Source organism: Streptomyces sp. NPDC055013 (assembly GCF_053608645.1).
Genome location: NZ_JBSGVW010000012.1, coordinates 170,854 through 228,524, shown reverse-complemented (window position 1 = coordinate 228,524; position 57,671 = coordinate 170,854). Strand labels below are relative to the sequence as shown.

Annotated in this window: 48 protein-coding genes (2 of these 48 only partly in view); 31 read left to right on the top strand and 17 right to left on the bottom strand. The window is 70.4% G+C overall.

Annotated features, from left to right (window positions below; genetic code table 11):
* The 5 genes from ACWGDB_RS18250 to ACWGDB_RS18230 all read right to left on the bottom strand — a co-directional run.
* Positions 1–720: the 5' end (the start) of a phytoene desaturase family protein gene (locus ACWGDB_RS18250; RefSeq protein WP_453823353.1), read on the bottom strand. 795 nt of this gene lie to the left of the window's left edge; only the first 720 of its 1,515 coding nucleotides appear in the window; it begins with the start codon at positions 718–720; the stop codon falls past the left edge of the window.
* A 68-nt stretch (positions 721–788) separates the two neighbouring features.
* Positions 789–1,403, bottom strand: coding sequence for a DUF4126 domain-containing protein (locus ACWGDB_RS18245; RefSeq protein WP_453823352.1), 615 nt, complete (start codon positions 1,401–1,403; stop codon positions 789–791).
* A 394-nt stretch (positions 1,404–1,797) separates the two neighbouring features.
* Positions 1,798–2,427, bottom strand: coding sequence for a TetR/AcrR family transcriptional regulator (locus tag ACWGDB_RS18240; RefSeq protein WP_328428342.1), 630 nt, complete (start codon positions 2,425–2,427; stop codon positions 1,798–1,800).
* A 23-nt stretch (positions 2,428–2,450) separates the two neighbouring features.
* A complete protein-coding gene (locus tag ACWGDB_RS18235) occupies positions 2,451–4,535 on the bottom strand; it encodes a YhgE/Pip family protein (protein WP_453823351.1) in 2,085 nt (694 codons plus the stop codon).
* Positions 4,507–5,280, bottom strand: a complete 774-nt coding sequence (locus ACWGDB_RS18230) for an ATP-binding cassette domain-containing protein (RefSeq protein WP_453823350.1) — start codon at positions 5,278–5,280, stop codon at positions 4,507–4,509. The genes ACWGDB_RS18235 and ACWGDB_RS18230 overlap by 29 nt, the downstream gene beginning before the upstream one ends.
* A 169-nt stretch (positions 5,281–5,449) precedes the next feature.
* On the opposite strand from ACWGDB_RS18230, the gene ACWGDB_RS18225 reads away from it, so the two are divergent.
* From ACWGDB_RS18225 to ACWGDB_RS18215, 3 genes are all read left to right on the top strand, one after another.
* On the top strand, positions 5,450–6,031 hold the full coding sequence (locus ACWGDB_RS18225) for an SAV_6107 family HEPN domain-containing protein (protein WP_453823349.1): 582 nt from the start codon (positions 5,450–5,452) through the stop codon (positions 6,029–6,031).
* Between the two features lie 277 nt (positions 6,032–6,308).
* Positions 6,309–7,136, top strand: coding sequence for a methyltransferase (locus ACWGDB_RS18220; protein ID WP_453823348.1), 828 nt, complete (start codon positions 6,309–6,311; stop codon positions 7,134–7,136).
* 292 nt (positions 7,137–7,428) lie between these two features.
* Positions 7,429–7,821: a DUF3040 domain-containing protein gene (locus tag ACWGDB_RS18215; protein WP_048583452.1), complete on the top strand. Its 393-nt coding sequence runs from the start codon at positions 7,429–7,431 to the stop codon at positions 7,819–7,821.
* 158 nt (positions 7,822–7,979) lie between these two features.
* Here the strand turns inward: ACWGDB_RS18215 and ACWGDB_RS18210 are convergent, their stop codons facing one another.
* From ACWGDB_RS18210 to ACWGDB_RS18195, 4 genes are all read right to left on the bottom strand, one after another.
* Positions 7,980–10,364 (bottom strand): transglutaminase TgpA family protein, encoded by a 2,385-nt coding sequence (locus ACWGDB_RS18210; RefSeq protein ID WP_453823347.1) that lies wholly within the window; start codon positions 10,362–10,364, stop codon positions 7,980–7,982.
* Positions 10,361–11,734, bottom strand: a complete 1,374-nt coding sequence (locus tag ACWGDB_RS18205; protein WP_453823346.1) for a DUF58 domain-containing protein — start codon at positions 11,732–11,734, stop codon at positions 10,361–10,363. The genes ACWGDB_RS18210 and ACWGDB_RS18205 overlap by 4 nt, the downstream gene beginning before the upstream one ends.
* Positions 11,731–12,774 (bottom strand): AAA family ATPase, encoded by a 1,044-nt coding sequence (locus ACWGDB_RS18200; RefSeq protein ID WP_383596591.1) that lies wholly within the window; start codon positions 12,772–12,774, stop codon positions 11,731–11,733. Before ACWGDB_RS18200 ends, ACWGDB_RS18205 begins: the two co-directional genes overlap by 4 nt.
* 232 nt (positions 12,775–13,006) lie before the next feature.
* Positions 13,007–13,618: a beta-class carbonic anhydrase gene (locus ACWGDB_RS18195; RefSeq protein WP_453823345.1), complete on the bottom strand. Its 612-nt coding sequence runs from the start codon at positions 13,616–13,618 to the stop codon at positions 13,007–13,009.
* Between the two features lie 377 nt (positions 13,619–13,995).
* On the opposite strand from ACWGDB_RS18195, the gene rsmH reads away from it, so the two are divergent.
* The 16 genes from rsmH (at position 13,996) to ACWGDB_RS18115 (ending at position 31,917) form a co-directional block, all read left to right on the top strand.
* Positions 13,996–14,952: a 16S rRNA (cytosine(1402)-N(4))-methyltransferase RsmH gene (gene rsmH, locus ACWGDB_RS18190; RefSeq protein ID WP_453823344.1), complete on the top strand. Its 957-nt coding sequence runs from the start codon at positions 13,996–13,998 to the stop codon at positions 14,950–14,952.
* 82 nt (positions 14,953–15,034) lie between these two features.
* Complete coding sequence (locus ACWGDB_RS18185; RefSeq protein WP_453823343.1) at positions 15,035–15,628, top strand: septum formation initiator family protein; 594 nt, start codon at positions 15,035–15,037, stop codon at positions 15,626–15,628.
* Between the two features lie 5 nt (positions 15,629–15,633).
* Positions 15,634–17,595, top strand: a complete 1,962-nt coding sequence (locus ACWGDB_RS18180; RefSeq protein ID WP_383596603.1) for a peptidoglycan D,D-transpeptidase FtsI family protein — start codon at positions 15,634–15,636, stop codon at positions 17,593–17,595.
* Positions 17,596–17,833: 238 nt separating this feature from the next.
* Positions 17,834–19,360: a UDP-N-acetylmuramoyl-L-alanyl-D-glutamate--2,6-diaminopimelate ligase gene (locus tag ACWGDB_RS18175; RefSeq protein ID WP_453823342.1), complete on the top strand. Its 1,527-nt coding sequence runs from the start codon at positions 17,834–17,836 to the stop codon at positions 19,358–19,360.
* Positions 19,361–19,364: 4 nt separating this feature from the next.
* The gene (locus tag ACWGDB_RS18170) at positions 19,365–20,780 is read left to right on the top strand and encodes a UDP-N-acetylmuramoyl-tripeptide--D-alanyl-D-alanine ligase (RefSeq protein WP_453823341.1); all 1,416 of its coding nucleotides are present in this window, start codon (positions 19,365–19,367) and stop codon (positions 20,778–20,780) included.
* Positions 20,777–21,850: a phospho-N-acetylmuramoyl-pentapeptide-transferase gene (gene mraY, locus ACWGDB_RS18165; RefSeq protein WP_328882238.1), complete on the top strand. Its 1,074-nt coding sequence runs from the start codon at positions 20,777–20,779 to the stop codon at positions 21,848–21,850. Before ACWGDB_RS18170 ends, mraY begins: the two co-directional genes overlap by 4 nt.
* On the top strand, positions 21,832–23,256 hold the full coding sequence (gene murD / locus ACWGDB_RS18160; RefSeq protein WP_453823340.1) for a UDP-N-acetylmuramoyl-L-alanine--D-glutamate ligase: 1,425 nt from the start codon (positions 21,832–21,834) through the stop codon (positions 23,254–23,256). The genes mraY and murD overlap by 19 nt, the downstream gene beginning before the upstream one ends.
* A 102-nt stretch (positions 23,257–23,358) precedes the next feature.
* The gene (gene ftsW / locus ACWGDB_RS18155) at positions 23,359–24,720 is read left to right on the top strand and encodes a putative lipid II flippase FtsW (RefSeq protein WP_453823339.1); all 1,362 of its coding nucleotides are present in this window, start codon (positions 23,359–23,361) and stop codon (positions 24,718–24,720) included.
* Between the two features lie 6 nt (positions 24,721–24,726).
* The gene (gene murG / locus ACWGDB_RS18150) at positions 24,727–25,821 is read left to right on the top strand and encodes an undecaprenyldiphospho-muramoylpentapeptide beta-N-acetylglucosaminyltransferase (RefSeq protein ID WP_383596616.1); all 1,095 of its coding nucleotides are present in this window, start codon (positions 24,727–24,729) and stop codon (positions 25,819–25,821) included.
* Between the two features lie 23 nt (positions 25,822–25,844).
* Positions 25,845–26,639, top strand: a complete 795-nt coding sequence (locus ACWGDB_RS18145) for a cell division protein FtsQ/DivIB (RefSeq protein WP_453823338.1) — start codon at positions 25,845–25,847, stop codon at positions 26,637–26,639.
* Between the two features lie 286 nt (positions 26,640–26,925).
* Positions 26,926–28,131, top strand: coding sequence for a cell division protein FtsZ (gene ftsZ / locus ACWGDB_RS18140; RefSeq protein ID WP_383596622.1), 1,206 nt, complete (start codon positions 26,926–26,928; stop codon positions 28,129–28,131).
* Positions 28,132–28,141: 10 nt separating this feature from the next.
* Entirely contained in the window at positions 28,142–28,870 is a 729-nt protein-coding gene (gene pgeF / locus ACWGDB_RS18135) for a peptidoglycan editing factor PgeF (protein ID WP_453823337.1), read from the top strand.
* A gap of 8 nt (positions 28,871–28,878) precedes the next feature.
* Complete coding sequence (locus tag ACWGDB_RS18130; protein WP_453823336.1) at positions 28,879–29,598, top strand: YggS family pyridoxal phosphate-dependent enzyme; 720 nt, start codon at positions 28,879–28,881, stop codon at positions 29,596–29,598.
* 129 nt (positions 29,599–29,727) lie between these two features.
* Positions 29,728–30,369, top strand: a complete 642-nt coding sequence (locus ACWGDB_RS18125; RefSeq protein WP_328428365.1) for a cell division protein SepF — start codon at positions 29,728–29,730, stop codon at positions 30,367–30,369.
* Between the two features lie 59 nt (positions 30,370–30,428).
* A complete protein-coding gene (locus ACWGDB_RS18120) occupies positions 30,429–30,716 on the top strand; it encodes a YggT family protein (RefSeq protein WP_328428366.1) in 288 nt (95 codons plus the stop codon).
* 55 nt (positions 30,717–30,771) lie between these two features.
* Entirely contained in the window at positions 30,772–31,917 is a 1,146-nt protein-coding gene (locus ACWGDB_RS18115) for a DivIVA domain-containing protein (protein WP_453823335.1), read from the top strand.
* A gap of 209 nt (positions 31,918–32,126) precedes the next feature.
* Here ACWGDB_RS18115 and ileS read toward each other — a convergent pair whose 3' ends face one another.
* On the bottom strand, positions 32,127–35,264 hold the full coding sequence (gene ileS / locus ACWGDB_RS18110) for an isoleucine--tRNA ligase (RefSeq protein WP_453823334.1): 3,138 nt from the start codon (positions 35,262–35,264) through the stop codon (positions 32,127–32,129).
* A gap of 1,295 nt (positions 35,265–36,559) precedes the next feature.
* Here ileS and ACWGDB_RS18105 point away from each other — a divergent pair.
* The 6 genes from ACWGDB_RS18105 to ACWGDB_RS18080 all read left to right on the top strand — a co-directional run bounded on the left by ACWGDB_RS18105 (position 36,560) and on the right by ACWGDB_RS18080 (position 42,588).
* Positions 36,560–37,942 (top strand): TraR/DksA C4-type zinc finger protein, encoded by a 1,383-nt coding sequence (locus tag ACWGDB_RS18105; protein WP_453823370.1) that lies wholly within the window; start codon positions 36,560–36,562, stop codon positions 37,940–37,942.
* 70 nt (positions 37,943–38,012) lie between these two features.
* The gene (gene lspA / locus ACWGDB_RS18100; RefSeq protein WP_453823333.1) at positions 38,013–38,624 is read left to right on the top strand and encodes a signal peptidase II; all 612 of its coding nucleotides are present in this window, start codon (positions 38,013–38,015) and stop codon (positions 38,622–38,624) included.
* Between the two features lie 87 nt (positions 38,625–38,711).
* The gene (locus ACWGDB_RS18095; protein WP_453823332.1) at positions 38,712–39,656 is read left to right on the top strand and encodes an RluA family pseudouridine synthase; all 945 of its coding nucleotides are present in this window, start codon (positions 38,712–38,714) and stop codon (positions 39,654–39,656) included.
* Positions 39,653–40,135 carry a GNAT family N-acetyltransferase gene (locus tag ACWGDB_RS18090; protein WP_453823331.1) on the top strand — a complete coding sequence of 161 codons (483 nt, stop codon included), beginning with the start codon at positions 39,653–39,655 and terminating at the stop codon, positions 40,133–40,135. Before ACWGDB_RS18095 ends, ACWGDB_RS18090 begins: the two co-directional genes overlap by 4 nt.
* Positions 40,136–40,222: 87 nt before the next feature.
* Complete coding sequence (locus ACWGDB_RS18085; protein WP_453823369.1) at positions 40,223–41,809, top strand: Na+/H+ antiporter; 1,587 nt, start codon at positions 40,223–40,225, stop codon at positions 41,807–41,809.
* Between the two features lie 38 nt (positions 41,810–41,847).
* Positions 41,848–42,588 (top strand): SDR family NAD(P)-dependent oxidoreductase, encoded by a 741-nt coding sequence (locus ACWGDB_RS18080; RefSeq protein WP_451169346.1) that lies wholly within the window; start codon positions 41,848–41,850, stop codon positions 42,586–42,588.
* 5 nt (positions 42,589–42,593) lie between these two features.
* Here the strand turns inward: ACWGDB_RS18080 and ACWGDB_RS18075 are convergent, their stop codons facing one another.
* Positions 42,594–43,712 (bottom strand): mechanosensitive ion channel family protein, encoded by a 1,119-nt coding sequence (locus ACWGDB_RS18075; RefSeq protein WP_453823330.1) that lies wholly within the window; start codon positions 43,710–43,712, stop codon positions 42,594–42,596.
* A 95-nt stretch (positions 43,713–43,807) separates the two neighbouring features.
* On the opposite strand from ACWGDB_RS18075, the gene ACWGDB_RS18070 reads away from it, so the two are divergent.
* A complete protein-coding gene (locus ACWGDB_RS18070) occupies positions 43,808–44,377 on the top strand; it encodes a dienelactone hydrolase family protein (RefSeq protein ID WP_453823329.1) in 570 nt (189 codons plus the stop codon).
* Between the two features lie 29 nt (positions 44,378–44,406).
* Here the strand turns inward: ACWGDB_RS18070 and ACWGDB_RS18065 are convergent, their stop codons facing one another.
* The 5 genes from ACWGDB_RS18065 to ACWGDB_RS18045 all read right to left on the bottom strand — a co-directional run bounded on the left by ACWGDB_RS18065 (position 44,407) and on the right by ACWGDB_RS18045 (position 49,745).
* Complete coding sequence (locus ACWGDB_RS18065) at positions 44,407–46,068, bottom strand: alkaline phosphatase D family protein (protein WP_453823328.1); 1,662 nt, start codon at positions 46,066–46,068, stop codon at positions 44,407–44,409.
* A gap of 107 nt (positions 46,069–46,175) precedes the next feature.
* Positions 46,176–46,568: a hypothetical protein gene (locus tag ACWGDB_RS18060; RefSeq protein WP_453823327.1), complete on the bottom strand. Its 393-nt coding sequence runs from the start codon at positions 46,566–46,568 to the stop codon at positions 46,176–46,178.
* A 145-nt stretch (positions 46,569–46,713) separates the two neighbouring features.
* Positions 46,714–47,553, bottom strand: coding sequence for a thioredoxin domain-containing protein (locus ACWGDB_RS18055; RefSeq protein WP_453823326.1), 840 nt, complete (start codon positions 47,551–47,553; stop codon positions 46,714–46,716).
* Positions 47,554–47,631: 78 nt separating this feature from the next.
* Positions 47,632–48,330: a hypothetical protein gene (locus ACWGDB_RS18050; protein WP_453823325.1), complete on the bottom strand. Its 699-nt coding sequence runs from the start codon at positions 48,328–48,330 to the stop codon at positions 47,632–47,634.
* 89 nt (positions 48,331–48,419) lie between these two features.
* The gene (locus ACWGDB_RS18045) at positions 48,420–49,745 is read right to left on the bottom strand and encodes a DUF2252 domain-containing protein (RefSeq protein ID WP_383596669.1); all 1,326 of its coding nucleotides are present in this window, start codon (positions 49,743–49,745) and stop codon (positions 48,420–48,422) included.
* A gap of 206 nt (positions 49,746–49,951) precedes the next feature.
* Between ACWGDB_RS18045 and dnaE the strand changes: the two genes are divergently transcribed.
* The gene (gene dnaE / locus ACWGDB_RS18040) at positions 49,952–53,491 is read left to right on the top strand and encodes a DNA polymerase III subunit alpha (protein WP_453823324.1); all 3,540 of its coding nucleotides are present in this window, start codon (positions 49,952–49,954) and stop codon (positions 53,489–53,491) included.
* Between the two features lie 107 nt (positions 53,492–53,598).
* On the opposite strand, the gene ACWGDB_RS18035 is transcribed toward dnaE, so the two are convergent.
* Entirely contained in the window at positions 53,599–53,763 is a 165-nt protein-coding gene (locus tag ACWGDB_RS18035) for a hypothetical protein (RefSeq protein WP_453823323.1), read from the bottom strand.
* A gap of 245 nt (positions 53,764–54,008) precedes the next feature.
* Here ACWGDB_RS18035 and ACWGDB_RS18030 point away from each other — a divergent pair, with 245 nt between their 5' ends.
* From ACWGDB_RS18030 to ACWGDB_RS18015, 4 genes are all read left to right on the top strand, one after another.
* Positions 54,009–55,226 (top strand): NYN domain-containing protein, encoded by a 1,218-nt coding sequence (locus ACWGDB_RS18030; RefSeq protein ID WP_453823322.1) that lies wholly within the window; start codon positions 54,009–54,011, stop codon positions 55,224–55,226.
* A gap of 155 nt (positions 55,227–55,381) precedes the next feature.
* A complete protein-coding gene (locus tag ACWGDB_RS18025) occupies positions 55,382–56,356 on the top strand; it encodes an ABC transporter ATP-binding protein (RefSeq protein ID WP_453823321.1) in 975 nt (324 codons plus the stop codon).
* Positions 56,357–56,438: 82 nt separating this feature from the next.
* Entirely contained in the window at positions 56,439–57,263 is an 825-nt protein-coding gene (locus tag ACWGDB_RS18020; protein WP_453823320.1) for an ABC transporter permease, read from the top strand.
* A gap of 34 nt (positions 57,264–57,297) precedes the next feature.
* Positions 57,298–57,671, top strand: the beginning of a protein-coding gene (locus ACWGDB_RS18015; protein ID WP_453823319.1) for an AAA family ATPase. 421 nt of this gene lie beyond the right edge of the window; the window shows 374 of its 795 coding nt (coding positions 1–374); its start codon is at positions 57,298–57,300; its stop codon lies beyond the right edge, outside the window.

Genomic DNA, 57,671 nt, shown 5'->3' with positions numbered 1-57,671 from the left:
CTCGTACACCGCCCGCGCCAACTCCCGTATACCGCCCCGCACATACCAGATCCCGAACGCGTGCTCCAGATACGGCAGCACCGACGCGCTCGCCGGCGTCTCACGCGGATCCAGGCCGTACGCGAGCGCGTGGCTCTCCAGCAGCGCGACGAGCCGGGGGTCGCGCAACTCCCAGGCGCCGACCTCGGCGAGGGTGCTTGCCCGGCGGGTGCGCAGGAACCGCTTGTGGGGGACCGCAGGGTAGGGCTCGCGCTCGGCCAGCACCTGCCAGTTCGGCCACAGGGGCTCCTCCAGCAACGGCCTGCGCGTGCGGTCCCAGGCCTCGCGGGCGCGGACCAGGAAGTCCCCCCACCGGCCGCCCGTACCGGCGCCCAGCGCCTCGTCGAGGGCTGTCACGACGCCCGCGCGCGAGGCGTTCGGCACCCGGACCTCGGTGCCGTCCGCGAAGACGTGCCGCGCGGACGGGTCGACCTGGACCAGCTCGACGCACGCCTCCAGGGGCTCCTTGCCGGTCTTGATGAACAGATCGCGGTACACGGCGGGGAGGGGAAGCAACCCCGGGCCCGTGTCGAACCCGAAGCCGTCGCGCTCGAAGCGGCGCACCGCTCCGCCGTACGTCTCCGTACGCTCGTACACCGCCACCCGGTGGCCCGCGACGGCGAGCCGGGCAGCGGCCGCCATCGCGCCCATCCCGGCGCCGATCACCGCAATCCTTGCCATACGTGGGACTGTATCGGCCGCCACTGACAACGGCTCCCTGACCTCGGGCGCAAGCGCAGGCAGCGGCCTCAGCCGGGCGGTTGCCCCACCGCCTGGGCGAGCCGCTTCTCCTCCCGGCGCTCCGCCCTGCGGCGCAGGAAGCGACGGATCCGGGAGACCAGGAACAGGAGCAGCAGCAGCCCGCCGAGCAGCAGGACGCCCGCGATGACCGCCGCGGCGACGGGGTAGAAGATCGCGAGGGTGATGAGGGCGCCGACCCCGAGGTCCTCGGCGATGCTCACCACGATGTTGCTGAACGGCTCCGGCGAGGTGTTGACCGCCATCCGCGTGCCCGCCTTGACCAGGTGGCTCACCAGCGCCGTGGAACCGCCGACCGCACCCGCCGCCAGCTCGGGCAGCGACCCGCTCTGCCCGGCGAGCAGCGCGGCCACGACCGCGCCCGCCAACGGCCGGATCACGGTGTGCACCGAGTCCCACGCCGAGTCCACGTACGGGATCTTGTCGGCGACGGCCTCGCAGAGGAACAGCACGCCGGCCGCGATCAGTACGTCGGGCCGTTGCAGCGCCTCGGGCACCTCGTCGCTCAGCCCTGTCGCGCCGAACACGCCGAGCAGCAGGACCACGGCGTAGGAGTTGATGCCGCTGGCCCAGCCGCTGGTGAAGATCAAGGGAAGTATGGACACGGACGCGATCGTAACCAGTCGGCAACGGCGGGGCTTGGGGATGAGTGCGCAGTCCTGAGTACGCGTACCTAGTCGGTGAGTTGAGTACGCGCGCGGATGGGGCGCGACCTGCCTGAACGAGAGAGTTAGGGCACGGAGAAGGGGATCGGCTCCGGAACCGGCGACACGGGGCGCCGGAATCGGAGCGGCCCCGGATCCGCTCCTTCCGCCGGCCCGGCGTCGGCGGGAGCGAGACGGGGGACCCGGGGGAACGACCGGACGGGGGTCCAGGGGGGACACGGGGGAGTACGGGGGAAATCGGGGGAGCACGAGAAGGCGCCGGTTCGACGGTGGCCCGCGGGGGACGCGGCCACCGTCGGACCGGCGCTTTCGTGTGCGTACGACGGCTGCCGCGTCAGCGGCGGCCGCTCACCCGGCCCTGCAACAGCCGGGACAGCGCCGAGTGCACGTCGTCCAGGGAGCGCTCCGGCTGGAACGACTTCCAGTCCAGCGCGGCAACCAGGACCATGCCGACCAGGGCGGCGGCGGTCAGCTGGACGTCGATCTCCTCGCTGAACTCGCCGTTGTCCACGCCCTCCCGCAGCACGCCCTCGACGACCGCGACGGCCTGCTGCCGGACCACCATCAGCGTGGACTGCCAGGCCCGGTTCGTCCGCCACAGCTCGGCGACGTAGAGCTGGGTGAAGGACGGGTAGCGGTCGATGAAGACCAGCCCCGCGCGGATCATCGCGTCCAGGGCGTCCACCTTGCTGCCGCCGTCCCGCGCGGTCTTCTCGGCCGCCTCCCGCAGGGACGCGGTGAGGAGTTCGACTCCGTGGCGCAGCAGCTCCTCGAAGAGGACGGACTTGCTGGCGAAGTTGTAGTAGACCGTGCCCTTCGCCACTCCGGCCCGTTCGGCGATCTCGTCAACGGTGGTGGCGGAGAAGCCCTGTTCGGCGATGAGTGTGACGGCCGCCTCGTAGAGCTTCTGCCGGGTGGCCTCACGGCGCGTGCTGCCGCCCGACGCGGCGTTGCTGCTTTCCATGGGCCTGATTGTCCCGCGCGCGTTCACAGGGTCAGCTCCGGGTGCAGCCGGTCGAGCGTCCACACCTGCCGGCGACGTGCCGACAGGGCGGTCAGCGCGAGGGCGGCCGCGGTGAAGGCGACGAGCACCACGCACGCCTGCCACACCGGTTCCAGACCGCCGCCCGTGATGAGCCTCCTGAGCGCCTCCACGACGTAGCTCATCGGCAGGAAGGGATGCAGCGCGTTGAAGAAGCCCGGGCTGGTCTGCACGGGATAGGTGCCGCCCGCGGACGTCAACTGCAGCATCAGGAACGCCAGGACGAGAATCCGGCCCGCCGCCCCGAAGCGCGCGTTCAGCCACTGCACGATCGCCGCGAAGCACGCGGTCACCAGGAACAGGAAGCCCACCGTCCCGGCCGCCCGCACCATCTGCAGCCCGACCGCCCAGTGCAGCACCGACATCAGGGCCACCGTCTGCAGCACCCCGATCGCCACCACCGGCAGCCAGCCGGCCAGCGCGATCCGCCAGGCCGAGGCGCCCGCGGCGAGCGCGCGCCGGTTCATCGGCGTGATCACCATGTACGCCACCATCGCGCCCACCCACAGGGACAGCGGGATGAAGTACGGGGCGAAACCGGTGCCGTAGTTGGGCGCCTTGTGCATGTCCCGCGAGACGAGCTGGACCGGGTCGGACATGACCTCGGTGCGCTGCTCGCGTGCCTTCTTGTCGTAGTCGGGGATCCGCTCGGCACCGTCGTGCAGCCCGTCCGAGAGCTTCCCGGAGCCGTCGACGAGCTTGTAGATGCCGCCGTTGAGGTCGACCGCGCCGGACTTGAGCTCGCCCACGCCGGTGTCCAGGTCCGCCGCGCCGGTCTTGGCCGAGCCGAGGCCCGAGTGCAGCTTCTTGGCGCCCGCGGCGACCTTGCCGGCCCCCTGGTTCAGCTTGTTGATCCTGCTGACGGCGTCGTCGAGGTCCTCGGAGAGGCGGGGTGCGCGGTCGGCCAGCGCCTGGGACTGCTTCTGGAGGGTGGCGAGGTGCTTGTCGAGCTTGGCCAGATCGCCCTTCTGGTCGGTGACCAGCGTGTTGAGATCGTCCGCGATCGTCGCCACGTCCGCGGCCGACTGCTTCGCCTTCTTCAAGTCGGAACAGGCCGGGTCGGGCAGGACCGCGTCCTCGCAGCGCGCCTTGTGGATGAGGTTCAGCGCGTCGGAGGCCTTGTGGGCGTCCTCGGCGGCGCCCGGAGCGCGCTCGACCCAGTCGTCGAGGTTGTTGCGGATAGCGCCCGAGGCGTCGGCGACCAGCCGGGCGGAGTCCCCGATGGTCTTCTCGTTGTCCTTCAGGAACGGCCCGATCTTCTTGTCGACCCCGTTGACCCTGTCGGCCAGCGTCTGCGTCCCCTCCGCGACCCGCCTGGAGCCGTCCTCCAGATCGCCCGCGCCGGTGTTGAGCTTCTTCAGACCCGTGGCCAGCTTGCCGCTGCCCTTCTTGGCGTCCTTCAGCCCGTCGGCAAGGTCCTTGGAGCCCTTCTCCGCCTTCCCGATGCCGCCTTCGAGCTTGTCGGCGCCGTTCGCGGCCTTGACCGTCTTGCCGTGGATGTCGGAGAACGAGACGAAGATCTTGTCCAGGAACGACCGCGACGCCTTCGTGGACGCCGCCTCGCGCACCTCACTGAAGACCGTCCGTGAGATCTGCCCGACGATGTAGTTGTTCGCGTCGTTCGTACGCACCTGAAGTGCGCCCGTCTCCGGGGAGTCGCCCGAGCTGGAGGCGATGCGCTCACTGAAGTCGGCCGGCATGGTCAGCGACAGGTAGTAGGTGCCGTTCTCGACGCCCTTCCGGGCCTCGGCGGCACTCACCTCCCGCCAGTCGAAGACGTCGCTCTCGCGCAGCCCCTTGGTGATGTCGTCGCCAGCGGCGAGCTTCTTGCCCTCGACGCTCGCCCCCTTGTCGTCGTTCACGAGCGCCACGGGAATGCGGTCCAGACGGCCGTACGGGTCCCAGAACGACCACAGGTACAGGGCGCCGTACAGCAGGGGCAGCACCAGCAGCGCGACCAGGGCGGCACGCGGCAGCTTTCCCCGGCCGAAGCGCCTCAGCTCAAGCGCGGCCAGCCTCGGCGAGCGCATCGGCGGCCTCCTTTCCGTCGGTTTCCTCGGGCATGGGCTCCTCGTCGGCCGCCCGCGTCGACACCTTGACCGTCCCGTCGGGGGCCTCGCTGCACACCGCCACGACCGTGGTCCCGGCCTCGGCGATCGACTGCAACAGCGCCCAGACCTCGGCCCGTTCGGCGTCCGAGAGGTTGAGGTCGGTGTCGTCGACACCGAGCACGCGCGGGCGCGCGATGAGGGCCAGCGCGACGGACAGCCGCAGCCCCTCCAGCCGCTCCAGATCCCGTACGGCCGTACGCGAGCCCTTGGGCAGGGAGTCCAGGTCGAGCCCCGCCGTTGTCAGCGCGGTGTCGATCCGCTGTCGCTCCTCGCTCCTGCGCTCGCCGCGCGGCCGCAGCAGCCCGCGCAACGAGTCGCCGAACCGCCGCTGCAGCAGCGCCCGTTCGCGCAGGTGCTCGGCGACGGTCAGGGCCGGGTCCAGGTCGGTCACACCCGGGACATGGGCCAGGGCGCTGACACGCCGTACCGCCGCCATGCGCTTGGGCAGCCCGGCCGCGCCGACGGTGGCGGACCCCTCGGTGGGCTTCATCCGCCCGGTGAGCGCGAGCAGCAGACACGTACGGCCCGTGCCGGACGGCCCTTCGATCGTGATCAGTGAGCCGGCCTCCGCCTCGAAGGAGACCCCGCGGAATGCCCATCCGCGGGGCCCTTCGAGGCCGAGACCCCGGGCCGTGACGCCGGCCGCGGCCACGGTTCCCCCCATCCCTGCCCCCTCTTCATTTGAACTGACTGGTCAGTGCAAAAACTAGCCCGAACTCTCGATCGAAGCAAAATCCCAGGTCAGAACGGATTGTCAGTGCCATACCTCACGATGGGCACATACGGCATCCCGTATCAGGGCGTGCCGTCACACAGACGACAGGAGGTTCGTCATGGCCAGCTATCACGCAGCAGCCGCCCGCCGGCGCCGCGCCACCGGCCCTGCCCCCTCACTGACCGGCCCGGCGAGCGACGTGCACCCCGTGCTCCGCCGGACCACGGCCCCGCCCGCCGCCCTCGACCTGCTTGCCCAGGCCCGTGCCGGACTGGACGAAACCGCCGTACTGGAAACGTCGAACGAGCGCTACGCCACAGCCCACCTCGCCGCCCTGCGTATCGCCGCCGCCGTCCTCGCCGCGCGGGGGCGACCGGAACCCAGCCCCAGGCGCCGGGCCCGCATCAGGAGCGCATGGGAAGTGCTCCCCGAGATCGTGCCCGAACTCGCCGAGTGGAGTGCGCTGTTCGCCTCCGGCGCCCGGCGCCGCGCCCGGGCCGAGGCGGGCATCCAGGGCGCGGCCAGCCGCCGGGACGCCGACGACCTGATACGCGACGTGGCGATGTTCCTGCGCCTCGTCGAGCGGATGCTGGTGCTCCAGCCGGTCCTGCCGCAGCCGCGACCGGACCTGGACGGGACGGACCGGGAGGGGGCCGAGGGTCCGCGTCACGCGCGGGACGACATGCCGGACGCGGGCTGAGAGGGGATCCTGGGCCTGTGCCGGGGGTGTTACCGGGGCGTAGGACAGCGGTCCCGGCGTGCGCCCGCGAAGTCCCCGGTCCGGGCCCACCCTGGGCATCACCGTCCGTCCGGCGAGACGGTCGGCGTCGCGCGGCACCGCGATGGCCGGGTGGGCCGGCGTAGGCAATAGGGTGGAGGGCGCCTGAAGCCTTCCCCACCCGTCCACCGGGCGGCTGGGAGGCAGCCCGTTCGCTCCGCCGTGCAGACGGCGGTGCCGCGCCGAGGAGTCAAACGCCGTGTCGGACCCGATGCGCCCGCCCGTCTCCCACCACCACCCTCAGGGGACGTCGCTGCGCTCCGGCGCCTCTCAATCCCGCGCCTCTCTCCGTACCGCCGTGGTCTGGGAGGTCCTCCAGGACGCCCTGGACCGCCGGGTCAAGGCCACGGGGCGGCAGGCGCTGGATGTCCTGGACACCGGGGGCGGCAGCGGCAACTTCGCCGTGCCCCTCGCCCGCCTCGGTCACCGCGTCACCGTCGTCGACCCCAGCCCGAACGCGCTCTTCGCCCTGGAGCGGCGCGCCGCCGAGGCCGAGGTCGCCGACCGGGTGCAGGGCGTCCAGGGCGACGCCCACGGCCTCTTCGACGTGGTCGAGCGCGGCGGGTACGACGTCGTGCTGTGTCACGGCGTCCTGGAGTACGTCGACGACCCCGCCGAGGGCGTCCGCAACGCCGTGGCCGCCCTGCGCCCCGAGGGCGTCCTCAGCCTGCTCGCCGCCGGTCTGGGCGGTGCCGTGCTGGCGCGGGCCCTCGCCGGTCACTTCAAGGAGGCCAAGCAGGCCCTGGAGGACCCGGACGGCCGCTGGGGCCAGGGTGACCCCGTGCCGCGCCGATTCACCGTCGAGCAGCTCACCGGGCTGGTCGAGGGCGCCGGCCTGCGGGTGGGGGCCGTGCACGGGGTGCGGGTCTTCGCCGACCTGGTCCCGGGCGTGCTGGTGGACACCGAGCCCGGCGCTCTGGAGGCGCTGCTGAAGCTGGAGGAGGCCGCGGCAGAGCTGTCGGCCTTCCACTCCGTGGCCACGCAGCTCCACGTGCTGGGAGAGACGCGGGAGACCGCCGGGGCCTGAGCCGTTTTCGGTGAGCGGACCCCAGGGGTGCGCCGTTGATCAGGGGCTTGGCTGCACATGGAGTACGCCACAGGCCCCCCGATCGGGCGCGGGGCGCCGTATGATCGAGGGAGACCGTTCCGGCATGACGGGTCGGCCGCTGGGGAATGCAGATCTCAGCGAGCCGGGACGTCCATGACGGAGCCCGGTTGGCCAATTGGCGTAGAGGGGCGGGTTTCACGGGGGCGATTCCCTGCCTATCCTGAAGGGACCCCCCGGGTCGCCCCGGCGACTGCACGATGAGGAGGACTCCGTGCCGCTCTCGGAGCACGAGCAGCGAATGCTCGAGCAGATGGAGCGAGCGCTGTACGCCGAAGATCCCAAGTTCGCGACAGCGCTTGAGGGAAGCGGGCTGCGTACGTACACCCGGCGACGGGTCTACCAGGCGGTCGCGGGCTTCCTCGTAGGTATCGCGCTCCTCATGGCTGGAATGGTCGCCAAGCAGGTGTGGCTGAGCGTGGTGGGCTTCCTCGTCATGCTGGGCTGTGCGGTACTCGCCGTGACCGGTTGGCGCAAGGCCCCCAAGCCGGGCGAGCAGCCCGCGGGTGGCCAGCAGGCGCGCCGCCAGCCACGTCAGAAGCGCTCCATGATGGACCGAATCGAACAGCGCTGGCAGCGCCGCCGTGACGAACAGGGCGGCCATTAGCTCGACGAGCATCCTGAACAGACGCAGGGGGTGACCACCGGTGGGTGGTCACCCCCTGACGTATGCCTACGCTCGGTGACGGGTGTCAGGTTCGGCTGGGTTGCGGTGTGCCTACGTCCGGCCGGGTGAGCCGGGCCCGGCGGCGCGGGCCCGGCCGGTCACCCGCGCTGGCCCGGCGTGGAGGGCCTGCGCAGCGTCGGGCGGGCCGAGGCGGCGCGCCGTTTGACGTTGGCCCACCAGTCCGACAGGGCCCAGGCGACCCGCACGCTGGAGCGTGGGGCCAGCCGGGCGCGCAGGGTCGTCGTCCAGGGGGACTTCGACTCGAGGTCGGACAGGACGCCGCGGACGTCCTCCGCGAGGCCGGCCGGCGGCCGGGGGCTGGGGGCGTAGAGGACCTGTTCCACCGCGTCGGCCACCCGGTGCACCGAGGCCGCGGCCGGTGGGTCGAGATGGCCCAGACGGACGATGCGGGCAGCGGTCTTACGGGGGGTCTGGGAGTCGTCCGGGGATATGCCGAAGTCCCAGGCGGTGTCCGTGAGTTCCTGCCAGACCGCCAGTGTGTGGAGCGATACGTCCGCCTCCGTGCGACCGTGCCCGCCGAGCCGCACCGCTCTGGTCCGCAGCCGCCACAGCATCGGCGCCAACGGGATCAGCAGCGCCGCGGCCCCTCCGAGGGCCCAGGCCAGGATGACGTACCACTTCGGGCCGTCGTCGTCCGTGACGAGCGCGGCTTCCGGGGACTCGCTCGCGCACAGTTCCGGGTTCTGCCCCGCGCAGCTCTCGCTCGTCGAGGGCGAGGCCGAGGGCCCCGTGCTCGTCGACTGCGAGGGCCGCGCCACGTCCGGCAGCGTCGAGCCGGTCGTGTCCGACTGGGTGTACGACGGCACCGAACCACGGGTCGGCGTCGGCTCGAAGCGGGTCCAGCCCACGCCCTCGAAGTACAGCTCCGGCCAGGCGTGGGCGTCCTTCAGGCCCACCGAGACGGAGTTGTCGCCCTGCGGGGTGCCGGGCGCGAAACCCACCGCCACCCGTGCCGGTATGTCCAGCGAGCGGGCCATCGCCGCCATCGCGAAGGAGAAATGGACGCAGAAGCCCTGCTTGTCCTTCAGGAAGCGGGCGATCGCCTGCCGGCCGCTGCCGACCTTGACGTTGGTGTCGTACTGGAAGCCGCCCGTGACGGCGAAGTACTCCTGGAGCTTGACGGCCTGCTCGTAGGGGTTGTCCGCCCCCTCGGTGACCTCGCGCGCGGTCCGGGCGACCGCCGAGGGCAGCGTGTCGGGCAGCTCGGTGAACTCGCGCTTCAAGGCCGCGGGCGCCGCCGGCGCGTTCGCGAGCTGCTTAGCCGTCGGCTGCACGTCGAGGCTGCGCACGGTGTACGTCGCCCCGCGCGTGGTCTGGCGGCGGTCACCCACGACCGTCATGCCCAGCGGTTCGTACCGCCAGTTGCCCGCTATGTCGACGCCGCTGGGCGGGTACGGCATCGGCAGCCAGTTCTGCGCGTACCAGTCCGCTGCCGAGACGGTCGTCTCGACCTGCGAGCGCTGCACGTCCGGGCCGAGGCCGAAGGGCGTGGGGAACTCGTTGGGCACGGCCTGGATGCTGCGCTTGGCCGGCTGCCAGGTGGTGCCGTCGAAGTCGTCCAGGGAGACGATCCGCAGATACATGTTCGACAGGTCGGCCGTGTCGGACTTCAGGGAGAGGACCTCGCGGTCCTCGTCCACGTTCAGACTGTCGCGCAGGGACACCAGCGGGTTCACCGCCGAGATCGTGCCCCCGCTCCCGCTGCCGGAGCCGACCCCTGTGCCCGCGGGTCCCAGCAGCCCGCCGTTCATCGCGGGCAGGGCCAGCGGCACCGCCAGGGCGATGCCCAGCGCGACCACGCCGATGCGCCGCCCGGTACGGACCGGTGCCACCGCGCCGGTCGGCTCCCCGCCCGGCATCCGTGGCGCCCCGCCGAAGACCCGGCCCCACTGCGAGAGCCGGTCACGCCCCTCGGCCAGGAGCAGCATCAGATAGCCCGCGGCGGCGACCAGGAACCACAGCCAGTCCGCGCCGCCCTCGGACAGCCCCGCGGCGACCGAGTACAGCGCCAGCAGCGGGAGCCCGGCCGGGGCGGCGCTGCGGAACGTCACCGCCAGGGTGTCCACCGCCAGGCCGATGATCAGGACCCCGCCGATGAGCATCAGCCGGATGCCGTCCGACAGCGGCGCCGGAATCGAGTACCGGCTGACGTCGTCCGCGCCCGTCTGCAGCAGCTCGCCGAAGTGGGCGAACGCCTCGGGCCCGGGGATCATCCCGATGATCGCCTGCTGGTTGGCGAAGGTCAGGGTCAGCAGCATCAGGGCGACGAGGGCCTGCGCCGCCACCGTCAGGGGCCGGGCCAGCGGCACCCGCCGGGTCGCCATGCCCACGCCCGTCTGGATCGCCAGCAGGAAGATCGCCTGCAGCAGCCAGGTGACCGGGGAGACCAGGGGCAGCAGGGCGCAGGACGCCATCAGCGTGGCCGCCGCGGCGCTCAGCGCCATCCGTGTCCGCCCGCTCATGCCCGTCCCCCCTCGCCATACGCGCCGCTGATCGCGGCCGCGTCCGTGCGCGCACGGTCCGCCTGGCGCCACAGCTCGTCCAGCGAAGCGCCCCGCGGCACGCTCAGGGCCGTCCAGCCCGCCTCCCGCAGCATCCGCAGCCGCTCCTCGCCCCTGTCCAACGCGCCGGGCACATCGGTGGGTTCCCGCACCCAGGACCCGCTGTCCAGCACGAAGGCCACCGCGCCGCCGCTGCGCTGCCGCATCTTGGCGGCCACCGTCGCCTGCTCCTCGTCGAGGTCGCCGAAGAAGGCGACCAGCAGCCCTTCGTTGCCGCCGCGCATCACGTCGTACGCCCGCGACAGACCCGTACCGTCCGAGTGGTCGATCACCGCGAGGGTGTCCATCATCAGCCCGGCCGCGTCCGCGGACTCCTGGCTCGCGCCCGCGAACCCGTCGGCGCCCTCGGCGGGCACCGAGCTGCCGGTGTCCGTCAGGAGCCGGACGGAGAAGCCCCGTTCGAGCATGTGGACCAGAACGGACGCCGTGCCCGACACGGCCCACTCGAAGGCCGAGTCGGGGCCCGCGCCCTGGAAGGCCGGGCCCCTGGTGTCCAGCAGCACCGTGCACCGGGCGCGCTGCGGCTGCTCCTCGCGGCGCACCATCAGCTCGCCGTAGCGGGCGGTGGAGCGCCAGTGCACGCGGCGCAGATCGTCGCCGTGGCGGTAGCCGCGCGGGATCACGTCGTCCTCGCCGGCCAGCGCGAGCGAGCGCTGCCGTCCGTCGCCGTAGCCCTTCGCCTCGCCGCTGAAGCGCACCGGCGGCAGCGGCTCCACGCGCGGGATGACCGTCAGGGTGTCGTGCGTGGAGAAGGAGCGGGTCAGCTCGCACATGCCGAACGGGTCGCTCAGGCGCAGCTGCAGCGGGCCCAGCGGATAGCGGCCGCGCAGGTCGGAGCGCACGCGGTAGGACACCTCGCGGCGGCCGCCCGCCTCCACTCGGTCCAGGACGAAGCGGGGGCGCGGTCCGAGGACGTACGGCACCCGGTCCTGGAGCATGAGCAGGCCCGTGGGCAGCCGGGAGACGTTGTCCATCCGCAGATGGACGCGGGCCTCGCTGCCGGCGGGCACGCGCGCGGGGGAGAGCCTGCGGCTGCCCGCGACCCGGTAGCGCGTGCGGTACAGCACCGTCGCGCAGACCAGGGGGAGCACGGAGAGGAGCAGCCCGACGCGCAGCAGGTCGCTCTGCCCGAGGACGTAGGAGCAGATGGCGGCCGCGATGCCGGCCGCCAGGAAGGAGCGGCCACGCGTGGTCAGACCGGCCAGTGCGGTGCGGATGCCGCTCTTCTCACCGCGGTCCGCCTCCGCCTGGCCGGTCCCACCGGAGGTCATCCGAGCCTCCGCGGCGGCTGCTGGCCGTACGTCGGAGTGCCCCGGCCGAGGCCTCCGAAGCCGGTCTGCTGCTGGGGCGCGGCGGGCACCGGGGTGCGCTGCATGATCTCCTGGACGACCTGCTCGGACGTACGCCGGTTCAGCTGGGCCTGGGCCGTGGGCAGCAGGCGGTGGGCCAGGACGGCCACGGCGAGGGCCTGCACGTCGTCCGGCAGCGCGTACTCCCGGCCGCTCAGGGCTGCGGACGCCTTCGCCGCGCGCAGCAGATGCAGCGTCGCGCGCGGGGAGGCGCCGAGTCTGAGGTCGGGGTGCGTGCGCGTGGCGGCGACCAGCTCCACCGCGTACCGCCGGACCGGCTCGGCGACGTGGACGCCGCGGACGGCGTCGATGAGCTTCACGATGTCGTGCGCGTGCGCCACCGGCTGGAGGTCCTCCAGCGGCGAGACACCGCCGTGCACGTCCAGCATCTGCAGCTCGGCCTCCATGCTGGGGTAGCCGACGGAGACGCGGGCCATGAAGCGGTCGCGCTGGGCCTCGGGCAGCGGATAGGTGCCCTCCATCTCGACCGGGTTCTGCGTCGCCACCACCATGAAGGGGCTCGGCAGCTCATAGGTCTGCCCGTCGATCGTGACCTGGCGCTCCTCCATGGACTCCAGCAGCGCGGACTGGGTCTTCGGCGAGGCGCGGTTGATCTCGTCGCCGATCACGATCTGGGCGAAGATCGCGCCGGGCTTGAACTCGAAGTCCTTGCGCTGCTGGTCCCAGATCGACACACCGGTGATGTCGGACGGCAGCAGGTCGGGCGTGAACTGGATACGCCGGACCGAACAGTCGATGGATCGTGCCAGCGCTTTGGCCAGCATCGTCTTGCCCACGCCGGGGACATCCTCGATCAGAAGATGCCCCTCGGCGAGCAGTACGGTCAGCGAAAGCCGTACGACCTCGGGCTTGCCCTCGATCACACCCTCCACCGAACTGCGGACACGCTCCGCAGTGGCGGTCAGATCAGTGAGGCTCGCTCGATCGTCATAGGTCGTCACCCGGCCCTCCTCGGCCCGTTCTTTCCGGGCCGACGCGATGCGGACCGGCCCACCCCTGGAACACGGACACCACGCGTGAAACGTTCCGCGTGTTGCCACACTCGCATTCTTGCTGCCGTTACCGATTCGTGTCACTCGACTGTGGACAACTGTCCGCGATATGTCAGGGCTTAGGGCCTTTTGTGCGCTCCAGAGGCCGAATTGACAGCGAAACGACAGGCGTGGCGGAGGGTTACGCGGGGTCGATCTCGCGCAGCAGACCCGTCTTCACGTCGAAGACGAAGCCGCGTACGTCGTCGGTGTGCGCCAGGAACGGCGAGGTGCGCACGCGCTGCATCGACTGCCGCACGTCCTGGTCGACGTCGCGGAAGGACTCCACCGCCCAGGCGGGGCGCTGGCCGACCTCCAGCTCCAGCTCGGTGCGGAAGTCCTCGGTGAGGGACTCCAGACCGCAGCCGGTGTGGTGGATCAGTACGACGCTGCGGGTGCCGAGCTTGCGCTGGCTGATGGTGAGCGAGCGGATCACGTCGTCGGTGACGACACCCCCCGCGTTGCGGATGGTGTGGCAGTCACCGAGCTCCAGGCCGAGCGCGGCGTGCAGGTCGAGTCGGGCGTCCATGCAGGCGACGATGGCGACGTGGAGCACGGGCCGGGCGTCCATGCCCGGGTCGGTGAAGGCGGCGGCGTAGCGCTCGTTCGCCTCGACAAGACGGTCGGTGACCGTGCCGCGGTCGGCTATCGCGCCCTGGGGACCAGTGGGAACCGATGCAGAAGTCGTCATACCCATGACGGTACTGGTCACGCCTCGAACGGACCCGTTGTGAGAGGGGACAAAGAACGCCATCGAGCCTTGTTGTGAGCTAACCCACAGGGGTGTCGTGAGTGCGCCCATACGAGCGAATCTCCGCGCAGCGCGGCAGCGGCGCAACCCGAAGCGGCGACGCGCAGGCCGGTTGATTGACCGCGACAGACGGTGGACTAAAGTGACGCGAAGCGGGAGGCGAGGCTCCCTGCTGGACTGAATTCCCCGGAGACCCCGGCGACTTTCCGGAGATCTCCCCGCGTGCGCGGCGCGCACGTACGGCTCGGCCTCCTCCCGCTCCCGGTCGGCTGACGCTTCCGGCGCCGGCAGGCCTCCCCTTCGCTGGGGTTCCCCCAGTTCGTCGGGGGAGGGCGGGGACCCGGCGGTGCGTGCACGCCCGCCGGATCTGAGAGGGCCCCTTGAGCCAGAGTCGACATGTCCCGGTGATGCTCCAGCGGTGCCTGGACCTGTTGGCACCCGCGCTGCAGCGGCCGGGAGCCGTGGTCGTCGACTGCACGCTCGGGCTCGGCGGCCACAGCGAGGCTCTCCTCGAGCGGTTCCCCGAGGCCCGGCTCGTCGCCCTCGACCGCGACAAGGAGGCCCTGCGTCTGTCCGGCGAACGGCTCGCGGAGTACGGCGAGCGAGCCAACCTGGTGCACGCCGTCTACGACGAGCTGCCCGACGTCCTGGCCAGGCTCGGCATCGCGCGCGTGCAGGGCGTCCTGTTCGACCTCGGCGTCTCCTCCATGCAGCTCGACGAGGCCGACCGCGGCTTCGCCTACGCCCAGGACGCCCCCCTCGACATGCGCATGGACCAGACCAGCGGCATCAGCGCCGCCGAGGTCCTCAACACCTACCCGGCCGGCGAACTCGTCCGGATCCTGCGCGCGTACGGCGAGGAGAAGCAGGCCAAGCGGATCGTGGCCGCCGTGGTGCGCGAGCGGGACAAGGAGCCGTTCACGAACAGCGCCCGGCTGGTGGAGCTCATCCGGGACGCGCTGCCGCAGGCCGCCAAGCGCACCGGCGGGAACCCGGCCAAGCGCACCTTCCAGGCGCTGCGCATCGAGGTCAACGGCGAGCTCTCCGTCCTGGAGCGGGCGATCCCGGCCGCCGTGGCGGCCCTCGACGTCGGCGGGCGGATCGCCGTGCTGTCGTACCAGTCGCTGGAGGACCGGCTGGTCAAGCAGGTGTTCGCGGCCGGCGCCGCCAATACCGCCCCGCCCGGGCTGCCGGTTGTCCCCGAGCAGTACCAGCCCCGGCTCAAGCTGCTGACGCGCGGTGCCGAACTTCCCACCGAGGAAGAGGTCGCCGAGAACCGGCGCGCGGCACCGGCGCGCCTGCGTGGCGCCGAACGCATCAGGGAGTCCATCGAATGAGGGGCGCAACGCGGGGGCGGGGGCGGATGTCCGGGTCCAGAAATCAAACCCATGAGTCGGAGAATCGCTTGGGGGAGGGTGAGTGAGTAGGAAACCCGAACTGAGGGGTCGGGCCGCCCGGCTCGCGCGGCTCTTTCCCGCGGGGATCGGGCATGCCGCCCGCGCCCCCTTCGTCCTCCTCGTCGTCCTCCTTCTCGGCGGCGGCCTCATCGGGCTCCTCGTGCTGAACTCCGCCCTCAGTGAAGGCGCGTTCAGACTCGACGACCTGCAGAAGGAGACGAAGTCCCTCACCGACGAGGAGCAGTCGCTCCAGCGGGACATCGACGCCTACTCCGCCCCCGAGGCCCTCCAGCGCCGCGCCCGCGAACTGGGCATGGTTCCCGGCGGCGACCCCGCCTTCCTCAACCCCGACGGCACCGTCAAGGGCGTCCCCAGCCCCGCGCCCGCCGGGCAGACCGCCGCGTACGACTCCCTGCTCCTCCCTCCCGAGGCCCTGGTCAGCGAGCCCAACGTGCCCTCGGCAGCAAGTGCGACGCCCACGGCGTCGGCTCCCGAGGCCACCCCCGCCGTGTCTGAGCCCGCGGCCTCGTACGCCGAACCCCGGTACGCGCCCTCCGTTCAGCAGCCCCTCCCGTCCGCCCAGTCCACCGCCCCGTACTCGACCCCCGGCAGGTGACGGAAGTGTCCGACAGGGAACCGCCGCGCCGCCGCGTGCCCGGACCCGCGAAGCCCGCCCGCTCCGCAGGCGCCCAGCGGCGCCCCGGCCCCGGCGCCCGCCCGGCCCGCCGCCCGGCACGCCCCCGTCCGCCGGTCACCGGAGTCATCCGGCTCGGCAGCCCCCGCCCCCGGCTGCGCATGGTCGGCCTGGCCCTGACCCTCGTCCTGATCGCCTTCGTCGTACGGCTCCTCCAGGTGCAGGGCGTCGACGCGAGCACCTACGCCGCCAAGGCCGAGAAGAACCGGTACGTCGGCTACACGCTGGCCGCCGAGCGCGGGGGCATCACCGACCGCAACGGCGTGGCCCTGGCGGCCAGCGTGGACGCGTACGACATCACCGCCGACCCCACGCTGTTCGCCCCCGAGCAGCTGAAGGTCGACGACGGCCCCGAGCAGGCGGCCGCCCTTCTCGCGCCGATCCTCGGCCAGGAGCCGGAGAAGATCGCCCACAAGCTGCGGCCCGCGAACAAGAACCTGCGCTACACCCTGCTGGCGAGCCGCCAGACCCCGCAGGTCTGGAAGCAGATCAAGGACCTGAAGACCGCGCTGGCCACCAAGTCCGAGAGCGACAAGAGCACCGTCAACGTCCTCGCGGGCGTCCTGTCGGTCGCCAGCAGCAAGCGCGTGTACCCGAACGGCGACCTCGCCGCCGGGATACTGGGCTGGGTCAACTCCGACGGCAAGGGCGGCGGCGGTGTCGAGCAGCAGCTGAACAAGCAGCTGTCCGGCAAGGACGGCGAGATCCGCTACGCCCAGTCCGGCGGCCGGCAGGTCCCCACCGTGGGCTCCACCGAGACGCCCGCCGTGCCCGGCAGCGACGTCGAGCTCACCATCGACCGCGACATCCAGTGGGCCGCGCAGAACGCCATCACCAAGCAGGTCCAGGAGTCCAAGGCGGACCGCGGCTATGTGATCGTCCAGGACACCCGCACCGGCGAGATCCTCGCCATGGCCAACTCGCCCGGCTTCGACCCGAACGACCTCTCCGAGGCCAGCAGCGCGAACATGGGCAACGCGGCCCTCCAGGACGCCTTCGAGCCCGGCTCCACCGCGAAGGTCATGTCGATGGCCGCCGTACTGGAGGAGGGCGTGGCCACCCCGGGCACGCATGTCATCGTCCCCAACCGGCTGCACCGCGGTGACCGGCTCTTCAAGGACGACATCGACCACGACACCTGGTACCTCACGCTCAACGGCGTGCTCGCCAAGTCCAGCAACATCGGCACCATCCTCGCCACCGGCCAGCTCGGCAAGACCCAGCCGCAGTCCAACAAGGTCCTCTACGACTACCTGCGCAAGTTCGGCCTCGGCAGCTACACCGGACTCGGCTTCCCCGGCGAGACCCCGGGCATCCTCGCCGCCCCGGACAAGTGGTCGACCTCGCAGCAGTACACGATTCCTTTCGGCCAGGGCGTGTCCATCAACGCGATGCAGGCGGCCTCCGTCTACTCGACCATCGCCAACGGCGGCGTACGCGTCGAACCCAGCATCGTGCGCGGCACCAAGGGGCCCGACGGGCAGTTCACCTCCGCCAAGGAGCCCAAGAAGACCAGGGTCATCAGCGCGAAGACGGCGAAGACGCTCGCCCAGATGCTGGAGTCGGTCGTGGACGACAGGGAGGGCACCGGCACCAAGGCGCGCATCCCCGGATACCGGGTCGCGGGCAAGACGGGTACGGCGAACCGAGTGGATCCGGCCACCGGCAAGTACCGCGGCTACACGTCGTCGTTCGCCGGTTTCGCACCCGCCGACAAGCCCCGGATCACGGTCTACTGCGCCATCCAGAACGCCACCCAGGGCAACTACTTCGGTGGCCAGATCTGCGGACCGATCTACAAGCAGGTGATGGAGTTCGCCCTGAAGACCCTCCAGGTCCCGCCGACCGGGGCCAAGGCCGCGAAGCTCCCGGTCGCCTACCGGCCCTGACCACGAACCCGACCACCCTGATCAGCACCGAGCAGCCAGGAACCACCTCGTGACAACGATCACTCCCGACTCCGGGAACCAGGGCGCCCCTCGCCCCTCGCCCGCCCGTCACCCACCGCCACCCTTGCCCGACCGCGCTGCGCGCGGGCCCCTTTTTAGCTCCCGGGCGGGTACGCCCGGTACGCTCACCGCCGTGCCACACGCTGATCAGTCCCAAACCACCCAGAAGGGGCAACCCGTGACCTATCCGGGACCGCCCAGGCCGGCGCAGGTCTCCGCCACACCCCTCGCGGAACTTGCCGATCAGCTGGGTGCCACCGCGCCGGACCGCGCGGACGCCGTCGATGTCACGGGCATCACCCATGACTCGCGCGCCGTCCGCCCCGGCGATCTGTACGCCGCCCTCCCGGGCGCCCGCCTGCACGGCGCCGACTTCGTCACGCAGGCCGCGAGCCTCGGCGCGGTCGCCGTGCTGACCGACCCGACCGGCGCCGAGCGCGCCGCCGCGACCGGCCTGCCGGTGCTGGTGGTCGAGAACCCGCGCGGGCAGATGGGTGAACTGGCGGCCACGATCTACGGCCACCCCGGCCGCGACCTCCTCCAGATCGGCATCACCGGCACCTCCGGCAAGACCACCACCGCGTATCTCGTCGAGGGCGCCCTCAAGACCGCCCGGGCCACCGGACTCATCGGCACGGTCGAGATGCGCATCGGCGACGAGCGCATCAAGTCCGAGCGCACCACCCCCGAAGCCACCGACCTCCAGGCCCTGTTCGCCGTCATGCGCGAGCGCGGCGTGGAGGCGGTCGCCATGGAGGTCTCCAGCCACGCGCTGGTCCTCGGCCGGGTGGACGCCTGTGTCTTCGACATCGCCGTGTTCACCAACCTCAGCCCGGAGCACATGGAGTTCCACTCCGACATGGAGGACTACTTCCGGGCCAAGGCGCAGCTGTTCACCCCGAAACGCAGCAAACTCGGCGTCGTCAACCTCGATGACGAGTACGGCCGCAGGCTCGTCAAGGAAGCCACCGTTCCGGTCGTCACCTTCTCCGCCGAGGGCCACCCGGACGCCGACTGGCGCGCCGACGACGTGGCGATCGGCCCCATGGACTCGACGTTCACCGTGATCGGCCCCAAGGGCGAGCGGATCGCGGCCAGATCGCCGATCGCGGGCCCCTTCAACGTGGCGAACACCCTCGCCGCCATCACCGCCCTGGCCGCCGCCGGCCTCGATGTACAGGCCGCCGCCGACGGCATCGCCGCCGTGCCGGGTGTGCCGGGCCGGCTGGAGCGGGTGGACGCCGGGCAGCCGTATCTCGCGGTCGTGGACTACGCCCACAAGACCGACGCCGTCGAATCGGTGCTCAAGGCGCTGCGCAAGGTCACCGAGGGCAGCCTGCACGTAGTGCTCGGCTGCGGCGGGGACCGCGACACGACCAAGCGCGCGCCGATGGGCGCCGCCGCCGCCCGGCTCGCCGACACCGCCGTACTGACCTCCGACAACCCCCGCTCCGAGGACCCCCTGGCGATCCTCGCAACCATGCTCCAGGGTGCGGCGTCCGTGCCGGGACACGAGCGTGGCGAGGTCCAGGTCTTCGAGGACCGGGCCGCCGCGATCGCCGCAGCCGTGGCGCGCGCCGAGCCGGGCGACACCGTGCTGGTCGCGGGCAAGGGCCATGAGCAGGGCCAGGACATCGCCGGAGTGGTCCGTCCCTTCGACGACCGCCAGGTGCTTCGCGAAGCTATCCAGAAGACCCAGGGATGAACTTGTGATCGCCCTCTCTCTCGCCGAGATCGCAGAAGTCGTCGGCGGGCAGACGTACGACATACCGGATCCGTCCGTCCAGGTCACCGGATCCGTCGTCCGGGACTCCCGTGAAGTGGAGCCCGGCAGCCTCTTCGCCGCCTTCGTCGGCGAGCGCGTGGACGGCCACGACTACGCGTCGGCGGTCGTGGCGGCGGGTGCCGTCGCCGTCCTGGCCTCGCGTCCCGTGGGGGTGCCCGCGATCGTCGTGGCCGACGTTCAGAAGGCCCTCGGCGCCCTCGCCCGTCATGTCGTACGACGGCTCGGCGCGACCCTCGTGGCCCTGACCGGCTCGGCGGGCAAGACCAGCACCAAGGACCTGATCGCCCAGGTCCTCCAGCGCAAGGCGCCGACGGTGTGGACGCCGGGCTCGTTCAACAACGAGATCGGGCTGCCGCTGACCGCGCTGAGCGCCACCGAGGAGACGAGGTTCCTCGTCCTGGAGATGGGCGCCCGCGGCATCGGCCACATCCGCTACCTCACCGGTCTGACGCCCCCGAAGATCGGCCTCGTGCTCAACGTCGGCACCGCCCACATCGGCGAGTTCGGCGGCCGCGAGCAGATCGCGCAGGCCAAGGGCGAGATCGTCGAGAACCTCCCGGCCGCGAGTGACGGCGGCGCCGCGATCCTGAACGGGGACGACCCCCTCGTGCGGGCCATGGCATCCCGTACGAAGGCGAAGGTGATCCTTTTCGGAGAGTCCGGCGAAGCGGACGTACGCGCCGAGAACGTGCGACTCACGGACAGCGGACAGCCCTCCTTCATGCTTCACACACCCTCCGGGTGCAGCGATGTGACCATGCGCCTGTACGGTGAGCACCACGTGTCGAACGCGCTCGCCGCGGCCGCCGTCGCCCATGAGCTGGGCATGTCCGCGGAAGAGATCGCCACCGCGCTCTCCGAGGCGGGCTCCCTCTCCCGCTGGCGGATGGAGGTCACCGAGCGCCCGGACGGCGTGACGGTCGTCAACGACGCCTACAACGCGAACCCCGAGTCCATGCGAGCCGCCCTGCGCGCGCTCGCGGCGATGGGCAAGGGGCGGCGGACCTGGGCGGTGCTCGGCAAGATGGCCGAGCTCGGGGACGAGGCGCTCGCCGAGCACGACGCGGTCGGGCGGCTCGCCGTCCGGCTCAACGTCAGCAAGCTCGTCGCGGTCGGGGGCAGGGAAGCGTCCTGGCTGCAACTGGGCGCATATAACGAGGGTTCGTGGGGTGAGGAGTCGGTGCACGTGTCCGACGCACAGGCGGCGGTCGACCTGTTGCGCAGCGAGTTGCGCCCGGGGGACGTCGTGCTCGTGAAGGCGTCCCGTTCGGTCGGTCTGGAGGGCGTCGCCGAGGCGCTGCTCGCGGGCGGTACCGAGGGTGAGGTTGCCGCCCGATGATGAATCAGATCCTGTTCTCAGGAGTCATTGGCCTCTTCCTGACCCTGATCGGCACTCCGCTGCTGATCAAGCTGCTGGCCCGCAAGGGCTACGGCCAGTACATCCGGGACGACGGCCCGCGTGAGCACCACGCCAAGCGCGGTACGCCGACCATGGGTGGTATCGCCTTCATCCTGGCGACGATCGCCGCGTACTTCCTGTCCAAGCTGATCACCGGCAAGCCGCCGACGTTCTCCGGAATCCTGGTGATCGGTCTGATGGCCGGCATGGGTCTGGTCGGCTTCCTGGACGACTACATCAAGATCGTCAAGCGTCGCTCGCTGGGTCTGCGGGCCAAGGCCAAGATGGCCGGCCAGCTGTTCGGCGGTATCGCCTTCGCGGTGCTCTCGCTCCAGTTCGCGGACAACCGCGGCAACACCCCGGCCTCCACGAAGCTCTCCTTCGTGCAGGACTTCGGCTGGTCCATCGGCCCGGTGCTGTTCGTCGTCTGGGCGCTGTTCATGATCCTCGCCATGTCGAACGGCGTGAATTTGACGGACGGTCTGGACGGCCTCGCCACCGGCGCCTCCGTGCTGGTCTTCGGCGCCTACACCTTCATCGGTGTGTGGCAGTTCCAGGAGTCCTGCGCCAACGCGCAGACCCTCAGCAACCCGGGTGCCTGTTACGAAGTGCGAGATCCACTCGACCTCGCCGTCGTCTCCTCGGCGCTGATGGGCGCCTGCCTCGGCTTCCTGTGGTGGAACACCTCGCCCGCCAAGATCTTCATGGGCGACACCGGTTCGCTGGCCCTCGGCGGAGCGCTCGCGGGTCTCGCCATCTGCTCGCGCACCGAGTTCCTGCTCGCCATCCTCGGCGGCCTGTTCGTGCTGATCACCATGTCGGTGGTCATCCAGGTCGGCTCCTTCCGCCTCACCGGCAAACGCGTCTTCCGGATGGCGCCACTCCAGCACCACTTCGAACTCAAGGGCTGGTCCGAAGTCCTTGTGGTGGTCCGCTTCTGGATCATCCAGGGCATCTGTGTGATTGTCGGACTGGGCCTCTTCTACGCGGGATGGGCAGCGGACAAGTGACCGACTGGCAGGGGAAGAACGTCACCGTCGCCGGGCTCGGAGTCTCCGGGATCCCGGCGGCCAAGGTGCTGCACGGCCTCGGCGCGAAGGTCACCGTCGTCAACGACGGCGACGACGCACGCGCGCGTGCCCAGGCCGCCGACCTGGAGGCCCTCGGCATCGCCGTACGCCTCGGTGACGGAGCCACCCTGCCCGAAGGCACCGAGCTGATCGTCACCGCGCCCGGCTGGAAGCCGGACAAGCCGCTGTTCGCGGCGGCTCGTGAAGCGGGCGTCCCGGTCTGGGGCGACGTGGAACTCGCCTGGCGGCTGCGGCGCCCGGACGCCGCGCCCTGGCTCGCCGTCACCGGCACCAACGGCAAGACCACCACCGTCCAGATGCTCGCCTCCATCCTTGAGGCGGCGGGCCTGCGCACGGCCGCCGTGGGCAACATCGGCGTCTCGCTCCTCGACGCGGTGCTCGGCGACGAGCAGTACGACGTCCTGGCGGTGGAGTTGTCCAGCTACCAGCTGCACTGGGCGCCCTCCCTGCGCGCCCACTCCGCCGCCGTCCTGAACCTCGCCCCCGACCACCTCGACTGGCACGGCTCCATGGAGGCGTACGCCGCCGACAAGGGCCGTATCTACGAGGGCAATCGCGTCGCCTGCGTCTACAACGTCGCCGACAAGGCCACCGAGGACCTGGTCCGCGAGGCCGACGTCGAGGAGGGCTGCCGGGCCGTCGGCTTCACGCTGGGCACCCCGGCCCCGTCCCAACTCGGCATCGTGGAGGGCATCCTGGTCGACCGTGCCTTCGTCGAGGACCGGCACAAGAACGCCCAGGAGCTCGCCGAGGTCTCCGACGTCAACCCGCCGGCCCCGCACAACATCGCCAACGCCCTTGCGGCGGCGGCCCTCGCCCGGGCCTACGGGGTGCCCCCCAGGGCCGTACGGGACGGCCTTCGGGCCTTCACCCCGGACGCCCACCGCATCGCGCATGTGGCGGACCTGGAAGGGGTCGCGTACGTCGACGACTCCAAGGCCACCAACACCCACGCGGCGGAAGCCTCGTTGGCGGCGTACGAGTCCATCGTGTGGATCGCGGGCGGGCTCGCCAAGGGCGCCGTCTTCGAGGAACTGGCCGCCAAGTCGGCAAAGCGACTGCGCGCGGCCGTGCTCATCGGCGCCGATCGCGGCCTGATCCGGGAAGCCCTCGCGCGACACGCGCCGGAAGTACCGGTCGTCGACGTCGACCGGACCGACACTGGGGCGATGCTCGCGGCAGTCCAGGAAGCCCGGCGACTCGCTGTCGCCGGAGACACGGTGCTCTTGGCACCTGCTTGTGCCTCGATGGACATGTTCGCCAACTACAACCAGCGCGGTGACGCGTTCGCGGAGGCGGTTCGCGAACTCGGCGCGGGCGCCTGACGCGGGTCTCGGCCACTGCGGGTGCTTCGGGACCCTTGGAGGGACGCGTGACTCGGATGTGGCCGGACGGTACCAACCCCCACGGCGGGGCGGTGAGCGCCGATGCCCGGTAGCCGCACGGGAAGGCCTCCCGTCCAGCGGACCGTCCGGCGTCCCGTCGTTCCCCGGCCGTCGCACGACAACGGCGTACGACGGCTCTACGTCCGCCTGAACAGGGCGTGGGACCGGCCGCTGACCGCGTACTACCTGATCCTCGGCGGCAGCCTGCTGATCACCGTGCTCGGTCTGGTGATGGTCTACTCGGCCTCCCAGATCACCGCGCTGCAGATGTCGCTGCCAGGGTCGTACTTCTTCCGCAAGCAGCTGCTGGCCGCGGTGATCGGCACGGGGCTGCTGTTCGCCGCCTCGCGGATGCCCGTGAAGCTGCACCGGGCGCTGGCCTACCCGATCCTCGCCGGCGCCGTCTTCATGATGGCGCTGGTGCAGGTCCCCGGGATAGGAGTCGCGGTCAACGGCAACCAGAACTGGATCGCCCTCGGCGGCTCCTTTCAGATCCAGCCCAGCGAGTTCGGCAAGCTCGCGCTGGTGCTGTGGGGCGCGGACCTGATCGCCCGCAAGGAGGACCGGAAGCTGCTGGCGCAGTGGAAGCACATGCTGGTGCCGCTCGTGCCGGTCGCCTTCATGCTGCTCGGGCTGATCATGCTGGGCGGCGACATGGGTACGGCGATCATCCTGTCGGCGATCCTGTTCGGCCTGCTGTGGCTGGCGGGGGCGCCGACCCGGCTGTTCGTCGGGGTCCTGTCGGTCGCCGGCCTGATCGGCCTGGTCCTCATCAAGACCAGCGCGAACCGCATGGCCCGACTGCAGTGCCTGGGCGCCACCGAACCGCGCAGCGGAGCCGTCGACTGCTGGCAGGCCGTGCATGGCATCTATGCCCTGGCCTCCGGCGGAATCTTCGGCTCCGGGCTCGGTGCGAGTGTGGAGAAATGGGGCCAACTACCCGAAGCCCACACCGACTTCATCTTCGCCGTCACCGGTGAGGAATTGGGCCTGGCGGGGACGCTGTCGGTGCTCGCCCTCTTCGCGGCTCTAGGCTATGCGGGTATCCGCGTGGCCGGACGCACGGAGGACCGCTTCGTGAGGTATGCCGCGGGAGGCGTGACGACCTGGATCACCGCGCAAGCCGTGATCAACATCGGTGCGGTGCTCGGCCTGCTGCCGATCGCCGGCGTCCCCCTTCCGCTGTTCTCGTACGGAGGGTCCGCCCTGTTGCCGACCATGTTCGCCATCGGGCTGCTGATCGCGTTCGCGCGCGACGAGCCCGCTGCGCGGGCAGCGCTTTCCGTGCGGCAACCCCGCTTTGGTAGAAAGCGTGCGGGAGGCGCCGGCTCCGGCCGGGCGCCTCGGAGATGGAACACGATGCGACGGCGTGCCTCGGCGGCGCGCTCGTCCGGAGAGCGGTGAATTTCGGTGCATGTCGTACTCGCCGGTGGGGGGACCGCCGGCCACATCGAGCCCGCGCTCGCCCTCGCGGACGCCCTGCGCAGGCAGGACCCGACCGTGGGGATCACGGCCCTGGGCACGGAGCGAGGGCTCGAGACCACCCTCGTTCCTCAGCGCGGCTACGAGCTTGCGCTGATCCCCGCCGTGCCGCTGCCCCGCAAGCCCACGCCCGAGCTGATCACCGTCCCGGGCCGACTGCGCGGCACGATCAAGGCGACCGAGCAGATCCTGGAGCGCACCAAGGCCGACGCGGTCGTCGGCTTCGGCGGCTATGTCGCCCTGCCCGGCTACCTCGCGGCCAAGCGCCTCGGGGTGCCGATCATCATCCACGAGGCCAACGCCCGCCCGGGCCTCGCCAACAAGATCGGCTCGCGCTACGCCGCCCAGGTCGCCGTCTCCACTCCGGACAGCAAACTGCGCAACTCGCGCTACATCGGCATCCCGCTGCGCCGGACCATCGCCACTCTCGACCGGGCCGCGATGCGCCCGCAGGCTCGCGCCGCGTTCGGGCTCGACCCGAACCTGCCCACCCTGCTGGTCTCCGGTGGCTCGCAGGGCGCCCGCCGTCTCAACGAGGTCGTCCAGCAGGTCGCGCCCTGGCTCCAGCAGGCCGGAATCCAGATCCTGCACGCGGTCGGCCCGAAGAACGAACTGCCGCAAGTGCACCAGATGCCGGGAATGCCGCCGTACATCCCGGTAAGTTACCTGGACCGGATGGACCTCGCGTACGCCGCGGCCGACATGATGCTCTGCCGCGCGGGCGCGATGACCGTCGCCGAACTCTCCGCCGTCGGACTCCCGGCCGCCTACGTCCCGCTGCCCATCGGCAACGGCGAACAGCGGCTGAACGCCCAGCCGGTGGTCAAGGCCGGCGGCGGACTGCTGGTCGACGACGCGGAACTGACGCCCGAGTGGGTGCAGCAGAGCGTCCTGCCCGTGCTCGCCGACCCGCACCGGCTGTACGAGATGTCCCGCGCCGCAAGCGAGTTCGGCCGCCGGGACGCCGACGACCTGCTCGTCGGCATGGTGTACGAGGCGATCGCCTCGCACCGCCGCCAGTAACCGTATGACGGAGGGCAGGGAGCGTGGCCGGACCGACGACCGCCGAGCGCGGTGAACGCCAGCAGGAGTCGTCCGACCCGCCCCTCGCCCGGCGGTTGAGGGTGCGGAGACTTCGTACGATGATCATTCTTCTCGTCGTGCTCGTACTCCTCGGCGCGGGATCCGTCTGGCTGCTGTACGGCTCCACATGGCTGCGCGTGGAGCGCGTATCCGTCTCCGGGACCCGGGTGCTGACGCCCGCACAGGTCCTCGAGGCCGCCGACGTCCCTGTCGGGGCGCCGCTGATTTCCGTCGACACCGACGCGATTGAGGCACGGCTGCGCCGGGAATTGCCCCGAATTGACGTGGTTGACGTGGTCCGCTCCTGGCCTCATGGAATCGGCGTCAAAGTGGCGGAGCGTACTCCGGTTCTGATTGTCCAAAAGGACGGAAAGTTCGTCGAAGTGGACAAGGAAGGCGTCCGATTCGCCACGGTTTCTGTGGAGCCGAAAGGCGTTCCCGCGCTGGAATTGACGGTGTCTCAGTCGAGCTCCGCCGCCGCGAGTCTGCGCCGCTTCGGGGAGGCCCGCTTGATGCGGGAGGCGGTGCGCGTGGCCGACGCCCTGCCGGACGCCGTGGCGCGCGGCACCCAGGTCGTCAAGGTCCGTTCCTACGACGACATCTCGCTCGTGTTGAGCGGCGGCACGACCGTCGCCTGGGGGAGTGGCGAGAAGGGGGCCGCGAAGGCTCGCACACTCACCGCTCTCATGAAAGCCTCGCCGGATGCGCGGTACTTCGACGTCAGCGTTCCCACCGCCCCTGCGTCATCAGGGAGTTGACGCACATTCGCGCAGGCCAGCACCCTGGTTGGGCAGCGACATGGCTGATCACATAGGGTGAAAAGAAAAACGGGAGGTTCGGCGTGTTCGTTGAACGTGCGCCACTTGTCGACTTAGTGTCCTGTTCAGAAGACTTCAAGGAACAGACACACTGGTAACCCTAAACTTCAGGGTTAGGGTTCGGGTCGGCGCTACGGACCGTCCCATTCGGCATCAGTCGCGGTTCACAAAGCAGAGAGCTTCCCGTGATCCGACGACCCGTAACTCGAGGCGAGAGGCCTTCGACGTGGCAGCACCGCAGAACTACCTCGCAGTCATCAAAGTCATCGGTGTCGGCGGCGGTGGTGTCAATGCCATCAACCGGATGATCGAGGTCGGTCTCAAGGGCGTCGAGTTCATCGCTATCAACACCGACGCGCAAGCTCTGTTGATGAGCGACGCCGACGTCAAGCTCGATGTCGGCCGTGAACTCACCCGCGGACTCGGCGCCGGAGCCAACCCGGCCGTCGGCCGCAAGGCCGCCGAGGACCACCGCGAGGAGATCGAGGAGGTCCTCAAGGGGGCCGACATGGTCTTCGTGACGGCCGGTGAAGGCGGCGGCACCGGCACCGGCGGCGCGCCCGTCGTGGCCAACATCGCCCGCTCGCTGGGCGCCCTCACCATCGGCGTGGTCACCCGCCCGTTCACCTTCGAGGGACGGCGCCGCGCCAACCAGGCCGAGGACGGCATCGCCGAACTGCGCGAAGAGGTCGACACCCTCATCGTCATCCCGAACGACCGGCTGCTGTCCATCTCGGACCGCCAGGTCTCGGTGCTCGACGCCTTCAAGTCGGCCGACCAGGTCCTCCTCTCCGGTGTCCAGGGCATCACCGACCTCATCACCACCCCCGGCCTCATCAACCTCGACTTCGCCGACGTCAAGTCGGTCATGTCCGAGGCCGGTTCGGCCCTCATGGGCATCGGCTCGGCCCGCGGCGACGACCGCGCGGTGGCCGCCGCCGAGATGGCGATCTCCTCGCCGCTCCTGGAAGCGTCCATCGACGGCGCCCGGGGCGTGCTGCTCTCCATCTCCGGCGGCTCCGACCTCGGCCTGTTCGAGATCAACGAGGCCGCCCAGCTGGTCAGCGAGGCCGCCCACCCCGAGGCCAACATCATCTTCGGCGCGGTCATCGACGACGCCCTCGGCGACGAGGTCCGGGTCACCGTGATCGCGGCCGGCTTCGACGGCGGCCAGCCGCCGGCCCGCCGGGACAACGTCCTCGGCTCGACCTCCTCCTCTCCGTCCTCGGCCCGCCGCGAGGAGCCCACTCCGGCACGGCAGACCGAGAGCCGACCGTCGTTCGGCTCCCTCGGCAGCGTCACGCCGAAGGAAGAGGCCGAGCCCGAGCCGGAGCCGGTGGCCGACCTCCCGGTCGCTCCGCCGGTCCCGCCGTCGCGGACCTACGCCGACAGCGCGGCGGAGGAGCTGGACGTTCCGGACTTCCTTAAGTGATCCTTCTGACGTGATAGCACAGCGCGACACCGTGAGCGGCGCGCACTTCGCCTTCACCGACCGGTGGGGCGGGGTGAGCGCCGCTCCGTATGAGGAGCTCAACCTCGGTGGGGCGGTCGGGGACGACACTGACGCCGTACTGACCAACCGGGATCTCGCCGCCAAGTCGCTCGGGCTCGATCCGGGCCGGGTGGTCTGGATGAACCAGGTGCACGGCACGGACGTGGCGGTGGCCGACGGGCCATGGCGTGATCGTCCGGTGCCCGACGTCGACGCGGTCGTCACGGCACAGCGGGGTCTCGCCCTCGCCGTCCTCACCGCCGACTGCGTGCCGGTCCTGCTGGCCGACCCGGTCGCCGGGATCGTCGCGGCGGCGCACGCGGGGCGGCCCGGCATGATCGCCGGGGTCGTCCCGGCCGCGCTACGCGCGATGACCGACCTGGGCGCCGAGCCGTCCCGGATCGTCGCCCGCACCGGCCCGGCCGTCTGCGGACGGTGCTACGAGGTGCCGGAGGCGATGCGCGCCGAGGTGGCGGCCAGGGAGCCGACGGCGCACGCCGAGACGAGTTGGGGTACACCCGCGGTGGACGTGACCGCCGGGGTGCACGCCCAGCTCGCGCGCCTCGGGGTGCGCGACCGGGAGCAGTCGCCGGTCTGCACGCTGGAGTCGGAGGACCACTTCTCGTACCGCCGCGACCGCACCACCGGGAGACTCGCGGGATATGTCTGGTTGGACTGAGAGAGAGCATGACGGACCGTAAGGGCGAACTGGCCGCGAACCTCGCAAAGGTGGAGGAGCGGATCGCCGCCGCCTGCGCGGCCGCCGGGCGCGGGCGCGAGGAGGTGACCCTGATCGTGGTCACCAAGACCTACCCGGCGAGCGATGTGCGGATGCTGTCGGAGCTCGGCGTGCGTCATGTCGCCGAGAACCGCGATCAGGACGCGGCCCCGAAGGCCGCTGCCTGCTCGGATCTCCCGCTCGCTTGGCACTTCGTCGGTCAGTTGCAGACCAACAAGGTGCGCTCCGTGGTCGCTTACGCGGATCTCGTGCAGTCCGTCGATCGTTCCAAGCTGGTGACGGCGCTCTCGAAGGAGGCCGTACGGCAGGAGCGGGAGGTGGGCTGCCTCATCCAGGTGGCGCTGGATGCGGGAGAGAGCGCGCGGGGTGAGAGGGGTGGTGTGGCGCCCGGTGGGGTCGCGGAGTTGGCCGACCTCGTCGCGAAGGCTCCGGGGCTGCGCCTCGAGGGGCTCATGACCGTCGCGCCGCTCAGCGGGGAGTACGAGGGGCGCCAACAGGCGGCGTTCGAGCGCTTGATGGATTTGTCGACTGACCTGCGCCGGACTCATCCGACTGCGAACATGGTGTCGGCAGGGATGAGTGCGGATCTCGAGGACGCCGTGGCGGCCGGAGCGACACATGTGCGCGTCGGCACCGCGGTACTCGGAGTCCGCCCCAGGCTCGGGTAACGTCGCCAAGAAGTCGGACCACAGCAGAAAATATGGTCAATGTCGCCGAAAGGCGGGCGTAACGACCGTGTGGATCGCAGGCATTTGGCAGTCGTCAGCCGATCCACCACAGAGCGGAGGACTCAGAGCATGGCCGGCGCGATGCGCAAGATGGCGGTCTACCTCGGCCTCGTGGAGGACGATGGGTACGACGGCCGGGGGTTCGACCCCGACGACGACTTCGAGCCCGAACTGGACCCGGAGCCCGAGCGGGACCACCGACGGCATGAGCCGTCCCACCAGTCCCACAGTGCACATTCGTCCCAAAGGGACGAAGAGGTGCGAATCGTGCAGCCGCCCGCGCCGCGTGAACCCGTGGCCCGATCGACTTCGCTCCCCGCGGAATCCGGCCGTCCGGCGCGCATTGCGCCCGTGGCGTCCATCACACAAGAACGCGCAAGCCTGGAGAAGAACGCACCGGTGATCATGCCCAAGGTCGTGTCGGAACGAGAGCCGTACCGGATCACCACACTTCACCCTCGAACCTACAACGAGGCCCGTACCATCGGGGAACACTTCCGTGAAGGCACCCCGGTGATCATGAATCTGACTGAGATGGATGACACAGACGCGAAGCGACTTGTCGACTTTGCGGCAGGTTTGGTGTTTGGTCTTCACGGCAGCATCGAGCGGGTGACGCAGAAGGTGTTCCTGTTGTCGCCTGCTAACGTCGATGTCACGGCGGAGGACAAGGCCCGTATCGCAGAGGGCGGGTTCTTCAACCAGAGCTGAGACGCACCACCGGAAACAAACGCACGGATCAGGGAACAGGGGAGAGGGAAGCACCAGTCATGAGCGTGGTTCTGCAGGTTCTCTACATCGCGCTGATGGTTCTCCTCATCGTGCTTATCTTCCGGTTGGTCATGGACTACGTCTTCCAGTTCGCCCGCTCGTGGCAACCCGGCAAGGCGATGGTGGTCGTTCTGGAGGCCACCTACACTGTCACTGATCCACCGCTCAAGCTTCTGCGGCGGGTCATCCCGCCGCTGCGTCTCGGGGGCGTGGCGCTCGACCTGTCCTTCTTCGTATTGATGATCATCGTCTACATCCTGATCACGCTCGTGCGGAGCGCGATGTGAGCGATGTGAGAGATACGGTCTTGCCGACTGCCGACGACTACGTTGAGGTGAAGAGATGCCGTTGACCCCCGAGGACGTGCGGAACAAGCAGTTCACGACCGTCCGCCTCCGAGAAGGCTATGACGAGGACGAGGTCGATGCCTTCCTCGATGAGGTCGAAGCCGAACTGACCCGCCTGCTCCGCGAGAACGAGGACCTGCGCGCCAAGCTGGCCGCGGCCACGCGCGCTGCTGCCCAGAACCAGCAGAACATGCGCAAGCCCCCGGAGGGCCCCGGCGGTCCGCAGGACCAGCAGCAGGGCGGCATGCCTCAGCAGGGCGGTATGCCTCAGCAGGGCATGCGCGGTCCTGGGGCTCCCGTCCCCGCTGGGATATCGGGCCCGCCGCAGCAGCAGATGGGTGGCCCCATGGGTGGCCCGCCCCAGCTGCCGAGCGGCGCCCCGCAGCTGCCCGCCGGTCCCGGCGGTCAGGGTGGCCCGCAGGGTCCCGGTCCGATGGGCCAGGGTCCGGGGCCGATGGGCCAGCCCCCCATGCAGCAGATGGGTGGCCCGATGGGCGGTCCCATGGGTGGCCCGATGGGCGGTCCCGGTCAGGGCGGCCCCGGTGGCGACAGCGCCGCGCGCGTTCTGTCGCTTGCCCAGCAGACCGCCGACCAGGCGATCGCCGAGGCCCGTTCCGAGGCCAACAAGATCGTCGGAGAGGCACGTTCGCGTGCCGAGGGTCTCGAGCGTGACGCCCGTGCCAAGGCGGACGCCCTGGAGCGGGACGCGCAGGAGAAGCACCGTGTCGCGATGGGCTCCCTGGAGTCCGCCCGCGCCACGCTGGAGCGCAAGGTCGAGGACCTGCGTGGCTTCGAGCGCGAGTACCGCACGCGGCTGAAGTCCTACCTCGAGTCCCAGCTGCGCCAGCTGGAGACCCAGGCGGACGACTCGCTCGCCCCGCCGCGCACTCCGGCCACCGCGTCTCTCCCGCCGTCCCCGGCGCCCTCCATGGCACCGGCCGGCGCGGGTGCCCCGTCCTACGGCGGCAACCAGACGATGGGCGGCGCCCCGTCCCCGGCTGCTCCGTCCTACGGCGGTCAGCAGCAGATGTCCCCGGCGATGACCCAGCCGATGGCACCGGTCCGGCCGCAGGGTCCGGGCCCCATGGGCCAGGCCCCGTCGCCGATGCGCGGGTTCCTCATCGACGAGGACGACAACTGACGGTTGGTAGTACGCCGTAGACGCTGGCAGCGTTCAGGGCGGGGCCCCGGATTTCGATCCGGGGCCCCGCCCTTTTGCTACGCGTGTTCATGGAGTTTGCGGTGTTTGTTCGGAGCCGGGTGTGGTGTCCGACGTACGCAACGCCGAAGGCCCGGGCCCACCAAGATTCTTTGGTGGGCCCGGGCCTTCGGTCGTGCGGCCGGGTCCCGCTACTGCTTGCGCAGGCGGAACGTCAGGGTCAGACCCTCGTCCGTGAAGGCGGAGCCGTACGAGTCGTCCGCCTCGCCCTGGGCGAAGTCCGTCGCCAGCACCTCGTCGGCGATGAGCTCGGCGTGGTCGCCCAGTGCCGCGATCGTCGCCGCGTCCGTCGCCGTCCAGCGCAGGGCGATGCGGTCGGCCACGTCCAGGCCACTGTTCTTACGGGCCTCCTGGATCAGGCGGATCGCGTCACGGGCCAGGCCCGCGCGGCGCAACTCCTCCGTGATCTCCAGGTCCAGGGCCACGGTCGCGCCCGAGTCGGACGCCACCGACCAGCCCTCGCGCGGGGTCTCCGTGATGATCACCTCGTCGGGTGCGAGCGTGACCGTCTCGCCGTCGACCTCCACCGACGCGGTGCCCTCGCGCAGGGCCAGGGACAGCGCCGCCGCGTCCGCGTTCGCGACGGCCTTCGCCACGTCCTGGACGCGCTTGCCGAAACGCTTGCCCAGGGCGCGGAAGTTGGCCTTCGCGGTCGTGTCGACGAGGGAGCCGCCGACCTCGGAGAGGGACGCGAGGGATGTGACGTTCAGCTCTTCCGTGATCTGCGCGTGCAGCTCGCGGTCGAGGGCGTCGAAGCCGGTGGCCGCGATGAGTGCACGGGACAGCGGCTGGCGGGTCTTCACGCCCGACTCCGCGCGCGTGGCACGGCCCAGCTCCACCAGTCGGCGGACCAGGACCATCTGCTTCGACAGCTCCGGGTCGATCGCCGACAGGTCCGCCTCGGGCCAGGACGCCAGATGCACCGACTCCGGCGCGTCCGGGGTCACCGGCACGATCAGGTCCTGCCAGACCCGCTCGGTGATGAACGGGGTCAGCGGGGCCATCAGCTTGGTGATCGTCTCGACGACCTCGTGCAGGGTGCGCAGGGCCGCCTTGTCGCCCTGCCAGAAGCGGCGACGCGAGCGGCGGACGTACCAGTTCGACAGGTCGTCGACGAACGCCGAGAGCAGCTTGCCGGCGCGCTGGGTGTCGTACGCCTCCAGGGACTGGGTCACCTGGTCGGTCAGCGCGTGCAGTTCCGACAGCAGCCAGCGGTCCAGGACCGGGCGGTCGGCGGGGGCCGGGTCGGCCGCGGACGGCGCCCAGTTCGACGTACGGGCGTACAGGGCCTGGAAGGCGACCGTGTTCCAGTACGTCAGGAGCGTCTTGCGGACGACCTCCTGGATCGTGCCGTGGCCCACGCGGCGTGCCGCCCACGGGGAGCCGCCGGCCGCCATGAACCAGCGCACCGCGTCCGCGCCGTGCTGGTCCATCAGCGGGATCGGCTGCAGGATGTTGCCCAGGTGCTTGGACATCTTGCGGCCGTCCTCGGCGAGGATGTGGCCGAGGCAGACCACGTTCTCGTACGACGACTTGTCGAAGACCAGGGTGCCGATCGCCATCAGCGTGTAGAACCAGCCGCGGGTCTGGTCGATGGCCTCGGAGATGAACTGCGCCGGATACCGGCTCTCGAACAGCTCCTTGTTCTTGTACGGGTAGCCCCACTGCGCGAACGGCATCGAACCCGAGTCGTACCAGGCGTCGATGACCTCCGGCACGCGCGTGGCCGTCTTGGCGCACTGCGGGCAGGCGAAGGTCACGTCGTCGATGTACGGGCGGTGCGGGTCCAGGGCGGACTGGTCGGTGCCCGTGAGCTCGGTGAGTTCCGCGCGGGAGCCGACGACCGTGAGGTGGTCGTCCTCGCAGCGCCAGATCGGCAGCGGGGTGCCCCAGTAGCGGTTGCGGGACAGCGCCCAGTCGATGTTGTTGTTCAGCCAGTCGCCGTACCGGCCGTGCTTGACCGTGTCCGGGAACCAGTTGGTCTTCTCGTTCTCCTGGAGGAGGCGGTCCTTGATGGCGGTGGTGCGGATGTACCAGGACGGCTGCGCGTAGTACAGGAGCGCGGTGTGGCAGCGCCAGCAGTGCGGGTAGCTGTGCTCGTACGGGATGTGCTTGAAGAGCAGACCGCGCTGCTGGAGGTCCTCGGTGAGCTTTTCGTCCGCCTTCTTGAAGAAGACGCCGCCGACCAGCGGGACGTCCTCCTCGAAGGTGCCGTCCGGGCGGACCGGGTTCACGACGGGCAGCCCGTACGACCGGCAGACCTTGAGGTCGTCCTCACCGAAGGCGGGGGACTGGTGGACCAGACCCGTACCGTCCTCGGTCGTGACGTACTCGGCGTTGACGACGTAGTGCGCCTCGGCGGGGAACTCGACGAGTTCGAACGGCCGCTGATACTTCCAGCGCTCCATCTCGGCGCCGGTGAAGGACTGGCCGGTGGTCTCCCAGCCCTCGCCGAGGGCCTTGGCGACCAGCGGCTCGGCGACGACGAGCTTCTCCTCGCCGTTCGTCGCGACGACGTACGTGACCTCGGGGTGGGCGGCGACCGCCGTGTTGGAGACGAGGGTCCAGGGCGTGGTCGTCCACACCAGGAGCGCGGCCTCGCCGGCGAGCGGGCCGGAGGTGAGCGGGAAGCGGACGAACACGGACGGGTCCACGACCGTCTCGTAGCCCTGCGCCAGCTCGTGGTCGGACAGGCCGGTGCCGCAGCGGGGACACCAGGGGGCGACGCGGTGGTCCTGGACGAGGAGGCCCTTGTTGAAGATCTCCTTGAGGGACCACCAGACGGACTCGATGTACTCGGGCTCCATCGTGACGTAGGCGTCGTCGAGGTCGACCCAGTAGCCCATGCGGGTCGTCAGGTCGGCGAAGGCGTCGGTGTGGCGCAGCACGGACTCGCGGCACTTGGCGTTGAACTCGGCGATGCCGAACGCCTCGATGTCCTTCTTGCCGCTGAAGCCGAGATCCTTCTCGACCGCCAGCTCCACCGGCAGGCCGTGGCAGTCCCAGCCGGCCTTGCGGGCCACGTGGTAGCCGCGCATGGTGCGGAAGCGGGGGAAGACGTCCTTGAAGACGCGGGCCTCGATGTGGTGGGCGCCGGGCATGCCGTTGGCAGTGGGCGGGCCCTCGTAGAACACCCACTCGGGGCGGCCCTCGGACTGGTCCAGGCTCTTGGCGAAGATCTTCTGCTCGCGCCAGAAGTCGAGCACGGCGTGCTCGAGGGCGGGCAGGTCGACCTGGGCGGGTACCTGGCGGTACGTCGGCGTTGTCATCAGCGAGCTTCCTCCGGCGGACTTGCTGCCTTCCGTCCGGAGGGACGAGAGCCGTGTCTTTCCGTACGCCGGTTTCGGCGCGCTCCCGCGGTACCACCCTCCTTGGCCCTCCGGCGCGGGGTGTGCGTCGGTGAGCCCCCTCATTGGGGTCGCGATGCCGGTTCTACGGCCGCTGCTGTTGGGCTGCGGCTTTCTTCCGACGGCTCCGGGGTGATCTTCACGTCGCGCCGGCCCCCGGGCTTCCACCGTCCCCGGGTCGCTCTGGGCTGCGTACGCCGCTACTCGTCCCCATCCATGCTTTTCGCTCCGCCCAGTGTACGGCGCCGCGGGGACAGCGGCCGACCGGATTTTCGGGCCCTGGGGGCGGGGATCGTGTCCGGGCCCGGATGACCCGAATGGCGCGGTACGTCTGTTCGGATTCTGGGACGTCCGGCTCGTCTGCATACCCGGCGAGGAGCTGGGCACAACGGATGCAGGTCTGTCGCGCTGCATGCGCGAGGCGGGCGAATCGGGCGGTGTGCCCCGTTGCCGCGGGACTCAAGTCGATTTATCGTCCCAGCACGATTCGCGAGCAAGATCACAGTATGTGAAGGGGCCGCGGCATGGTGGCGAAGAAGACCGCCGTACAGCAGTCGGCGTCGGGCAGATCCACCAATGCGAGTGCCTCCGGCGGATTGGGTGGCTCTGGTGGGGTGGGTGTTTCTGCTGGGGTGGGGGCGAAGGCTTTCGGTGGTGCAGGTGGCTCTGGTGCGGCCGGTGCTTCCGGTGGCGTGCCGGCTTCCGGCGGCGTGGGTGCCTCAGGCGGGGTGATGGCCGCCGACGGTGCGGCCAACGGTGTGGGTGGGAAGAAGAGTGCGCGGGGAGGGGCCGCGGGGGCGCGGGACGGGAAGCCGGTGAAGACGGTCCGGGGGGTTGCCGGGGGTGGGGCGGGGGAGTCGGGCTCCGCCGCCAAGGGGGGTGGTTCGAAGAGGGCCGGTGAGCCGGCGGCGGGGAAGGGTGGGAAGGGGAAGGGCTCGAAGGCGGGCAAGGAGGCAGCTGCTGAGAAGGCGGTCGCGAAGGCCGGGGCGGACACAGGGGCTGCGGCGACGAAGGCGGGGGCCAAGACGGCTGAAGCGAAGGCGCCGGGGAGCAAGGGGGCGTCCGTTCAGGGTGCGGTGGCCGGGAAAGCGGTGGTCAGGGAGTCTGCGGGTAAGGCTGCGGGGTCCAAGAAGGCGCGGCCCAAGAAGGCCGTGTCCGGGGGCAAGGCAGCCGAGGGATCGGCGGCACGAAAGGCGTCGGGAGAGAAGGCGGTCGCCATGGAAGCGGCAGCCGAGGGCACTGCGGGCAAGAAGTCAGCGGCCCGGAAGAGCGCGGCTGAGAAGGCCGCAGCCAGGACAAGCACGTCCAAGAAGACCGTGGCCAAGGAAGGTGCCGCCAGGAAGGTGGCCGTGAAAGTGACCGTTGCAGACGAAGCGACCGGGGAGTTGGCGCCCAGGAGGGCGGCTGGGCGCGTAGCGGCCGGTAAGACGGCGGCTGGTGGGAAGGCAGCCGGTCGGCAAAAGGCCGGGAAGAAGGCGATCAGCCAGGTGGCGGGCGGGAAGGCAACGGGAGGGAAGGCCGCGCCCGGCAAGAAGGCGACCCAGGAGGTGCCTGCCGGGACGGCGTCGGCCGACAAGGGGACGACTGGCGAGGCAGGGGCGGGGAAGAGAGCGACCGGGAAGCAGACGCCTGGCAGGGCAGCGGCCGGTAGGAAGGCTACGGGCCAGGTAGCGGCCGGGGAGACAACGGCTGGTAAGGCGTCGGCGACCAAGGGGGCGACCGACCAGGTGGCGGTCGGTGCGAAGGGGGTTGGGAAGGAATCGGCCGGCAAGGGGACGGCCGGCAAGGCGGCGGTCCGTAAGAAGGTGACCGGTCGGGTAGGGGCCGGCAAGGAGGCGGCCGGCTCAGTGGCGATCGATCGTGAAGGTGCCCGGCAGGGAGCGGTCGGTGCGAAGGCGGCCGGGAAGGGCGTTCGCAGGAAAGCGAGCGGGCAGGTGGGGGACGGCAAGAAGGCGGCCGGTGGGGCAAGGCGCTCCGATGGGGGCGTTGAGGAGGGCGGCGTGGTGGAGAAGGGCGCGTCCAAGGGGAGCCTCGGTGCGGCCGGGAAGCGTGCGGGCGCCAAGAGCAGGGCCAAGAAGGCGGGCGCGGCGCAGGCCGCGGAGCAGACGGGAGCCACGACAGTGGTTGCGAAGAAGACTCCTGGCACGGCCACGGCGGCCAAGACCGCCGTTCCCAAGGCACGCGTCGCCGCGGCGGTGGAGCCCGGCGAGCTCGCGGTGCGCCCCGGCGAGGACCCCTGGACTCCGGAGGAGGTCGATGAGGCCCGTGCCGAGCTGATGGCCGAGGCGACGCGGCTGCGCGAGGAGCTCACCTCGTCCGAGCAGTCCCTCGTCGGGCTGATGCGGGACTCCGGGGACGGAGCCGGCGACGACCAGGCGGACACCGGTGCCAAGAACATCACGCGGGAGCACGAGCTGGCGCTCGCCGCCAACGCGCGCGAGATGCTCGAACAGACCGAGCGGGCTCTGGAGCGGCTCGACGCGGGCACGTACGGCCTGTGCGAGAACTGCGGCAACCCGATCGGCAAGGCACGCATGCAGGCCTTCCCGCGCGCGACCCTGTGCGTCGAGTGCAAGCAGAAGCAGGAACGCCGGTACTGACCGGTAGGCGGGTGCCGCCGGACGTGCCGTACTCTCGTCCTCAGTCAGGTACCTAGGTTGAGGGACTCACGTGGCAGAGGCGGAGCGCATCATCGGTACGCCGGACACCCCAGAGGCGGCGGGTGCAGAGCCGGAGCATTCCGACGGGAGCACGACGGAAACCGGTGACGCCGGGAACACCGCCGAGCGGCCGCGCGGCCGGCGCCGGATCGCCGTGCTGTTCGGCGTCGCCGCGTTCGCGTACGCCCTCGACCTGATCAGCAAGATGATCGTGGTGGCCAAGCTGGAGCACCAGCCGCCGATCGAGATCATCGGGGACTGGCTGAAGTTCGAGGCGATCCGCAACGCGGGCGCGGCCTTCGGCTTCGGAGAGGCCTTCACCGTGATCTTCACGGTGATCGCGGCGGCCGTGATCGTGGTGATCGCGCGGCTCGCCCGCAAGCTGTACAGCCTGCCCTGGGCGATCGCGCTCGGCCTGCTGCTCGGCGGTGCGCTCGGCAACCTCACCGACCGGATCTTCCGCTCGCCGGGCGTCTTCGAGGGCGCGGTCGTGGACTTCATCGCGCCCAAGCACTTCGCGGTGTTCAACCTGGCCGACTCGGCGATCGTGTGCGGCGGCATCCTGATCGTGCTGCTGTCGTTCAGGGGGCTGGACCCGGACGGCACCGTCCACAAGGACTGAGTCCGCCGGGGCCGGCGCCCCGGGCCCTGCCTGAGTTATCCACAGGCTCCGTACTGGGGGCTCCGGCCCGTCCGGCATACTCGACGGGTGAGCACGATTCCCGAGATCCGCACCCTGCCCGTGCCCGACGGCCTGGAGGGCGAGCGTGTAGACGCCGCCATCTCCCGCATGTTCGGCTTCTCCCGTACCAAGGCCGCGGAGCTTGCCGCGGCGGGGAAGGTCACGGTCGACGGCTCGGTGGTCGGGAAGTCCGAGCGGGTGCACGGCGGGGCCTGGCTCGAGGTGGAGATGCCGCAGGCGCCCGCCCCGGTGCAGATCGTCGCCGAGCCGGTCGAGGGCATGGAGATCGTGCACGACGACGATGACGTGGTCGTGATCGTCAAGCCGGTCGGCGTCGCCGCGCATCCGTCGCCGGGCTGGAGCGGCCCCACGGTGATCGGCGGCCTGGCCGCTGCCGGGTACCGCATCTCGACGTCCGGCGCCGCCGAGCGCCAGGGCATCGTGCACCGGCTCGACGTGGGCACCTCCGGGCTGATGGCCGTCGCCAAGTCGGAGCGCGCGTACACGTCGCTCAAGCGCCAGTTCAAGGAGCGCACGGTCGACAAGCGCTACCACACGCTCGTCCAGGGCCACCCCGACCCGACCAGCGGCACCATCGACGCACCCATCGGCCGCCACCCCACCCACGACTACAAGTGGGCGGTCACCGCCGACGGCAAGCCCTCGATCACGCACTACGACCTCATCGAGGCGTTCCGCGCGGCCTCCCTGCTCGACGTGAAGCTGGAGACCGGCCGCACCCACCAGATCCGCGTCCACATGGCCGCCCACCGGCACCCCTGCGTCGGCGACCTCACCTACGGCGCCGACCCGACGCTCGCCAAGCGCCTGCGGCTGACCCGCCAGTGGCTGCACGCCGTAAGGCTCGGCTTCGAGCACCCCGGGGACGGCCAGTGGGTCGAGTTCGAGAGCGAATACCCCGCCGACCTGCAGAAGGCCCTGGACCAGGTCCGCGAGGAGACGTGGGCATGAGTGCTCCGCCGCACGACCCGTCGTACGCCGTGCGGGTCGCCGACGACCCCGCCGACCGCGAGGCCTGCTTCGCGGTGCGCAAGGAGGTCTTCGTCGTCGAGCAGGGCGTCCCGCAGGAGATCGAGTACGACGCCTACGACGCGGGTGCCGTGCATGTGCTCGCGATACGGGATGACGGGACGCCGCTCGGGACCGGGCGGCTGCTGCACGGGGAGGCGGCCGCGGCGAAGGTCGACGGCGATCCGTCCGTGGGCTCGCTCGGCCGGCTCGCCGTGCATCAGGCGGCGCGCGGCCTCGGCGTCGGGGCGGCCCTGGTGCGGGCCATCGAGGAGGCGGCACGCGCGCAGGGGCTCGCGGCCGTCGATCTGCACGCGCAGACGCATGCGCTGGGGTTCTACGAGCGGCTGGGGTACGAGGCCTACGGCCCGGAATTCCCGGACGCGGGGATACCGCACCGGGCGATGCGGCGCGCTCTTTAGCCGAGGGCCCTAAGGCGCTGGTGGGAAGGGTGCCATGGCAGGCTTGAGGTCTGCTGTGTGGACCCCGATCTCACCGGAGCGCTGACCGTGGATCAGTTGGCCCTGTTGTTCGTGCTGTTGCTCGGGGCCGTGATCAGTGTCCCGGTGGGGGACCGGTTCGGATTGCCGGCGCCGGTGTTGATGACCCTCCTCGGGATCGTTCTCGCGCTGCTCGAATTCGTGCCCAACGTCGAGATTCCGCCGGATCTGATCCTGCCGCTGCTGTTGCCGCCGCTGCTCTACGCGGCCGTACGACGCACGTCGTGGCGACAGTTCGCGGCCAATCTGCGGCCCATCTTCCTGCTGGCCGTGGCGCTGGTGTTCGTCACGACGCTGTGCGTCGCCGCCGTCGCCCACGCGATCGTGCCGGGACTGCCGCTGGCCGCCGCCGTGGCGCTGGGTGCACTCGTCGCGCCGCCCGACCCGGTCGCGGCGACCGCTGTCGCCGGGCAACTCGGGCTGCCGAGGCGTCTCGTGTCCATCCTGGAGGGCGAGGGGCTCTTCAACGACGTGACCGCGATCGTGCTCTACCACGTGGCGATCGCGGCCGCCGTGAGCGGAACCTTCTCCCCGTGGGAGGCCGGGCTCGATCTGGTGCTCTCCGCCGTGGTGGCGCTGGCCGTAGGGCTCGCCCTCGGATGGGGCGCCAACAAGCTGATGGATCTGCTGGGCGACGCGACCCTGCAGATCTCGCTCACGCTGCTCGTGCCGTACGCCTCGTATGTGCTGGCCGAGGAACTCCACGGCTCGGGTGTGCTTGCCGTGCTGGTCACCGCCCTGTTCCTCGCCGAGTACGCCACCGACGCCGACGACGTGATGACGCGGCTCGCCGGGCACACCTTCTGGGACATCGTCGACACGCTGGTCACCGGCGTCGCCTTCGGGCTGATCGGGCTCGAACTGCACATCGCCGTGCGGACGGCGTCCGGGCGGTGGAGCGAGATGCTCGGCTGGGCTGCCACTGTGGTCGGCGTCGTCGTGGCGGTGCGGTTGCTGTGGCTGCTGCCGGCGACCTGGCTCACCAAACGCATGCACGCGAGACGGGACTACGACGAGGAGATCCCGACGAGTTGGCGCGAGACCGTCGTGATGTGGTGGTCGGGGATGCGTGGCGTCGCCTCGGTGGCCCTGGCGCTGGCCGTTCCGCTGGAGACGGACTCGGGCGCGCCTTTTCCCGACCGGGACGAGATCGTGTTCATCGCCTTCGGGGTGATCATGGCGACGCTGGTACTGCAGGGACTCACCCTGCCGTGGCTGGTGAAACGGCTCGGGGTGCGCGCCGACAGCGAGCAGGAGAAGGAGTTCGAGAAGCAACTGGCGGTGCGCGCGGCCAAGGCGGCGAAGCGGCGGCTGCGGGAGATCGAGTCCGTCGAGGACCTGCCCGAGGACCTCGCCGAGCAGATGCTGCGCCGGGCGTTCGAGATCGGGGTGCGGATCAGCCCGGACCTGGGCGAGGAGGAGCGCAGGGAAGCGCATGAGCAGCGGGCGCGGCGGCTGAAGCGGGTGCGGCGGATCCAGGGCGAGCTGCTGAGCGCGGCGCGGCACGAGGTGCTGGCGGCGCGCAGTGAACCGGGGGCCAATCCCGAGGTGGTCGACCGGGTGCTGCGGCATTTGGACGTGCGCAGCCTGCGGTGATCCCCGCACCCGCGGCTGTCCCTCCGTACGCTCTGATCATGGCTCGCAACGTGGTGATCAGTGGTGGCGGTACGGGAATCGGGCTCGCGACGGCGCAGCTGTTCGCGGCGGACGGGGATCAGGTGCTGCTGCTCGGGCGGCGCGCCGAGGTGCTGGAGCAGGCCGGCGTGCCCGGGGCTCTCACCTACGCCGCTGACCTGAGCAAGCCGCGCGGTGTGCGGGGCGTGGAGCGCTTCGTGGCGGCGGAGCTCGGCACCGTGGACGTACTGATCCACAGCGCCGGAGGGGCCGGCCATCTGGAGCCCAAGGTGGACAGCGACGAGCCCCTCGACGTGGTCCTGCACAACTGGACCCTCAACTTCGGCCTCAACACCCTGACCGCGGCACTGCTCACCGAGGCCCTGAAGGACCGGCTCGCCGACCCCGGCGGGCGGGTGCTGTTCATCGGCTCCATCGCCGCCTTCCGGGGGTCCGGCAACGTGGCGTACGCGGCGTCCAAGGCGGCGCTGCACCCGTACGCCCATGACCTGGCCCGGCGGTTGGGGCCGCGCGGGATCACCGTGAACGTGGTCGCGCCCGGGTACGTCGAGGACACCGAGTTCTTCGGCGGCGCGATGGACGAGGAGCGGCGTGACCGGCTGGTCGCGGAGACCTCGACCGGGCGCGCGGCCACGCCCGGCGACGTCGCCGCCACCCTGCACTGGCTGGCGTCACACGCCGCCGGGCACATCACCTCGCAGATCATCCAGGTCAACGGCGGGGCCGAGCGCGGCCACTGAACCCCTCAGACACCGTCGGGACGCGCCGTCGGCTGGTGGTCGTGCTGGTAGGCGCGGCGGGCCGGGAGGCGGCCCGGGACGGGGAAGCCGGGTGGCAGTGCCGCGTCCGCCGCGTTGACGCGCGGCAGGGCGTACGGGTGCTCGTCGGCCAGCCAGCCGACCAGCTGCTCGCGCACCGTGACCCGCACCGTCCACAGGTCGTCGGCGTCCTTCGCCGTGACCAGGGCCCGCACCTCCATGGTGCTGGGCGTGGAGTCGGTGACGACCAGGCCGTAGTCGCGGCCGTCCCAGGCCGGGCACTCGCGCAGGATGTCGCGGAGCTTCTCGCGCATCTTCTCCATCGGCGCCGAGTGATCGACGTGGAGGAAGACGGTGCCGGTCATCTGGGCGCCGCCGCGCGACCAGTTCTCGAAGGCCTTCGACGTGAAGTACGACACAGGCATCGTGATCCGGCGCTCGTCCCAGGTCCGTACGGTCAGGAACGTCAGCGTGATCTCCTCGACCGTGCCCCACTCGCCGTCCACCACGACCGTGTCCCCGAGGCGCACCATGTCCCCGAAGGCGATCTGGAACCCGGCGAACATGTTGCTCAGCGTGGACTGGGCCGCGACACCTGCGACGATGCCGAGGATGCCGGCCGAGGCCAGCAGCGAGGCGCCGGCCGCGCGGAACGCCGGGAAGGTCAGCAGCATCGCCGCCACGGCGACCACACCGACGACCGCCGCCACCACCCGCATGATCAACGTCACCTGTGTGCGCACCCGCCGGACCCGGGCCGGATCTCGGTGGACACGGGCGTAACGGCTGTACGTCGTCTCGACGACCGCCGCCGCGATCCGGATCGCCAGCCAGGCGGCCGCTCCGATCAGCACCAGCGTCAGCACCCGGCCGACGGCGACCCGGTTCTCCTGGAGCAGCTCGGCCTCGTCGTACGACCCTCTGAGCAGGGCCGCGCACAGCACGAGCTGGTAGGGGACGCGGGCGCGGCGCAGCAGACCCCACAGGGGCGTCTCACTGTGCCGTTCGTCTGCCTTGCGCATGAGGCGGTCGGTCGCCCACCCGATGATCAGGGTGAGCAGGACCGAGCCGCCGATCACGATCAGCGGGCGGAGTATGTTCTCCATGCCTTCGAACGTAACCAGCCGAAGGGGGTCATGAACATGTGCGTCGGTGAGGCGGTGGTCACGGCGTTGTCGGACCCGGCTGGCACGATGGCCTCATGAACATCGTGCTCTTTCACTCGACCTATGGCCTCAGGCCCGCGGTGCGCGAGGCAGCGGACCGGCTGCGCGCCGCCGGACACGAGGTGTGGACGCCGGACCTCTTCGAGGGACGCACGTTCGAGACGGTCGAGGAGGGCATGGAGTTCAACGAGCGGATCGGCAAGGACGAGGTGCTGAAGCGGGCCGTGCTGGCCGCCGCGCCCTACTCGGATCGCGGGCTGGTCTACGCCGGGTTCTCGCTCGGCGCGTCCGTCGCGCAGACCCTCGCGCTGGGCGACGACAAGGCCCGTGGCCTGCTGCTCCTGCACGGCACGTCGGACATCGCGGCGAACGCCTCGGTGGACGATCTGCCGGTGCAGCTGCACGTCGCCGAGCCGGACCCGTTCGAGACGGACGACTGGCTGAGCGCCTGGTATCTCCAAATGGGCCGGGCGGGCGCCGACGTCGAGGTGTACAGATACGCGGGGGCCGGCCACCTCTACACCGACCCGGCCCTGCCGGACTACGACGAGGAGGCCGCCGAGGCCACCTGGCGGGTGGCACTCGGCTTCCTCGAGACCCTCTAGGGGCGGTTCGGCGAGGCCGTACGTCCGCGTCAGACGGGGTCGTACGTCCGCTCGACCTTCTGCGTGCCGCTGCGGGTGCGGTAGGAGCGGGCCCAGGACGAGGTCGCGCTCTGCTTCGTCTTGTCGGACAGGACGTAGTAGTCCATCTGCGCGCGCTCGGCCGTGATGTCCAGGACGCCGTAGCCGTGGCGGTCGGTGTCGATCCAGTGGACGTGGCGGTTGGCGGCTCGGATGATCGGGGAGGCGATCGCGGAGACCGTGCCCTCGGGGACCTTGACGATGTCGTCGAGGTTGTCGGAGGTGACCGACGTGACGACGAACTCCGTGGCGGCGGAGGCGGACAGCGGGTAGGTACCGGCGTCCACGGGCACGTCGTTGGCCCATGCCATGTGGATGTCGCCGGTCAGGAACACCGTGTTGCGGATCGCGTTCGAGCGCAGGTGGGCGAGGAGTTCCCGGCGGTCGTCCGTGTAGCCGTCCCACTGGTCGGTGTTGAGGGCGAGGCCCTCCTGCGGCAGGCCCAGCAGCTTGGCCAGCGGCTTCAGCAGGTCCGCGGTGAGGGAGCCGATCGCGAACGGCGAGATCATCACCGAATTGCCGACGAGACGCCAGGTGGTGTCGGAGGACTTCAGCCCCGCCTTCAGCCAGTCCAGTTGGGCCCGCCCGGTGAGCGTACGGTCCGGGTCGTCGACGTCGCCGTTGCCGACGGTGACCTGCTGCGAGCGGAAGGAGCGCAGGTCGAGCAGGGAGAGGTCGGCGAGCTTGCCGAAGCGCAGGCTGCGGTAGGTGGTGCCGGCGATCGCCGGGCGCACCGGCATCCACTCGAAGTAGGCCTGCTTGGCGGCGGCCTGGCGCGCGGCCCAGGTGCCCTCGGCGCCCTCGGTGTGGTTCTCGGCGCCGCCCGACCAGGTGTCGTTGGCGATCTCGTGGTCGTCCCAGATCGCGATGACGGGCGCCTTCGCGTGCAGGGCCTGGAGATCCGCGTCCGTCTTGTACTGGCCGTGCCGGATGCGGTAGTCGGCGAGCGTGAGGATCTCGTGGGCCGGCGCTGTCTGCCGTACGGACCTGCCGCGCGTGCCGTACTGGCCGGCGCCGTACTCGTAGATGTAGTCGCCGAGGTGCAGCCAGGCGTCCAGGTCGCCGCGGGCGGCGAGGTGACGGTACGAGGCGAAGTAACCGGCCTCCCAGTTGGCGCAGGAGACCACGCCGAAGCGCAGGCCCGCGACGGACGCGTTCGCCGCCGGCGCGGTGCGGGTACGCGCCACCGGGGAGTCCGTGCCGCCGACCGAGAAGCGGAACCAGTAGTCGGTGGCCGGCTCCAGGCCACGTATGTCCGCCTTGACGGTGTGGTCGGAGGCGGCCCTCGCGGTGGTCGAGCCTTTGGCGACGATGTTCATCAGCGCCTTGTCCCGGGCCACGACCCAGCTGACCTCGGTGTCCGCACCGAGCCCCGAGCCGGGGGTGGCCTCGGGGGCGGGTGTCACCCGGGTCCACAGCAGGACGCCGTCGGGCAGCGGGTCACCGGAGGCGACACCGTGCAGGAAGGCGGGGGCCGCGTCGGCGGCCTTCGCGGGCAGCGCGGCGGCGAGCGGGCCGGCCAGCACAGCCGTCGCCGCCGCGGCCTTGACGACCGTACGGCGGCGCGGGGTAAGGGAATTGAGCTGCTCGGATGATCTGTATCGACTGGTCACAGCCGATCAGGTTACTGATCGGTATGAACAAGAGCGGGCGAACTGGCAAAAGTTCGCCCGCTCTTTCGCTGTCAGACTCGAAAGTTGGGCCTGGGCTTCCTTACGGCTTACGCCTTGCCGTTCTTGGACGCGCAGTACTTCTTCTCGCCGCTCGCGCCGTTCCTGACGCAGATCTCGACAGTCACGGTGATGCCTTCGCCGATCGAAAGGTTCTTACGCCCGCAGGAGTTGCCGGAGCCATTGGCGTCCTCCAGCGGCACCGCGTGCGAAGCGCTCGAGTCGATCCAGATGATGCGGCCGCTCGCCCGCATGCCGTCTGATCGGTTGTCGCAGACGGTGAATATCTCGTCGTCGGCCGCGAAGCCGGCGGCGGCAGAGTTCCACGGGTCGGTCGTGTCGACGTACACGTCGGTGCCGGCGGAGGCCGGGCTGGTGGCGAGGAGGACGGCGGCAGCGCCCGCGATGAGGCTGCTGCTCAGGGTCCTGACTCGGTACTTCACGTTGATTCTCCCCGATTCAATTGATCTCTGGTCACAAGATCGTTTACGTGGCATGTTTATGCCAGCAATCGGGGGAGTGTCAACCGGGTTGTGTGCGCTTCCGGCCGCCTCTGTTCGCGGGAGTCGACCGGAAGCGATCGCTGGGCTAGCCCTTGAGGGCCGCCTCCACCGCCTTGTTGAACTCAGCCGTCGTCCACGGCTGGTTGGCGTCGGACTTTTCGAGGATCTTGCCGTCCATGACGAGGCTCGGGGTGCCCGTCACGCCGTCCTTGTTGGTGTCGAAGGTCTTCGACATCTGCAGGGCCCAGGCGTCGTAGGTGCCCTTCTTCACGGCGTTCTCGAACTTGGCGTTGTTCTTCAGGGCGGGGACGGTGTTCGCGACCTCGATCAGGTAGTCGTCGTCCTTGAACTTGTCGTCCGACTCCAGCGGGTGGAACTTCTCCGAGTAGAGCGCGGTCTTGTATGCCAGGAAGGCTTCAGGGCTCACGTTCAGCGCGGCGCCCATTGCGCTCATCGCGTTCTTCGAGCCTTCGCCGTTGGGGCCGATCTCGTTCTTCTTCATCTGGTCGCCGTCGAGGAACGTGCCGCCGACGAACTGGAGCTTGTACTTGCCGTCCTCGACGTCCTTGTCGACGGTCGAGCCGACGCTCTGCTCGAACGAGGCGCAGACCGGGCAGCGCGGGTCCTCGTAGAGCTTGAGGGTCTTCTTGGCACTGTCCTTGCCGATGACGACGGTCGTGCCGTTTGTGCCGCTGGTGTTGGCCGGTGCGACAACCTTGGCGTCCGTCAGCGACTCCCAGTGGCTGGGCTTGTTGGCCTGGACCATCGCGTAACCGATGCCGCCCGCCGCCGCCAGCACGCCGACGACCGACGAGACGACGATGATCTGCCGCCTGACCTTCGCCCGCTTGGCCTCCCGCTCGCGCTCGATACGCAGCCGCTCTCGGGCCGCCGTCTTCGCCGCCTGGCTGTTCCGCTTGCTCATGTTGGTGTTCTCCATGGGGACGCGCACATAGGTGTGTGCGAGATACGTAAGGGGTGGAAGGTGATGCTCAGGTGCCGTTCACGCGCAGGTGAAGGCGGGTGAGCGGGGTGGTCCACGCCGTCCCAGGGAGTGCACGAAGAGGCGGTTGCGGGCGGCGGCCGCCCGGCGGATGGGGCGCGGCAGGCGGCGGCCCGACCGGGGCAGCCGTACGGCCACGGCCGCCACCGCCAGCAGCAGCGGGCGGAACGTGGTCGCCGTGACCGCCCGCACCAGCTGGGCCAGTGCCCGCTCGCCGCGGCGCAGCCAGGCGGCGGCGAGGAGGCCGACGCCGACGTGTGCGCCGAGCAGCAGCCAGGCGGTGGCCGGGTCGGCGTGGGCGAGGAGGCCGCCGAGCTTGTCCGGGTCGGCGCCGGTGACCTGGGCCAGCGGGGTGCCGACCCGGGTGCCGTCGCCGCACAGGACGTCCCAGCCGACCGAGGCCAGGGGCCCGGCGACCGGTCCGCCCGCCTTGCCGTAACAGACGTGCTGGCCGGTGGTGAGGATCGTGTCGGCGGCCAGCTCCAGCGGGATCAGCAGGGCGGCGATCCGCCCGAAAGTCCGCTCGCGGCCGGCCAGGGCGTACGCCAGGACGAACACGGCGGCGGCAAGCAGGGCCACCGTGTTCAACGGCAGGGGTGCCCGCGAGAGCAGCACGTGCGACGCGGTGCTGAGCGTCACGACGAGTGACGTGAACAGCGCCGCGCGTACGGCTCGCAGCTGGGTCCCGGATATGTCCATAGCGGTGGAGAGTGTGTCACGTGGGCCTGTAAGAGACCCCTAAAGGGTGCCTGTGAAGAGACGGTGAGGGCCAGGGAGCGGCCTTTCCGTCACAGACCCGGAATCCGGCCGTTGCGGAACAGGTCCACGAAGGTCTGGTGGTCGGCACGCGCGCGTGCGCCGTAGGAGTGCGCGAAGTCGACCAGGAGCTCGGCGAAGCCCTCCTCGTCGGCCGCGATCGCCGCGTCGATGGCGCGCTCGGTGGAGAACGGCACCAGGGACTCGCCGGAGGTGTCGTCCGCCGCCGCGTGCATCGTGGCCGTGGCCCGCCCGAGATCGGCGACCACCGCCGCGATCTCCTCCGGCTCGTCGATGTCGCCCCAGTCCAGGTCCACGGCGTACGGCGAGACCTCGGCGACCAGCTGGCCCGCGCCGTCCAGCTCGGTCCAGCCCAGCCACGGGTCGGCGTTCGCCTGCAGGGCGCGCTGGGAGATCACCGTGCGGTGACCCTCGTGCTGGAAGTAGTCGTGCAGTGCCTGGTCCGTGATGTGCCGGGAGACGGCCGGGGTCTGGGCCTGCTTGATGTAGATCACCACGTCGTTCTCGAGGGCGTCGGTGTGGCCCTCCAGAAGGATGTTGTACGACGGCAGCCCGGCCGATCCGATGCCGATGCCGCGGCGGCCGACCACGTCCTTCACCCGGTACGAGTCCGGGCGGGCCAGCGACGCGTCCGGCAGGGTCTCCAGGTAGCCGTCGAAGGCGGCCAGCACCTTGTAGCGGGTGGCCGCGTCCAGCTCGATGGAGCCGCCGCCCGGCGCGAAGCGGCGCTCGAAGTCGCGGATCTCGGTCATGGAGTCCAGCAGTCCGAAGCGGGTCAGGGAGCGGGCGTCCCGCAGCGCGTCCAGGAGCGGGCCCTGCGCGGTGTCCAGCGTGAACGGCGGCACCTCGTCGCTCTTGGCGCCGGTCGCCAGGGCGTGCACGCGCTCGCGGTAGGCGGCCGCGTAGATCCGCACCAGCTCGGTGATCTGCTCGTCGCCGAGCGCCTTGGCGTACCCGATCAGGGCGACGGAGGCGGCGAAGCGCTTGAGGTCCCAGGTGAACGGGCCGACGTAGGCCTCGTCGAAGTCGTTGACGTTGAAGATCAGGCGGCCGTTGGCGTCCATGTACGTGCCGAAGTTCTCCGCGTGCAGATCGCCGTGGATCCACACGCGCGAGGTGCGCTCGTCGAGATACGGTCCGCCGCGCTTCTCGGGCTCCAGGTCGTGGTAGAAGAGGCACGCCGTGCCGCGGTAGAACGCGAAGGCCGAGGCCGCCATCTTCCGGAACTTCACGCGGAACGCGGCCGGGTCGGCGGCCAGGAGCTCGCCGAAGGCGGTGTCGAAGACGGCGAGGATCTCGTCGCCGCGCTGCTCGCCGTTGAGCTTGGGGACCGACATCGCTGGGTGCCTCCTGGTGCATGAACGTGTACGACAGCGTTTCTGTCGTCTTCAACGGTCGGGGGCGGACGAAAGTGCCCGTCGTCCTTCGCTGTGAAGGTACGCGGGGCAGCCCTCGGAGTGTCAGTGCCGAGGCATAGACTTCGACGCTGTCCCCCGAACTGTCCGCCAGCCCGTTGCCGAGCGTTTTCCCTGGAGGCCACGCCGTGTCAAAGCCGCCGTTCACGCACCTGCACGTCCACACCCAGTACTCGCTGCTGGACGGTGCCGCGCGGCTGAAGGACATGTTCGACGCGTGCAACGAGATGGGCATGACGCACATCGCCATGTCCGACCACGGCAATCTCCATGGGGCGTACGACTTCTTCCACACCGCGAAGAAGGCCGGAATCACCCCGATCATCGGGATCGAGGCGTATGTCGCCCCCGAGTCCCGGCGCAACAAGCGCAAGATCCAGTGGGGCCAGCCGCACCAGAAGCGGGACGACGTCTCCGGTTCCGGTGGTTACACCCACAAGACGATGTGGGCCGTCAACAAGACGGGCCTGCACAACCTCTTCCGGCTGTCCTCGGACGCGTACGCCGAGGGCTGGCTCCAGAAGTGGCCCCGGATGGACAAGGAGACGATCTCCCAGTGGTCCGAGGGGATCGTCGCCTCCACCGGCTGCCCCTCCGGCGAGCTCCAGACCCGGCTGCGCCTCGGCCAGTACGACGAGGCTCTGAAGGCCGCCGCCGACTACCAGGACATCTTCGGCAAGGACCGCTACTTCCTGGAGCTGATGGACCACGGCATCGAGATCGAGCACCGGGTCCGCGACGGCCTGCTGGAGATCGGCAAGAAGCTCGGCATCCCCCCGCTGGTCACCAACGACTCGCACTACACGTACGCGCACGAGGCGACCGCCCATGACGCCCTGCTGTGCATCCAGACCGGTAAGAACCTCTCCGACCCGGACCGCTTCAAGTTCGACGGCACCGGCTACTACCTGAAGTCCACGGACGAGATGTACGCCGTCGACTCCTCGGACGCCTGGCAGGAGGGGTGCGCCAACACGCTGCTGGTCGCCGAGATGGTCGACACCGACGGCATGTTCGAGGCGAAGAACCTCATGCCGAAGTTCGACATCCCCGACGGCTACACCGAGGTCACCTGGTTCCAGGAGGAGGTCCGCCGCGGTATGGAGCGCCGGTTCTCCGGCGCCGTCCCCGAGGACCGCCAGAAGCAGGCCGAGTACGAGATGGACGTCATCATCCAGATGGGGTTCCCGGGCTACTTCCTCGTGGTCGCCGACTTCATCATGTGGGCCAAGAAGAACGGCATCGCGGTCGGCCCCGGCCGAGGCTCCGCGGCCGGCTCGATCGTCGCCTACGCCATGGGCATCACGGACCTCGACCCGATCCCGCACGGCCTGATCTTCGAGCGGTTCCTCAACCCCGAGCGCGTCTCCATGCCCGATGTCGACATCGACTTCGACGAGCGCAGGCGCGTCGAGGTGATCAGGTACGTGACGGAGAAGTACGGCGCCGACAAGGTCGCCATGATCGGCACCTACGGCAAGATCAAGGCGAAGAACGCCATCAAGGACTCCGCGCGCGTGCTGGGCTACCCGTACGCGATGGGCGACCGCCTCACCAAGGCGATGCCCGCCGACGTCCTCGGCAAGGGCATCGACCTCGACGGCATCACCAACCCCACGCACCCTCGCTACGGCGAGGCGGGCGAGATCCGCGGGATGTACGAGAACGAGCCGGACGTCAAGAAGGTCATCGACACCGCGAAGGGCGTCGAGGGCCTGGTGCGGCAGATGGGCGTGCACGCCGCCGGCGTGATCATGTCCAGCGAGCCCATCGTCGACCACGCCCCGATCTGGGTGCGGCACACCGACGGCGTGACCATCACGCAGTGGGACTACCCGCAGTGCGAGTCGCTCGGCCTGCTGAAGATGGACTTCCTCGGCCTGCGCAACCTGACGATCATGGACGACGCCGTCAAGATGGTGAAGTCCAACAAGGGCATCGACCTCGACCTGCTGTCCCTGCCGCTCGACGACCCGAAGACCTTCGAACTCCTCCAGCGCGGCGACACCCTGGGCGTCTTCCAGTTCGACGGCGGTCCGATGCGTTCGCTGCTGCGGCTGATGAAGCCCGACAACTTCGAAGACATCTCCGCCGTGTCGGCGCTGTACCGTCCGGGCCCGATGGGCATGGACTCGCACACCAACTACGCCCTGCGCAAGAACAAGCTCCAGGAGATCACTCCGATCCACAAGGAGTTGGAGGAGCCCCTCGAAGAGGTCCTGGCCGTCACCTACGGCCTGATCGTCTACCAGGAGCAGGTGCAGAAGGCCGCCCAGATCATCGCCGGGTACTCGCTCGGCGAGGCCGACATCCTCCGCCGCGTGATGGGCAAGAAGAAGCCCGACGAACTGGCGAAGAACTTCGTCCTCTTCCAGAAGGGCGCCCGCGACAAGGGCTACAGCGACGAGGCCATCCAGGCCCTGTGGGACGTGCTGGTGCCCTTCGCCGGCTACGCGTTCAACAAGGCGCACTCCGCCGCGTACGGCCTGGTCTCGTACTGGACCGCCTACCTGAAGGCCAACCACCCCGCCGAGTACATGGCCGGACTGCTCACCTCGGTCAAGGACGACAAGGACAAGTCGGCCGTCTACCTCAACGAGTGCCGGCGCATGGGCATCAAGGTGCTCCCGCCGAACGTCAACGAGTCGGTGCACAACTTCGCCGCGCAGGGCGACGACGTGATCCTCTTCGGCCTCGAAGCCGTGCGCAACGTCGGCACGAACGTGGTGGAGTCGATCATCAGGAGCCGCAAGGCCAAGGGCAAGTACGGCTCCTTCCCCGACTACCTCGACAAGGTCGAGGCGGTGGCGTGCAACAAGCGGACCACGGAATCGCTGATCAAGGCGGGCGCGTTCGACAGCCTGGGGCACACCCGCAAGGGCCTCACCGCGCACTTCGAGCCGATGATCGACAACGTGGTCGCGGTCAAGCGCAAGGAGGCCGAGGGCCAGTTCGACCTCTTCGGCGGCATGGGCGAGGAGGAGAGCGACGAGCCCGGCTTCGGACTCGACGTCGTCTTCACCGAGGACGAGTGGGAGAAGACCTATCTGCTCGCCCAGGAGCGGGAGATGCTCGGTCTGTACGTCTCCGACCACCCCCTGTTCGGCCTGGAGCACGTGCTGTCCGACAAGGCCGACGCGGGCATCGCCCAGCTGACCGGCGGCGAACACGCGGACGGTGCCGTCGTGACCATCGGCGGCATCATCTCGGGCCTCCAGCGCAAGATGACCAAGCAGGGCAACGCGTGGGCGATCGCCACCGTCGAGGACCTCGCCGGTTCCATCGAGTGCATGTTCTTCCCGGCGACGTACCAGCTGGTGTCGACCCAACTCGTCGAGGACGCCGTCGTGTTCGTCAAGGGCCGCCTCGACAAGCGCGAGGATGTGCCGCGGCTGGTCGCGATGGAACTCCAGGTCCCCGACCTGTCGAACGCGGGCACCAACGCGCCCGTGATCCTCACCATCCCGGCCACCAGGGTCACCCCGCCGATGGTCAACCGCCTCGGCGAGATCCTCAGCCATCACAAGGGCGACAGCGAGGTCCGTATCAAGCTCCAGGGCCCGACCAAGACGACGGTGCTGCGGCTGGACCGGCACCGTGTGAAGCCCGACCCGGCACTCTTCGGTGACCTGAAGGTGCTGCTCGGCCCGTCCTGCCTGGCGGGCTGAACGGCCGGACGCCGAAGGGCCGGCGCTGAATGCGCGAGAGGGGCGCACCTCACACGGGGTGCGCCCCTCTCGATGTGCCTGGGTCTCAACGACCCGATATGCAGATGTCAGTTGTGACCGAAGCGCTTCTGCCGGCCTTTGCGGGCCATGTCGCCGGGAGTCACCGGCGTGGCGCGCTGCTCGGTCTGCGTCTCCATCGCGGACTGCTGAGCCTGCTGCTGACCACGCTCGGACTGCGGCTGCTTCCGGTCCTGCTTCTTGTTCTTGGCCATGGTGATGCCTCCTGTGGGGGATCTAGGGGCCAGGGCCGGGACCAGATTCACATAGGCTGACTAAGAACGCATTTCGGATAATTACCGTGCGTAACAGCGGTTGTCGGGGCGTGAGGCATGGCGCACCGAGGAGTCCATGCCCCGAAACGCCACGCCGAAGATCGAGTTCGCCCCGTTAACCCCCGCGTGGTCGGGCAGACTCGAAGGAAGCCCAAAGCAAACCTCCCGGGAAGAGGGTGAGTCGCGTGGACCGCTGCATCGTCCTGGTGGACGCCGGGTATCTGCTGGGGGCCGCCGCCAGCCTGCTCGCCGGGGAACCGTCCCGGTCCCGGATCGCCGTCGATCACGCCGCCCTCATCCAGGGGCTGCGCGAACGCGCCGAGTCCGACACCCAGCAGCCCCTGCTGCGCATCTACTGGTTCGACGGCGCCCCCGACCGCGTCCCGCAGCCCGAGCACCGCAGGCTGCGGGTGATGCCCCGGGTCACCGTCCGGCTCGGTGCCCTGACCCGAAGCGACGGCCGCTGGGCACAGAAGGGCGTGGACGCCGCGATGCACGCCGAGCTGACCGAACTGGCCCGCAACCGCGCCTGCTCGGACGTCGTGCTGGTGACCGGTGACGGGGATCTGCTGCCGGGCATGATGGCCGCCAAGGAGCACGGGGTCGCCGTACATCTGTGGGCCGTGCAGGCCGCCGACGGCGACTACAACCAGTCCGAGGACCTGGTCGCCGAGGCGGACGAACGGCGCGTGCTCGACCGCACGTGGATCACCAAGGCCGTACGCGCCAAGGAGCTCACCGGGGTGTGCGCGCCGCCGCCCGTGCCCCGCCCCGAGATCGCCGCGATCCTGTCCGCGCCGCTGCCGGACTCGGCGCTCGGCGCGGCGACCCAGCGTCCCACCGAGGAGGCCGAGCACGCGCAGGCCGCCGCCTCGGAGAACGGGACGCAGGAGCGGGTGCCCGCGCCCAAGGGCGTGCCCACGCCGAAGGACCTCGCCGCCCTGCGCGCGCCCGGTGTGCCGCCCGCACCGACCCCGGCGAGCGCGACCCTGCGGTGGTCCTCCGACAAGGGCTGGGTCGACCGGCCCGGCGTCGCGGCCGAACCGCCCGACGCCGCCTCCATGCCGACGCTCGCGCAGCTGACCACGGCGGAGCAGCGGTGGGCCGACCGGGAGGAGGACATCACGACCGTCGGCGGCGACCCCTACGAGGTGGGGCAGGTCTTCGCCCGGCGGTGGATGGAGCGGCTCGGAGAGCAGAACAATCTGCAGAAGCTGTCCGGGATGTATCCGCGGATCCCGCACCGGATCGACGGGGAGCTGCTCAGGTACGCCGCCCGGTTCGGGCTGCTCGCCCACAAGGACGACCAGATCGACGAGCACGACCGGTACGCGATCCGTGCCGGGTTCTGGCGGGAGGTCGACGTACGCACGGCCGCGGAGCATGCGCCTGCCGGGGAGTGACCCCGGCGAATTCCGGGTTACGGCGGATTTCCTACGGCAAGCAGGCGATTTGTGCCCAGTGGCCGCCCCGGGCACGGAACGAGGGTCCGGACCCCGTAGTCTCGTCCCTTGTGAGTACGCGCGCGGCACAGGCATTTCGGCACGATGGTGATGTCGTGTGCTCCCTGCGTGGGCTGACCAAGACCTACCCGGCCGTGCGCGGACGGCGCGGCGCGCCGAGCACGCCGGAGGTGCGGGCCACCGACGACGTACGGCTGGACATCCGGCGCGGCGAGATCTTCGGACTGCTCGGACCCAACGGCGCCGGCAAGACCACGCTCGTACGACAGCTCACCGGCTTGATGCGGCCCGACGCCGGGAGCGTCGAGATCCTCGGGCACGACATCGTGCGGCATCCGGAGCGCGCCGCGCGGATTCTGGCGTACCTCGGGCAGGAGTCGACCGCCCTCGACGAGCTGACCGTGTCGCTCGCCGCCGAGACGACCGGGCGGCTGCGCGGCCTGGACGTACGAGCGGCGCGGGCCGAGCGGGACGCCGTACTCGACGAACTGGGACTCACCCCGCTCGCGGGCCGGCCGCTGAAGAAGCTGTCCGGCGGCCAGCGGCGGCTGGCCTGCTTCGCCGCCGCGCTGGTGGGGGAGCGGCCGCTGCTCGTGCTGGACGAACCGACCGCCGCGATGGACCCGGTGGCACGGCGGGCCGTGTGGTCGGCCGTGGACCGGCGCCGCGCCGAGCGCGGCACGACCGTCCTGCTCGTCACCCACAACGTCATCGAGGCCGAGACCGTGCTCGACCGGGTCGCGGTGCTCGACCGGGGCCGCGTGATCGCCTGTGACACGCCGTCCGGGCTCAAGGAGCGCGTCGCGGGCGAGGTCCGGGTCGATCTGCTGTGGCGGGACCGGGCGCCGCTGGACGTGCCCGAGGTCGCCGCGCTGCAGGACCGGGTCGTGGAGTCCGGGCGTCGCTGGACGCTGCGGCTCGCCCCCGAGGAGGCCCGCGCGGTCGTCGCCACCGTCACCGGCGGGGCCGCCTTCGCCGCGCTGGACGACTTCACGCTTGCCACGCCGAGCCTGGAGGACGTCTATCTGGCGCTGGGCGGCGCCGCACAGCAGGGGCTGGTGAAGGCTTGAGCACGCAGAGCGCCGTATCCGTATCCGTACGGAACAGGGCCACCTCCCCCGTGAACCCCCGTGTGAAAGGGAGCAGCGCCACGTGAGTGTCGTACCCGCCGAGGTTCTGCCGGGCAGTGTCCTGGCCGTGGACGAGACGGCCGCGCCGGCCGTGGCCGAGCTCGGACCGCGTGCGCGGCTGTGGCCGTCGCTGTGCGCCGTGTACCGGGCGCAGCTGTCCCGGGCGCGGGTCGCGCGCATCCCGCTGCTGTTCGTGGCGACCTTCCAGTCGATCGGGATCATGATCCTGATGCGCGGGGTCGTGGACGGCGGGGCCGAGGCGCAGGCCGTGGTGGCCGGGTCGTCCGTGCTCGTGGTCGCCTTCGTCGCGCTGAACCTGCTCGCGCAGTACTTCGGACAGCTGCGGGCCAGCGGAGGTCTCGATCACTACGCCACCCTGCCGGTGCCGCCCGCCGCGGTGGTGCTCGGCGCGGCGGGGGCGTACGCCTCCTTCACCGTGCCGGGGACCGTGGTGACCGCGCTCTTCGGGTGCGCGCTGTTCGGGCTGCCGGTGACGCATCTGTGGGTGCTTGTCGCGGTGATCCCGCTGGCGGGCGCCGCGCTCGCCGGACTGGGGGCCGCGCTCGGGCTGCTCGCACCCCGGCCCGAACTGGCCACGCTGCTCGGGCAGTTGGGGATGTCCGCGGCCCTGCTGCTGGGCGTGCTGCCGGCCGACCGGATGCCCGACGTGGTGCGGTTCGCGCGGGATCTGCTGCCCTCGACGTACGGCGTGGAAGCCTTCGCGCGGACCTTCGGACCGCACCCCGACTGGGCCTTCGTCCTGGGTGACCTCGCCGTGTGCGGGGTGGTCGGCGTCGTCTCGCTGGCCGTCGCCACCTGGGCGTACCGCCGGGCGGCCGTCCGGTGACGCGTCGCACAGGGCGGCCTGGCACGATGGCAGGGTGACCGCTCCGCTGACTCCACCACCGCCCCCGCGTGACCAGTCCCCGAACAATGCGTGGCAGCCGCCCGCCGGTGGGCACGCGGGTTCCGCCTCCTACGGGGCCCCTCAGGGTGCTCCGCACGACGCTGTGTACGGTGCCCCGCCGGGGGCGCCGAGTCCTCATGGCTCCCATGGCTCTCACGGCCCGTACGGCATATCTGGCTCGTACGAACAGGACGGTCCCGGCATGAAGACCGAAGTGCGAGAGGCCGCCGTGGTCGCGGTGGTCGTGGCATTCTTCGGGGCGCTGCTCGGGGTGCTGTGGTGGTGGCTGGCGCCGAGTGTGCCGCTGGTCGGGGATGTCGTCGACAAGAGCTGGGTCGTCTACTTCAA

Excerpts from the sequence above, each read along its gene's own strand:
- ACWGDB_RS18240 (WP_328428342.1), bottom strand. The coding sequence starts at position 2,427 with ATGGAAAGCAGCAACGCCGCGTCGGGCGGCAGCACGCGCCGTGAGGCC.
- ACWGDB_RS18235 (WP_453823351.1), bottom strand. The coding sequence starts at position 4,535 with ATGCGCTCGCCGAGGCTGGCCGCGCTTGAGCTGAGGCGCTTCGGCCGG.
- ACWGDB_RS18230 (WP_453823350.1), bottom strand. The coding sequence starts at position 5,280 with ATGGGGGGAACCGTGGCCGCGGCCGGCGTCACGGCCCGGGGTCTCGGC.
- ACWGDB_RS18225 (WP_453823349.1), top strand. The coding sequence starts at position 5,450 with ATGGCCAGCTATCACGCAGCAGCCGCCCGCCGGCGCCGCGCCACCGGC.
- ACWGDB_RS18210 (WP_453823347.1), bottom strand. The coding sequence starts at position 10,364 with ATGAGCGGGCGGACACGGATGGCGCTGAGCGCCGCGGCGGCCACGCTG.
- ACWGDB_RS18205 (WP_453823346.1), bottom strand. The coding sequence starts at position 11,734 with ATGACCTCCGGTGGGACCGGCCAGGCGGAGGCGGACCGCGGTGAGAAG.
- ACWGDB_RS18195 (WP_453823345.1), bottom strand. The coding sequence starts at position 13,618 with ATGGCGTTCTTTGTCCCCTCTCACAACGGGTCCGTTCGAGGCGTGACC.
- mraY (WP_328882238.1), top strand. The coding sequence starts at position 20,777 with ATGATGAATCAGATCCTGTTCTCAGGAGTCATTGGCCTCTTCCTGACC.
- murD (WP_453823340.1), top strand. The coding sequence starts at position 21,832 with ATGGGCAGCGGACAAGTGACCGACTGGCAGGGGAAGAACGTCACCGTC.
- ftsW (WP_453823339.1), top strand. The coding sequence starts at position 23,359 with ATGCCCGGTAGCCGCACGGGAAGGCCTCCCGTCCAGCGGACCGTCCGG.
- ACWGDB_RS18130 (WP_453823336.1), top strand. The coding sequence starts at position 28,879 with ATGACGGACCGTAAGGGCGAACTGGCCGCGAACCTCGCAAAGGTGGAG.
- ACWGDB_RS18125 (WP_328428365.1), top strand. The coding sequence starts at position 29,728 with ATGGCCGGCGCGATGCGCAAGATGGCGGTCTACCTCGGCCTCGTGGAG.
- ACWGDB_RS18120 (WP_328428366.1), top strand. The coding sequence starts at position 30,429 with ATGAGCGTGGTTCTGCAGGTTCTCTACATCGCGCTGATGGTTCTCCTC.
- ACWGDB_RS18115 (WP_453823335.1), top strand. The coding sequence starts at position 30,772 with ATGCCGTTGACCCCCGAGGACGTGCGGAACAAGCAGTTCACGACCGTC.
- ileS (WP_453823334.1), bottom strand. The coding sequence starts at position 35,264 with ATGACAACGCCGACGTACCGCCAGGTACCCGCCCAGGTCGACCTGCCC.
- ACWGDB_RS18105 (WP_453823370.1), top strand. The coding sequence starts at position 36,560 with ATGGAAGCGGCAGCCGAGGGCACTGCGGGCAAGAAGTCAGCGGCCCGG.
- ACWGDB_RS18090 (WP_453823331.1), top strand. The coding sequence starts at position 39,653 with ATGAGTGCTCCGCCGCACGACCCGTCGTACGCCGTGCGGGTCGCCGAC.
- ACWGDB_RS18080 (WP_451169346.1), top strand. The coding sequence starts at position 41,848 with ATGGCTCGCAACGTGGTGATCAGTGGTGGCGGTACGGGAATCGGGCTC.
- ACWGDB_RS18075 (WP_453823330.1), bottom strand. The coding sequence starts at position 43,712 with ATGGAGAACATACTCCGCCCGCTGATCGTGATCGGCGGCTCGGTCCTG.
- ACWGDB_RS18070 (WP_453823329.1), top strand. The coding sequence starts at position 43,808 with ATGAACATCGTGCTCTTTCACTCGACCTATGGCCTCAGGCCCGCGGTG.
- ACWGDB_RS18055 (WP_453823326.1), bottom strand. The coding sequence starts at position 47,553 with ATGAGCAAGCGGAACAGCCAGGCGGCGAAGACGGCGGCCCGAGAGCGG.
- ACWGDB_RS18050 (WP_453823325.1), bottom strand. The coding sequence starts at position 48,330 with ATGGACATATCCGGGACCCAGCTGCGAGCCGTACGCGCGGCGCTGTTC.
- ACWGDB_RS18045 (WP_383596669.1), bottom strand. The coding sequence starts at position 49,745 with ATGTCGGTCCCCAAGCTCAACGGCGAGCAGCGCGGCGACGAGATCCTC.
- ACWGDB_RS18035 (WP_453823323.1), bottom strand. The coding sequence starts at position 53,763 with ATGGCCAAGAACAAGAAGCAGGACCGGAAGCAGCCGCAGTCCGAGCGT.